Origin of the sequence: Paractinoplanes atraurantiacus (assembly GCF_900215205.1) — a bacterium.
Lineage (GTDB): Bacteria > Actinomycetota > Actinomycetes > Mycobacteriales > Micromonosporaceae > Actinoplanes > Actinoplanes atraurantiacus.
Genome location: NZ_OBDY01000007.1, coordinates 55,597 through 111,883, shown reverse-complemented (window position 1 = coordinate 111,883; position 56,287 = coordinate 55,597). Strand labels below are relative to the sequence as shown.

Below are 56,287 nucleotides of genomic sequence, written 5' to 3'. Positions count from 1 at the left end.
GACCTGTCCGAGCCGACCATGCTTACTTGGATGTACGAGAACGTCCTGCGCGAGGCCATCCGCCTCACCGAGCTGCGCGCCTACCTCGACGGCCCCACCCTGATCCGCGTCTGGCCCGACCTGAACCTCCCCCGAGCCGTCCGCGCCGCCTGGGAGACCCGCCACCCCCACCTGCGCCTGGCCGCCGCCCGCCGAGCCGCCGACCGGCTCGCGGCGAGCGCTTTCACTCGCTGAGCTCAGCTCATCAGCAGGTCGCGCCTTGCGCGAGGCCGGCCGGCCTTGCAGCAGCCGGGCGTCTGAGCCTCGTTGATGTGGCTCGGCCTCCGCTGCTCCGGGTTCCGACGGCTCCGCGATTCCGGCTGTTCCGCGATTCCGTGTTTTCGGCGACTTCGCGGTGTAGGCGACTTCGCAGTGTAGGCCGGTCCGTTGTCGGCCGGTACGCCCGCCGACAATCTCCCCACAGCGGGAGCCGGGTCTCAATCTTGTCGTTCCGCGCCGGTTCCACTCCGGAGCTGGACGAGTCCGTTCCACAGGTCCGACCAGAGTTCCTCCGCGGCCGCGCGGCCTTCCGGCCTCAGGTTCCAGTGCACGACCCACTTCGCGTCGCCAAGCCCCATCCCGCCTTGATCGCCGCAATCGGCGAGTCGGTGTGCCGGAGCGACTCCCCCGCGATCTGATCCACGTCCGCGCCGGCCGTGAACAGCCACGTGTGCCGCGCGCGTCCGGCCGTCGTCATGCCCGAAGACTAGCGAGGTGTGGTGTCGGGGCCGTGCCAGAACGCGGGTGAGGCCGCGATGATCAGGCGCTCACCGCGGGCCACGTCCAGGGGATCGGTGGGGAGCCAGGCCTCGACCGCCCCCGCCGTGCCCGACGCGGCGTAGGCGGCCAGGACCCGGATGTCGTCCGGCGAGTCGGTGCCCGGCGGGAGGATCTCCGGGTAGGCGCGGGCGTGTGCCTCCAGCGACTCCCGGACCACGACCTCCAGGTTTTCGCGCAGCGGCGGCAGCAGGTGCGGGCGGGCCGCGTTGCGGTAGACCGCCGCGTGCTCGGCCACGTGCGCGCACAGCGAGTGCACGCCGGCCCGCATGCCCGAGTCGGCGTGCAGACCGCCGGCCAGGTCGGGATGGCTGGCGGCGATCGACTCCAGCTCTTCGCGCAGGACCGCCGCCAGCAGCTCGACCGGGGACGCCGCGTGCCGGTAGAAGGTGTCGCGGGTGACGCCGGCCTCGTGGCACAGCTCGGTGACGGTGACCTCGGTGATCGGCCGCTGCCCGGCCAGCCGGTAGACGGCGGCGCGGAGGGCTTCCCGCGATCGTCGAAAGCGCGGGTCCATTCGCGGAACTATAGCCGTGACGCGCTATCTGACACTTGTCAGATAGCGCGTATGCTCGAACCGGAGCCGGCCGCCGGGCCGGCAAGGGGAGGCAACCATGGCCAGGTTCGACGGCAAGACCGTCATCGTCACCGGCGGCGCCCGCGGGATGGGCGCCACGCACTCGCGGAGCTTCGTGGCCGAGGGCGCGCGCGTCGTCATCGCCGACGTGCTCGACGCCGAGGGCGAGGCGCTCGCCAAGGAGCTCGGGGACGCCGCGATCTACCGGCACCTCGACGTCACCGACGAGCAGCAGTGGGCGCGGCTGATCGAGGAGACCAACGCCGTGTTCGGCGCGCCGGCCGTACTCATCAACAACGCCGGGATCGGCGGCAAGGGCGCCTTCGTCGAGGACGAGACCCTCGAGGACTGGCGGCGGCTGCTCGCGGTCAACCTCGACGGCGTCTTCCTCGGCACCCGGGCGGTCATCCCCGGCATGAAGGCGGCCGGCGGCGGCGCCATCGTCAACATCTCCTCATTCGCCGGCCTGATCGGCACGCCGAACGCGGCCGACTACACGACCAGCAAGTTCGCCGTCCGCGGTTTCACCAAGGCCGTCGCCATGGAGGTCGCGTCGCACGGCATCCGGGTCAACTCGGTGCACCCCGGCTACATCCGCACGCCCATCCTCGGTCCGCTCGGCGACGAGGTCGTGCACGGCAAGGTCGCCCTGGACCGGATGGCCGCCCCCGAGGAGGTCACCCGGATGGTGCTGTTCGTGGCGTCCGACGAGGCCGGCTATTCGACCGGCTCCGAGTTCGTGGTCGACGGCGGCTGGTCGGCCGGCTCCCCGGTCGGCATCGGGCAGACCAACCTGGCGTTCCACGAGGCACCCTAAGATCCCTGGAATGCTCATCGGTCAGGCCGTCGTCCTGTTCGCGGTCACCAACATCGACGACATCCTGATCCTGGCGCTGTTCTTCGCCCAGGGCGCCGGCCGCCGGCATCTGACCCGCACCATCGCGGCCGGGCAGTACCTCGGCTTCGCCGGCATCCTCGCGGTCGCGGCGGCCGCCGCGTTCGGGGCGACGTTCCTGCCCGAGGCCGCCCTGCCCTACCTCGGGCTGCTGCCGCTCGCGCTCGGCATCAAGGGCGCCGTGCAGGCCTGGCGCCACCGCGACGACGAGCAGGAGGAGGAGGAGGGCGAGAGGAGCGGTGGCCCGAGGAGTCTCGAGGTGGCCGCGGTGACGTTCGCCAACGGCGGTGACAACATCGGGGTGTACGTCCCGGTGTTCGCCACCGCCGGCGCGGCCGGGATGACCGTCTACGTCGTGGTGTTCCTCGTGCTGGTGGCCGTCTGGGTGGCGGCGGGCCGGTTCTTCGCCACCCGCCCGGTGATCGCCCGGGCGCTGAGCCGCTGGGGCCACGTCGTGCTGCCGATCGTCCTGATCGGCCTCGGCCTGTGGATCCTCGCCGGGGGCTTATAGGGACGAGCCGCGGTGGAGGCCGGTCAGGCGGGTCAGGGCGGCGAAGCCGTCGTCGGTGCCGGGCCAGTGGCGGCGGACGGCCTCCAGGCCGGCCCGGCGGACGGTGGAACGCAGCACAGCGGTCACGATGATCGCGTCGTCGGCGTAGCCGAGGACCGGGATGAAGTCGGGAATCAGGTCGAACGGCACGGCCAGATAGGCCAGCAGCAGGCCGAGGCGGATCCGCACGCCGCGCGGCAGCGTGCGGTCACCGGCCAGCCGGCGAAGCAGCCGCAGCAGGTCGGGCAGCAGCCGCAGCGCCTCTTTGAGCTGGCCCTTCTCGGGCTTCGCGGCCAGCAGGGCGATCAGCAGCACCGCCCAGACCAGCACCAGCGCCACGGCGACGCCGATCAGGGTCTGCCACCACCAGGCCATGCGTCCCACCCTACGAGAGCCGCCGCGGCAGCAGGAGCGGGGTGGCCAGCAGCAGGACGCCCGAGATCGTGATCGCGGTGAGCGTGCCGGTCACGGTGGCCAGCACTCCCCAGATCACCATCAGGGTGGCCTGCACCAGCTTGCCGATCACGCTCCAGGTGCTCAGGATCTGGGCGGCCTGCCCGGCCGGGATCCGTTCGAGGCGCTCGGTGGCGTGGATCGGGTTGAACACGCCCATCGCCGTGATCAGCAGAGCCTCGACGGCGATCACCGTGAGAAAGCCGGAGAAGCCGGGATGACTGAGCGCGAGACCGAGCGGGAACACCGAGCGCAGCCACCCCGAGACGATCATGACCCGCTGCCGGCCGAAACGCTTGACCAGGCGTACGGACAGCCGGGCACCCACGAAGCCACCCAGCGCCGGCAGGCCGAACGCGAGCCCGTACTGCCAGGCCGGGAAGTGATATTCCCCGAGCAGCAGGACGGCCAGCAACGGCACGGTCGCCATGATCAGGCCGCTGACCAGGACCGAGTTGAGGAACAGCCGTACGAGCACGCGATCCTCGACCACGAAGCGCCACCCGTCGCGACGCCGCCCGGGCGAAACGACGTCGTCACCGCGGATGCGCATCAGCCCGAGCGCCGACAGCAGGTAACTGAACGCGTCGGCGGCCACCGTGACGACCGGACCGAGCAGCCCCACGAGCGCGCCACCCAGGGGCGGTCCGGCCGCCGTCGCCACCCAGCTCGTGCTTTCGAAGCGGCCGTTGGCGGCCAGCAGCCGTTCGCCGCGCACGAGGTGCTTGAGATAGGCGCCGGACGCGGCCGAGAAGGCGATCCCCGCGGTTCCGGACACCACTGACACAACCATCAGTTGGGCATAGGAGAGAAGTCTCAGGACGTACGCGAGGGGCACGCTGGCCACCGCCACGAACCGGGCCACGTCCATCGCGATCATCACCGGCCGTTTGCGGCGCCGGCCGGCCCACGCCCCGAGCGGCAGCGCGAGGATCGCCGCCACCGCGAGCCCTACCGCATCCAGCAGCGATACCGCGAAAGTCGGCACGTGCAACACCTGAACCGCGATCAGCGGGAACGCCCCGAACGCGATCCACGTGCCATAGGTGCTGACGGCATAGGCGAGCCACAACCGGTCGAGAGTGCGCATGCGCCGCATCAGACCGGCACCCGGCGTTCTCGATCAAACAACTGAAGATCGGCGAGCCACAACCTTCAGTTGTACGGGGTTAGGCTGCGCCCCATGGACACCGAGGCACTGCGCTCGTTCGTACGGGCGGCCGAGCTCCGCCAGCTCCAGCACGCCGCCGAGGAGCTGGGCGTCACGCAACAGGCCGTCTCCAAGCGGATCGCCACCCTGGAACGCGAACTGGAGGTCCGCCTGTTCACCCGCACCGCCCGCGGCGTCGAGCTCACCCTGGACGGGCAGGCCTTCCTCCCCCACGCCCGGGGCGTCGTGGCCGGCGCCGACCGGGCGGTGACCGCCGTCCGCCCCGGTTCCCGGGCCCTGCGCGTCGACGTGCTGGGCCTGCGCACCGCCCAGGCCGTGGTGCTGCACGACTATTGGCGCTCGCACCCCGGCACCGACCTCGACGTGGTGACCTTGCGCGTCGACGACCCGCTGGTGGCCGCGGCCGCCGTCCGCTCCGGCGACGTCGACGCCTCGTTCCGCGCCGTCCCCGACCGGTCGGCGCTGCCCGCCGACGTACGAATGATCCCGGCCTTCGATTCTCCGCTGGAGTTGCTGACCGGCCCGGCCCATCCGCTGGCCGCCGCCCGTTCCGTGACGCCGTCCCAGCTGCGCGGCCTGCGCCTCTGGGTGCCCGGCATCGTCGCCCGCAGCGAGTGGTCGGTCTTCTACGACGAGCTGGCCACCGCCTTCGACCTGTCCGTCGACGCCACCGGCCCCAACTTCGGCAACGAGGTCCTGCTGGACACCCTGGCCGACTCGCCCGACGTGGCCACCCTCGTCGGCTCCCGCGACCGCTACCTGTGGCCCACCACCCACGACCTGCGCCGCATCCCGATCACCGGCCCGGCCCTGGTCTACCCACTCTCGCTGCTGATCCCCGCCACCAAGCCCCACCCGGGACTGCGCGCCGTCATCGACCACCTCAAGGCCCTCGCCCCGGCACCCGAGCCGGCCTGGCGCCCGTCATGGGCCGGCTGAGACGGCGTCAGCCGCCTCCGAGCGCGGACAACGCGACCCACAGCACCGCGATCCCCACGAAGGCCGGGCCGGTGACGGCTTCCGGGTGGCCCAGCACGGTGAGGACCGCCCGTGGCCCGCGGATCTCGTCGCGGCGGACCGGACAGGGTTGTGACTGCACACTCCGCCCAGGCGACCGCGGACCCAAGAAGGCCGTGGCCGGCAACACGAGCTCGGCGATGCCGATCTCGAGCGCCGCGCCGCCCGAGATCGGCATGGCAGTGGCGACAAGAAGGGCCTCGTGGCCGCGTGAGGTCCAGCACGGTGCACGCTGAGGTCGCCGGTCTCGGCGGACTCCAGGCCGAGGAGCGCGCTGGGCACCACCGGCCGCCGGGCCGCCAACAGCGCCACTGCTGCCGCGTGCTCGTCCGCTTGATCCGGTCGGTAGCGCCGGCGGGCCTCGACCTCATCGGCCCGCCTGGAATCCGGAAGACGGTCGCGCGGGAGTTCGGCCCCCGCTACGCGCGAAAGGCGCCGGACGGCCCCGGCCACGACGCAGGCCGCGCTGAGCTCCCCGGTCGCCGGGCGGGATTCGTACCTCTTCTTCTTGAACCTTCAACGTCACCCGGAGTGAGTAACTCGACGTTTTTCGATGTATTGAACCGTCGGGCGGACACGCTGCGTATCACCGGGCAGCTATCTGCACTCGCAGTGCTTTTTTGGCGGAAGGGGCGGCAAGATGCGCAGAAGCGGGAACAAGGCGAAGATCGCCACGATCGGGGCGGGCGCGGCGCTGGTCGCGGGCGGGCTCCTCGTCGCACCGCAGGCCTTCGGTGGGACGACCTCCGGGACGAAGGCGGCGAATTGCGCGGCGGTGCACATCATCGCCACGCGGGCGTCGACCGAGCGGCCGGGCGCGGGCATCATCGGCTCGCTGGTCAGCGGCGTGCAGCGGGCGAGCCGGCAGACGGTGAGCACCGAGGCGACCGACTATCCGGCGGTGCTGAACCCGTACGGGCCGAGCGTCTCGGCGGGTGTGCGGGCGCTGACCGGGCAGATCACGGCCAAGGCGGCGCAATGCCCGGACACGAAGCTGGTGCTGATGGGCTATTCGCAGGGCGCGCACGTGATCGGCGACGTGCTCGCCGGCAGCGGGCGCCAAGCCGTGTCGACACCCAACCAGCCGCTGAACGCGCAGCTGGCGGCCAAGGTCACGGCGGTGATCCTGATGGGTGATCCGCGCTATGTGGCCGGCAAGTCGTTCAACGCGGGCACGAGCCGCACCAACGGGCTGTTCGCGCGGGGCAACGACGCGGCGCTGGACGGGTTCGCGGCGAACTTCCAGTCCTACTGCGACACCGGTGACAATTTCTGCGCGCGCGGGGCGAGCCTGGCCACGCATCTGGGCTACACGCGCAAGTACAACACCGTGGCCCAGCGGTTCGTGCTGCAACGCGTGGGCGGATAATCTACCCCGGTGGCGAGCGTCGACGACTTCTACCGTGACGTCGCGCGGATAGCGCTCGCGGTCGCCACCAAGCACGGTTTCGTTCTCGGGGGCGGTGTCGCCTGGCTGGTCAACGGCCTGGTGGCCCGCCCCACCGAGGATGTCGACCTGTTCACCGACGCGCCCGGCGGCGTGGCCGCCGCGGCGGGCGAGGTGACCGCGGCGCTCCGGAAAGCCGGCCTCCGCGTGGTGGCCGAGGAAGGCGACGAGCTCTTCGAGGGCATGTCCGCCGATATCCAGGAATTTCTGGTCGCAGACGAACACAAGGCGCTCCGCCTGACTTTGTGCCGACTGGATCGTCAGAAAACCCCGGTCGTCATGGAGCTCGGCCCGGTCATGCACCTGGACGATCTTGTGGCGACGAAGGTGGCCGCCCTGGTCAACCGGCGTGAAGTCAGGGACTACATCGACGTGGCGGCCGCCCTGGAGCGCTATTCCCTGCCCGAGATCATGGAGCTGGCACGCAACGCTGATCCGGCGCTCGACCCGGACGACATCGCGGACGCCGGGCGCTATCTCGATCGGCTGGACGACGCGAGGTTCGCACTCTACGGGCTGGGCCCGGCGGAAATCACAGCGTTGCGGCAGCGCCTCGCGGAGTGGCCGCGCAGGTAGCAAATATGATTGCCAGATCATGACGCTGACCGATCGCCTTCCCGGCACCAACGAGCCCGACGCCGTCTTCGACGCTTTCCAGAAGTGGGCGACCGAGCAGGGCCTGGCCCTCTACACCCACCAGGAAGAGGCGCTCATCGAGGTCGCCACGGGGGCGAACGTCATCCTGAACACCCCCACCGGCTCCGGTAAGAGCCTCGTCGCCACCGGCGCGCACTTCGTGGCGCTCGCCGACGGGCGCACCACCTTCTACACCGCGCCGATCAAGGCCCTGGTCAGCGAGAAGTTCTTCGCCCTGTGCGCGATCTTCGGGGCGCACAACGTCGGCATGCTCACCGGCGACGCCAGCGTGAACGCCGACGCCCCGATCATCTGCTGCACGGCCGAGGTGCTGGCCAACCTGGCCCTGCGCGAGGGCGCGGACGCCGACGTCGGCCAGGTCGTCATGGACGAGTTCCACTTCTACAGCGAGCCCGACCGGGGCTGGGCCTGGCAGGTGCCGCTGATCGAGCTGCCGCAGGCGCAGTTCATCCTCATGTCGGCCACGCTGGGCGACACCACCCGCTTCGTCGACGACCTCAGCCAGCGCACCGGGCGGCCGACCGCGGTGGTCTCCAGCGTCGAGCGTCCGGTTCCGCTGCTTTTCTCGTACGCGATGACGCCGCTGCACGAGACGATCGAGGAGCTCCTGCAGACCAAGCAGGCGCCGGTCTACATCGTGCACTTCACCCAGGCCGCCGCCCTGGAGCGGGCGCAGTCGCTGATGAGCATCAACATGGCGACCCGCGAGGAGAAGGACAAGATCGCCGCGGCGATCGGGAACTTCCGCTTCGCCGCGGGCTTCGGCCGCACGCTGTCCCGGCTGGTCCGGCACGGCATCGGCGTGCACCACGCCGGCATGCTGCCGAAATACCGGCGCCTGGTGGAGACCCTGGCCCAGGCCGGGCTGCTCAAGGTGATCTGCGGGACGGACACGCTCGGCGTCGGCATCAACGTGCCGATCCGCACGGTGCTGTTCACCGGCCTGTCGAAGTACGACGGGGTCAAGACCCGGCTGCTCAAGGCCCGCGAGTTCCACCAGATCGCCGGGCGGGCGGGCCGGGCCGGGTTCGACACCCTGGGCACGGTCATCGTGCAGGCCCCCGAGCATGTCATCGACAACGAGCGGGCCCTGGCCAAGGCGGGCGACGACCCGAAGAAGCGCCGCAAGGTCGTGCGCAAGAAGCCGCCGGAGGGCACCATCGGCTGGGGTCAGCCCACCTTCGACCGGCTGGTCGCGGCCGAGCCGGAGCCGCTGAACAGCTCGTTCCAGGTGTCGCACGCGATGCTGCTCAACGTGATCTCGCGCGGCGGCGACCCGTTCGTGGCCATGCGGCATCTGCTGACCGAGAACCACGAGGAGCCGGCCGCCCAGCGCAGGCACATCCGGCGGGCCATCGCGATCGCCCGGGCGCTGCTGGCCGGCGGGGTCATCGAGCGGACGCCCGAGGGGACGTACCGGCTGACCGAAGATCTTCAACTGGACTTCGCGCTCAACCAGGCCCTGTCGCCGTTCGCGCTGGCCAGCCTGGAGCTGCTCGACCCGGAGGACCCGTCGTACGCGCTCGACGTCGTCTCGGTGATCGAGTCGACCCTCGAAGACCCGCGGCAGGTGCTGTCCGCGCAGCGGCAGAAGGCCCGCGGCGAGGCCGTCAACGCCATGAAGTCCGAGGGCATCGAGTACGAGGAACGGATGACCCTGCTCGAGGACGTCACCCATCCGCGGCCGCTGCTGGAGCTGCTGGAGGCCGCGTACGAGACGTACCGCCGCGGGCATCCGTGGGTGGCCGACTACGAGCTCAAGCCCAAGAGCGTCGTGCGTGACATGTACGAGCGGGCGATGACCTTCACCGAGTACGTGTCGTTCTACGGCCTGTCGCGCTCCGAGGGGATCGTGCTGCGCTACCTGGCCGACGCGTTCCGGGCGCTGCGCCAGACGGTGCCCGAGGACCGGCGCACCGAGGAGCTCACCGACCTGATCGAGTGGCTGGGCGAGCTGGTCCGGCAGGTCGACTCCAGCCTGCTCGACGAGTGGGAGAGGCTTCGGAACCCCAACTTCGACATCGAAGAGGTACGCCTCGACGACAAGCCGCCCGCGGTCACGCGCAACACCCGCGCGTTCCGGGTGCTGGTGCGCAACGCCATGTTCCGCCGGGTCGAGCTGGCCGCCCTGCGCCGCTGGGACATGCTGGGCGAGATGGACGGCGAGCACGGCTGGACCGCGCAGCGCTGGCAGGACGCCATCGAGGACTACTTCGACGAGTACGACGAGATCGGCACCGGGCCGGCCGCCCGCGGCCCGGCGTTCCTGCACATCGAGCAGACCTCCACCGCCTGGAACGTTCGGCAGGTGTTCGAGGACCCCGAGGGCGATCACGACTGGGGCATCGACGCCACGATCGACCTGGCCGCCTCGGACGAGACCGGCGCGGCGGCGATCGTGATCACGGCCGTCGGCCCGCATTGATGCTGTCGCGGCGCCGGCTGATCGGGGGGTTCGCCGCCGCGGTGGCCGGGGTGCCATTGATCACCCTGATCGCGTACGGAACGGACCTCGCCCTGCCGGACGTGGTGCTGATCCTGGTCGGCGCCGTGGTGGCCGTGGCCCTGCTCGGCGGGCTGTGGCCGGCGTTGCTGGCCGCGCTGACCGGCTTCCTGCTGCTCAACTTCTACTTCACGGCCCCGCTGCACTCGCTGCACGTCAACTCCCCCGAGGGGCTGCTGGCGCTGCTGGTGTTCGCCGGGGTCGCCTCCAGCGTGTCGTGGGTGGTCGACCTGGCCGCTCGGCGCACCCGGCAGGCCGACCGGGCCGCGGCCGAGGCGCGCACCCTGGCCGCGGTGGCCGGCGGCGTGCTGACCGGCGCCGACCCGCTGCAGGGGCTTCTCGATCAGCTGAAGGAGCAGTTCGGCCTGGAATCGGCGACCCTGCTCGAAGGCGGCACGCCGGTGGCGAGCGCCGGCGGGCCGGTCACCGACGGCGACATCGCCATCCCGGTCGACGGCTCGCTGACGCTGGTGCTGCGCGGGCGGGTTCCCGAGCCGGGCGAACGGCAGGTCGTGCGGGCCTTCGCCGCCCAGGCCGCGGTCGCCCTGCGCCAGCAGCGCCTGGCGATCGCGGCCGAGGGCGACCGGGTCCGCACCGCCCTGCTGGCCGCGGTCGGCCACGACCTGCGCACGCCGCTGGCCTCGGCCAAGGCGTCGGTGGCGGGGCTGCTCAGCGAGGAGGTCGAGTTCGACGCCGCCGACCGGCACGAGCTGCTGGTCACCGCGGACGAGTCCCTCGACCGGCTCGCCGCGCTCGTGTCGAACCTGCTCGACATGAGCCGTCTGCAGGCCGGGACGCTCGGCATGGTTCCGGCCGACGTCGGCCTCGAGGACGTGGTGCCACGCGCGCTGGACGAGCTCGGCCCGGCCGGGCGGCGCGTCGCCGTACAACTGCCGGACGATCTGCCGGCGGTGCGCGCCGACCCCGGCCTGCTCGACCGGGTGCTGGTCAACGTGGCCGGCAACGCCCTGCGCTACTCGCCGGCCGGCCGCCCACCCACGATCACCGGGCAGGTCGCGGACGGGCGGGTCGAGCTGCGCGTCATCGACCACGGCCCGGGCATCCCGGCTGCCGACCGCGACCGCGTCTTCCTGCCCTTCCAGCGGCTCGGCGACCGCGACAACCACACCGGTGTCGGTCTCGGCCTGGCCCTGTCCCGCGGCCTGACCGAGGCGATGGGCGGCACCCTGACCCCCGAGGACACACCCGGAGGCGGCCTCACCATGGTCCTCACCCTGCCGATGAGCCCGTCATGACGCGCATCCTGGTGGTCGACGACGATCCGCAGATCGTGCGGGCCCTGCGGATCAACCTCAGGGCGCGGCAGTACGACGTCGACGTCGCCCCCGACGGCGCCGGCGCGCTCAAGGCGGCCGCCGCCCACCCGCCCGACCTGGTCGTGCTCGACCTGGGCCTGCCCGACATGGACGGGGCCGAGGTGATCCGCGGCCTGCGCGGCTGGACGACGGTGCCGATCATCGTGCTGTCCGGCCGGGCCGAGGGCACCGACAAGGTGGCCGCCCTCGACGCCGGCGCCGACGACTACGTGACCAAGCCGTTCAGCGTGGACGAGCTGCTGGCCCGCATCCGGGCCGTGACCCGCCGCGCGCACACGGCCGAGGGCAGCGGCCCGGCCACCGTCACCCTGGGCCGGTACACGATCGATCTGGCCGACCACACGATCACCCCGGAGCAGCGGCTCACCCCGACCGAGTGGCAGCTCCTGGAGAGGCTGCTGCGCAACCCGGGCAAGCTGATCACCCAGCGCAGCCTGCTGCACGACGTGTGGGGCCCGCAGTACGGCACCGAGACCAACTATCTGCGCCAGTACATGGCCCGGCTGCGCCGCAAGCTCGAGGACGACCCGACCCGCCCCCGCCACCTGATCACCGAGCCGGGCATGGGATACCGCTACCAGCCCTAGAAGGGGTGCGGATCCAGGGTCCGGTGCAGATACCGGCCCTCGCGGAACGCGCGCACGGCCGGGTGGGTGCCGCCCAGGGCCGCGGTCAGCCGGATCTCGGCGTCGCCGTCGGCGCCGCCCATGAGGGCCAGGTCGGCGGCGGCACGGATCGCGTCCGGGTGTTCGGGGCCGAGCAGCGCGTCGAGGGCGGCCACGACCGGTTCGATGACGGCCCGGGCGTCGCCGACCGCACCGGTCTCGGCCTCGAGGATGGCCACGTTGGTCCGGGCGGCCAGGGTCGAGGGGTGTCCCTCGCCGAGGCGCACGGCGAACTCCTGCGCGGCCTGCTCGGCGAGCCGGCGCGCGGTGCTGAGATCGCCGTCGGCGCGGGCGGCCGCGGCGCGGTTGTTGCGGCAGGTGATGGTGTACGGGTGGGTGTCGCCCAGGCTGCGGCGATAGGCGGCCTCGACCTCGGCCAGCTCGCCCGGCTCCAGCAGGCCGACCGCGCGGCTCAGCCGGCAGGCCAGGGTCTCGGGACTGCCCGGGCCGAGCAGTTCGGCCAGGTGAGCGTACGCGGCGTCCAGGTGGGCGGCGGCCTCGATCACGTGGCCGGCGCTGCGCTCGGAGACGGCCAGATTGGCCATGGTGCTGTACGTGCGCGGTGTGCCCGTCTCCCGGTGCCGGCCGAGGACATCGGTCAGCAGGGCGATCGACGCCTCGTACTCGCCGGCCTCGCGCAGGTCACGGCCGAGGTTGTTGCCGGCGATCAGGGTGAGCGCGTGTCGCGGGCCCAGCACCAGCGAACACCGCTCGTACACCGCCCGCTCGTGGCCGGCCGCCTCGCGGGCCCGGCCGGCCAGGCGCTCGGAGACGGCCAGGTTGTTCAGCGCCGACATGGTCCGCGGGTGGTCGTCGCCGAAGGTCGCGGACCAGGCGGCGTACGTGCCCTGGTCGCGTTTCAGGGCCTCGTCGTAGAGGCCGAGCGCGCGCAGGTCGCGGCCGAGCCCGTTCGCGGTCATCAGCGTGTGCGGGTGATGCTCGCCGAGCAGTTCCCGTTGCCGGGCCAGGACGGCCTCGTCGAGGGCGCGGGCCTCGGCGAACGCGGCCTGGTCGCTGAGGATGTTGGCCAACGTGAACCGCAGGTGCAGCAGCTGCCGCTCCAGCGGGCCGTCGCCCGGGCGGGCCTGGCGGTGCCGCTCCCAGCGGGCGGCGAACTCCTCACCCATCCGCCGGCCGTCGTCGAAGCCGCCGCTGAGCCACACGTACCGCAGACGATCGATGATCAGTTGCCGGACCGGCTCGTCGCGGCACTCGGCCGCCCCGGTCACCTCCAGATGGGGCCAGATGTGGCCGAACGCGGGCCAGGTGGCCGGATCGTCGACCTCGCCGGCGGGGCGGGCCGCGGCCAGCACGCGATGCACCTGGTGCCGGGCGGTCTCCTGCTCCTGCGGGCTCATCCGCTCGCGCACCACCTGCTGCAGGAGCCGGTGCAGGAAGATCTGACCGTCGTCGATCTTCAAGAGAGCCAGCCGGTTGATCTGCTGAACCAGGGCCGGCACGGATTCCGGCGGGTCCAGTTGCCCGGCCATGGCGTCGCTGTAGATCAGGTCCAGGGCGATGTGCGACGTCATCATCGAGCAGAGTTCCAGCAGCCGGTACGCCGCCGCCGACCGTTCCCGCAACCGCGCCAGCGACAGCTCCCACACCGCTTCGACGCGCGCCAGGTGGAACTGGCCGACCTGACCGAGGTAGTCGCCGGCCGTCTGGCCGGTGTCGGCCAGCCAGGCGCCGGCCGCGGCGACCGCGATCGGCAGTTCACCGAGCGCCTCGGCCAGCCGGGCGGCGTCCGCCTCGCTCATCGCGGGCACCCGCTCGCGCAGGTGGGCGACGCTCTCCGCGCGCTCGAAGCCGTCCACCGGAACGGCCCGCGCCAGATCGGCCCAGCCGGGATCGCGGGACGTGACGATGACGTGCCCGCCGGGACCGGGCAGGAAGCGGCTGACGACGTCGATGTTCTCCGCGTTGTCGAAGACGATCAGCCAGCGCGGCGCCACGCCCCGGCTCAGCGCGGCCAGCACCGCGCGGGCCCGGCCGGCGATGCCGTCGGCCGCCGGCACGCCCAGCTCGTGGGCCAGGTCGGCCAGGGCGGTGTCGACGAAGACGGCCGGATCGGCGTCGATCCACCAGACCAGGTCGTAGTCGGTGCGGAACCTGTGGGCGTACTCCATCGCGATCTGGGTCTTGCCGATCCCGCCCATGCCCTGCAGCACGACCGGGGTGTCGCCGGACAGCAGCTTCTCGCGCAGGCCGAGCAGGGCGGCGTCGCGGCCGGTGAACCGCACGTTGCGGATCGGCGCGTGGAACACGGCCGTCAATAGGACCACCCGCGCACGGTGCCGGCCATGCGCTGGGCGAAGCGGGCGCCGGCCTCGGTGAGCCGGTCGCCGGTGAGCAGGCCGTCGATCGCCTCGGTGGTCCAGTCGCGGTAGCGGCGGTAGAGGCCACGGCCGGCCGGGTCACCGACGGCCTCGCTGCGGTGCCGCCAGATGTCGGCCACCGCCAGGTGGGCGTACGCGCCGCGCAGCACCGCCTCGACCGGGCGCGGGTCGTCGCGCCAGCCCACCGGCAGCCGCTCGGCCACGGCGTCGTCGGGCACCAGGTCGATCAGGTCGAGGACGGCGCCGAGCTTGGTCAGCTGGAACTCGCGCACGAGCAGCACCGCCGCTTCGGCCGGGTCGGCGGCGGGCGAGAGACCGACCGCGCCGAACGCGTGCCGCGAGGTCGCGCCGCGGGCGGTGCCGTCAGGAGCGGCGGCCAGCGGGACGATCGCGCGCAGCCCGCCGCGCAGGCCGTCGAGCTGGGCCGGGGCGTCGGCCGCGACCCGCTCCCAGATCGCGGCCAGCCGGGCCGCCCAGTCCCGTTCACCGTCGGCGTCCAGCCAGGCCGCCTCGGCGAACTCGAGGCGGTCGCGGTACGGGTCGGCGTCGTCGAGCAGAACCCGTACACCGTCGAGGGAAACCCACCGGCAGGCGTGCCAGCCCGGAATCTCCTTGCCACCGGAGGACGGCAGCTCGGCCCGGCCACCCGGCCAGCGCAGCACCACCGACGACCGGCTCACCGTGACCCGGACCTGCTCGGCCGGCGCCGCGAACACACCGACCGTCGGCAGGTGGATCAGGCCGTCGTGGGCGTGCACCTGCACGTCGGCGTGGGCGCCGGACCGGATGGCCACGGCCGCCGCGATCGCCGCCGCCCGGTCGGGCTCGGCGTCCTTGCCCTCGAGGCAGGCGACGGCCCAGGAGCGCACGAAGGGATGGCCCAGCACGGCGTCGAAGGCGGCCGGGGCGGCCCGCTCGAGCTCGGCCAGCAGCTCACTGCCGGCCGCCGTCTCGCCCAGGATCTCGCTGACCAGGGCCCGGTTGACGGCCAGCTCGGCCTCGGCGAGCACACCGACGGCCGCGGCGTCGCCGTACCCGGCGGCTATCCGGTCGAAGACGTCGGCCGGCAGCGCGCCGAGGTCACCCGCGACCGGGGCCGGACGCTCGTTGATCACGCCGGAGGGTCAGAACACCGAGCGGCGAAGAATGCGGCGCACCACCGAGGCGGCCTGCTTATGGTCGATGCGGTCGATCGGCGTCCGGCGGATCTCATCCAAGGGTGTCTGCTGCACGACGCCTCCCCCTAGCGGCAGTGAATGCCAAGCCAAGAGGAAGCATAGAAGACACTGGAGGTCATGTCACGGGCACATTACGTGCGTCTCTCAGTGGCGGTTCGTCCCGATCACCCGGAAGGTTCCGGTCAGCTCCAGCACCCGCGGCTCCTCCACGTCGGCGTCGCAGAGCAGGGCCACCGGCTGCCGGGGAAGGTTCGACACCTTGTCCGGCAGCCAGCCCACGACCAGCCAGATCTTGTCGTTGGCGGGCGTGTCCCCGGTCTCCCGGAGGTAGAGGGGATAGTGCTGCGGGATCATGACCTGACGGTACGCGGCGGACCCGCTACAGATCCTCGAAACGGCCACGACGCTTGTTCAAGACCTTCGCCGGTACGGAGGCCACGCGCGTCCCCGCCGCAAGACCGTCGAACAGGTCGACGTCGATCTCCTCCCCCGGACCCGGCATCGGATCCCACGCGTCCCACGGCAGGGTCGCGACCCCCTGCCGGGCCACGAGGTCCTTGAGGACGTCCCCGGCCACGAACCAGTCGCCCTTGAACTCCTCGTCGTGGCCGAACGTGTCCGGGTCGGCCTTCCCCGCCCGCACCAGTTGCCAGGCCTCCGGCCCGGTCACGAAGGCGCCCGGCGGCAGATCGAGCGTGTCGAAGTCGATGCCGAGAACGCCCCGCTGAAGGTCGTCGATCTGCGCGTCGGCCCACTTCCCGTCCCCGTACTCGACGATCCAGTGGTCCTCGTACCAGCCCTTCTGGAAGTACGTGGCGAAGCCGCACCGCGCCTGGGCCTCGATGCCCCGCTCGCGCAGCAGCGAGGCCAGCATCTCCGAGTACCCCTGGCACATGGTCGCCACCTTCTCCCCCGGTTTCGCCAGGGCCAGCAGGTCGCCGGGACGCCGCACGTGCAGCGAGTCCGGGTCGGGGCCGACGTCCACTCCGTACTGGTCGGCCCACGCCTCGTGGATGTAGTGCTCCTGAAGAAAGCGCGTGATCTCGGCGACGGTCTCTCTGTCGGTCATGCGCCCATCGAAGCGCCTGACACGGTGTGAGGGTCAAGCGCTGCGGCGGAGTTTGACCGTGCTGTCGGTGCGGATCATGCCGTTGTGCTCGCGGGGATGCTCCTCGGACACCAGCGTCTCCCAGCCGTCGCCCAGCCCGAGCAGCGCGATGATCTCGGCCGGCGTCTCCAGGACCAGGTCGGTGTGCCGGTGCGTGGGGTCGTCCATGTGGCCCTCGATCAGCAGGATGCCGCCCGGCGCCACGGCGGCGGCCGCGCGGCGCAGCACGCCGGCCCGGTCGAACTCGCCCCAGTGGTAGAGGAACTGGCAGCTGACCAGGTCGTACTCGCCGGGCGGGAAATCCTGGGCGAGGTCGCGGCGCTGCCAGTCGATGACCAGGTCACCCGCGTGCGAGGCGGCCCGTTCGAGAGCGACGCCGGAAACGTCGACCGCTGTCACCTGCCAGCCCCGCCGGGCCAGCCAGATGGCGTCGCCGCCCTCGCCGCAGCCCAGATCGAGGGCGCGGCCCGGCGGCAGGTCACTGACCTCGCGGACGACGACCACGTTGGGGTTGCCGCTCCAGACCCGGTCGCTCTCGGCGTACCGGGCGTCCCATTCAGCTTCGATGCTCATGGTCCGAGCGTGCGGTGTTCCCGCGCCTTCAGCCAAGATCCTTTGCCAAGGTGGCAAGATCAGCCGGCGCGGCGGCGGGCCCGGCGGGCGGCCAGCTCGTCACCGGCGGCCGGCTCCGGAGCGGGACCGACCGGCTGCGGCACGGCCGGCTCCGCGGGCAGGTTGAGCAGCGAGCCCTGAATCTCCTTGAAGGCACCGCCGATCGCGATGCCGAACACGCCCTGACCGCCCTGCAACAGGTCGACGACCTCCTCCGGCGACCGGCACTCGTACACGGTCGTGCCGTCGGAGATCAGCGTGATGCCGGCCAGGTCCTCCACACCGCGCGAGCGCAGCGTCTCGATCGCCCGGCGGATGTTCTGCAGCGAGACACCCGCGTCGAGCAGGCGCTTGACGACCTTGAGAACCACCAGGTCACGGAACGAGTAGAGCCGTTGTGTGCCGGAGCCCTCCGCGTCGCGGATGCTCGGGACCACCAGCGTCGTCCGCGCCCAGTAGTCCAACTGGCGGTAGCTGATGCCGACCGCCTGGCACGCCGTCACCCCGCGATATCCCACTGAGCCGTCCTCGCCGACGAGGGGCCCTTCTTGATGTTCAAGAGGCTGCTCGTGCACGCGACCACCTCCCCGCTGCGCGGTGCCGCCGCTTCACCTGGACTTCACGAGCGTATATCTCAGGCGACGCGGAAACAGGTAGGTAACGCCACGACACGCCGCGTCCGAGCGAGGTAAGTATCGATCTTCAACCGCTTCGGGTGCGTTTTCCACCCGCTTCGGCCTCGCCCGGTCCTGCTTAGCCTTGCTCGGCCTTGCTCAGCCGGCGAAGTCTTCGGGACGGACCTGGTCGAGGAACTCGCGGAACTTCTCGACCTCGTCCTCCTGCTCGTCCGGGATGACGATGCCGGCCTCGGTCAGCACCTCGTCGGCGCACCGGATCGGCGCGCCCACCCGCAGCGCCAGCGCGATCGAGTCGCTCGGCCGGGCCGAGACCCGCAGCCCGTCGCCGATCAGCAGATCGGCGTAGAAGACGTTGTCCTTGAGCTCGGTGATCTCGACCGCGGTCAGCGGCGCCTCGACGGCGGCCAGGATGTCACGCAGGAGATCGTGGGTCAGCGGGCGAGCGGGCTTGACGCCCTGCTGCTCGTACGCGATCGCCGTTGCCTCGACGGCACCGATCCAGATCGGCAGGTACCGATCGCCGTCGACCTCCCGCAGCAGGACGATCGGCTGGTTGCTGGGGAGCTCCACCCGAACTCCGACCACGCTCAGCTCGCGCACCGCCCGCCTCCGTGTCGTCTTGTTTCTGCGCCGCCCCCGCAACGGCCGCCCCTATCCTGCACGGTACACGCACACCGTCCGGATCCCACGAGTGCGGCATACCCACCTCGCGGTTTGAAGAACCGGCGTCAGCGTCCCAGTTCTCCCCGCAGCCCCGCGCGCACCAGAGCGGCGTGCAGACGCTGCGAGAGCGCCTGCAGATCCCGCGCGGTCTCCTGCGAGCGCGCACGTGCCGCCGGGTCGCTCTGGCGCACCAGGGGCGCCAGGAGCTGCGTGAACAAGCCGACCTCGCGGTCGGCGGCGGCCCGGAACCCGCGCAGATGGCGCACCTCCAGGCCGTACTTCTGAAGCCCCACCACGGCCTCCACGATGACCACGGCGTCGCCGTCGTACCATCCCGGCGGCCGCGCCGTGACCAGGCCCATCCGCTCGAGCTCGTCGAGCAGCTCGGCCGTGGCGCCCGTGCGTTCGATCACATCCTCCCGGGGGACCCGGGTGTCGGACGGATCGGCCGCCTTCTCCGCGCCCACCGCGACCAGGTTGGGCCGCGACGGCGGCGCCGGCTCGGCCTCCATCCGGTCGAGCTGCTCCCGGATCACCCGCAGCGGAAGGTACTGATCGCGCTGCGCGGTCAGCACGAACCGCAGCCGCGCGACGTCGTTCCACGAGTACTTGCGGTACCCGGAGGCGGTGCGCTGAGGATCGACCAGCCCCTCCGCCTCCAGGAACCGCAACTTCGAGATCGTGGTGTCGGGGAACTCGGTGCGCAGATGGGCCAGCACCTCCCCGATGCTCATCAGCGCAGGCTCGCGCCCACCCTGGGGACGCGAGGTCCCCGGGTCGCGCGCGGCCGCCCCCGACGAGTTCACGCCCCGCTACCCTCGCCCTCCGGCCGCGGGCCGGCGATGAACACCAGACGGAACTTGCCGATCTGCACCTCGTCGCCGTTGCTCAGCGTCGCCGCCTCGACCCGCTCCCGGTTGACATAGGTGCCGTTGAGCGAGCCGACGTCGCGCACCGTGAAGGTGCCGCCGTCGCGGTGGAACTCGGCATGCCGGCGGGACACCGTCACGTCGTCGAGGAAGATGTCACTGTCAGGGTGCCGGCCGCTGGTCGTCACGTCGTGATCGAGCAGGAACCGCGCGCCCGCGTTGGGGCCGCGGCGCACCACGAGCAGCGCCATTCCGGGCGGGAGCGAGCCGGACATACGGCTCGGCACCACGTCGCTCTCCGGCGCCTCGAGCAGCTCGTCGAGCGCACCGAGGTTGAGCGTGGACGTGACGTCGAGTGGGGGGAACTCGTCGTCTGGGCGCGTCATCGGACCACCTCACGGATCAGTTGGTCGCCGCCATGCGGCATGGGATCACTCCCGCCGCGGCCATATGGCCCGGACACACGACTATCGGTTTCAAAGGCATAACATTTGTTGTGCCCCGCGAGCCTAGTGAAGGCGAATATCATGGGGCAACCGGACGCGCGGACGTATCGTTCGCGCGCCGGAAAAGCTTCACTACATAGACAAGAGGCTCAGCTCTCGGTGATCGCCTGATAAGCGCTCGCGTCGAGCAGACCCTCGAGATCCTTGGGGTCGGACGGCGCGATCTCGACGAGCCAGCCGGCCGCGTACGGCTCGGCGTTGATGAGCTCGGGCTCATCGGTCAGAGACGCGTTCTTGGCGACCACGGTGCCCGCGATGGGCGCGTAGATCTCCGACACGCTCTTGGTCGACTCGATCTCGCCGAGCGAGTCGCCGGCCGCGAGCTCCGTGCCCTCCTCGGGCAGGTCGACGAAGACGATGTCGCCCAGCGCATCCTGCGCGAAGTGGGTGATGCCCACACGCACGGGCCCGCTGCCGTCTCCGGCCACCCACTCATGTTCAGCCGTGTACCGCAGGTCCTCAGGAATCACGCAATCTCTCCCGTGCACGAATATTCGTCAGTAGCGCGGACGGCTATGAAGCCGGCCGCGCGTATCGCAATGTCGTGGCGTCGCGCACCGCGGTCACCTCGACCATGGTGCGTTGTTCCAACGTCACGCTACCGCCGCCGCTGTTCACCGACGCGACCACCCCGCCGGGGATTTGCAGCGCGGTTTGCATCGTCTGCGGCACACCGATCACGGTCAGGACGTACGGGCCCGTGAGACGCTGCCCGTCGGCGATGATCCCGCCGCCTTCGGCGTCCACGAAATAGCTGGAAGCGACGATTCTCACCGTGCCGCCGCCGGAGCCCGCGATCTGCATCACCTCACCGCCGGCGCCCCGCAACTCCTGCACGGCGTTGAGGATCGCCGACGCCTTCACCTTGTCGACGGTGATGACGAGACCGGTGCCCCGCCCCGGCAGCGTGCCGGCGAGAAGACCGAGCTCGTCGGTGCGCCGATCGGCCTCGTCCAGCGCCGCCTGCCGGCCCGCCACACCCGAGGTGAGCTGCCGCTGGCTGGTCTCCAGGGCGCTGATCTCGGACTGCAGACGGCTGTCGCGCGCCTCCAGGTCCGACAGGATCCGCACCAGGTCCTCCTGGCGCGCGGTGGCCAGCCCCTCGTCGTCGTTGTTGCTGCGCAGCTGCACGACCAGCGTGAAGCCGAACAGGGCCAGCAACACGGCGATCAGTGCTCCGGCGCCCGACATCTTCCGGCGGAGCACTGATCCGCTCTCAGCGCCTGTCACCGGATCGGGTGACGGCGACTCCTCCGGCACTCGATCCAGCGGACGCGTAGGGCCCTCGGGATCGGGTGGCGGCGCCGGCCTAGCCGTCTCCACGGTCGGCCCCTCGTCCGCCGCGGCCATCTCGATCGCGCCGTTGGCCGGGGTGTCACCGGTGTGCGCGGGTTTACGGCCCGCGGTGGGCAGCTCGTCCGGCTTCTCGTCGTCGCTCACGCCGTCACCGCCCTTGAAGTCGCGTCCATCGTCCGCCGCCCATCATGCACTGAACAGATGCCGGCGGATCGCGGCCACGTTCCCGAAGATCCGCACGCCGAGGACGACCACCACGCCGGTGGAGAGCTGACCACCCACGCCGAGCTGGTCGCCCAGATAGACGATGAGCGCGGCCACGAGCACGTTCGAGATGAACGAGATCACGAACTGCTTGTCGTCGAAGATCCCGTCGAGCTTCGCCCGCACCCCGCCGAAGACGGCGTCGAGCGCGGCGACCACCGCGATCGGCAGGTACGGCTGCAAAGCGGCCGGAACCGTGGGGTGGAACACGATGCCCAGGGCGACACCGGCGACCAGAGCGAGTACGGCGATCATCGCCCGCCTTCCGACGAGGAGCTCACGTCCGGCGAGCCGGACGGGGTGAGGGGTGGGAGGGAAGGCTCGGCGACCCGGAGCTTGAGCTCGGTCGCGGCCGGCAACGTCACGTCGTCCACATCCTTGGCTTGGAAGGACATCCCGTACTTGGCCGCCAGCTGCTCGAAGAACTTGCCGGCATAACCGTCACGGAAATCCTCGGCGAGATCGTCGGGCCCGATCGCGACGACCTCGTACGGGCTGGTCACCGGCCGGAAGTCGACGAGGATCGCCTCACCGGCCTGCCGGATGGTGGAGGTGGCGGTCAGCCGCTGCCCGTTGATGGCGATGGCCTCGGCCCCGAGCGACCAGAGCGCATTGGTGGCGAGCTGAAGATCACTGTCCTTGACCCGGGCCACGGTGTTCCGCTCCCCCGTCACCGGGTTGATCGGCGTAGGCCCGTCGGCCACGGTGATCCGCGCCCCCGACCCGCTGACCTGCGCCAGCCCCGTGGCCGCCTCGAGATCACGCAGCCGCTGCACGGTGGTGCTGCTCAGCTCCCGCTCCCGCAGCCCCGCGACTTCGTCACCGAGCGCCTCGGCCCGCTCTTGAAGCCGCGCGGTCTCGTCCCGCCGCTTCTGCACCTGCTCGACGAGCTCGGCCCGAGCCGTGGTCCGGGCCGGCTCATCGGCCACCGTCTGCTGATAGGCCACGACAAGCAGAAACCCGAGCGCCACCAGCGTGACCGCCAGAACCCCGCTGGACACAGCCTTCCGGGTCCCGGTCGGCTCCCCGTCACGAGCCTTCCGAGCCGCCGCATCCGCATACCCCGGATCAAGCGGATTTCGAAACAGCTCAGTCAGAAAGTCGGGCGCATAGACCCGCTTAGGCGCCACGCCATCCGGCCCGCCCCCGCCCGACCGCGCGGCCACACCGCCATCGCCGGCGACGCTCGCACCCAGTTGCTCGGCACCGTCCCGGCCCGCGCCCGCCACGCCCGCGTCCGGCTGCCCGGCACTACCCGCATCTGCGTCCGAACCCAGCCGCCCGGCACTGCGCGCGGATCCTGCCGTCTCGGCGCCCGCCGACTCCGAATCGGCCTTCCCGATCCCCATGTCGGACAATTCCGTTTTATCGGAAGTGGGCAGGACGGCGTGCGGGTCGTCGGGTAGGCGGCGATCCGGGGTGGTCGGGTCGGTCATCAGGAAACCGTCCGCGCTCCGGGCGCCAGCCGGTCGGCACGCAGCAGCCGGGCGGTCTGGATCAGGTAAAGAGCGCCGGCCGCCCAGTAGAGAGCGAGCGCCCACCACGCCAGACCCCAGCCCACCGCCCCGGCCCAGCCGTTCCAGGACGGCACGGCCTCACCCAGCAGGATGATCGGGAACGCCGCGAGCAGCACGAACGTGCCCGTCTTACCGACGTAGTGCACCGGCGGCGGCCCGTACCCGTGCCGGCGCAACACGAGCAGGGCGATACCCAGCACGAGTTCCCGCAGGAGAAGGGCGCCGGTCAGCCAGTACGGGACGACGCCGCGGATCGTGAACCCGACCAGCGTCGCCAAGATGTAGAGCCGGTCGGCGAACGGGTCGAGCAACGTCCCGAGACGGCTGACCGAGTTCATCCGCCGGGCCACGTAGCCGTCGACCCAGTCGGTCGTCCCGCCGATCGCGATCACGATCACCGCGGCGACATCGTGATGCGGCCCGAGCAGCAGATAAAGAAAGAGCGGCACCCCGAGCAGCCGAATGAAGCTGATCACGTTGGGGATCGTCCAGATCCGATCGGAGGCAGCGATGGACGGCGCAGGCTGCTGCGACATCGCGGTTTCCTCTCCCCCTACGGCGCAGGGCACGGCCATGACCCGGCCACACTCCACGCCCAGCCCACCAGTGAGCCGACCATGCACCCAGCCGGGTGGCTGTGTCCCCCGAACGCCCGGACCCCCTGCCCGGCCACTCGCCGAGCAACTATAACCAGCCCCACGCTCGCACTCACGGACCCGTAGCGCGTCGCACAGCGTGTCCGCCATCCTAGGAACCTAGTTCTCCCTCTCCTCCAGCGGGGCACACGCGCGCCGCGCAGGCTGCGCGAAGGGCGGCGCTGGAGCGGTCGGCAGCGCCCCAGAAGACGCTGCATGAGGCGAAGCTCGCCGGGCGGCATGGGAAGCCCATGCATCGAGGCGCCGCGGGAACGATGTGGCGACCGGCGCGAAAGAGGGCGGCGGAGGCTGACCTGGGCGCGGCGTCAGAGGAACGACGAGGAGGTGAGCGCGGAAGACGGCGGCAACGGTAGGGCCTGGCGCGGCGTCTGAGGAACGACGTGAAGGTGAGCGCGGAGAGGGTGACACGGCCAGCGCGACGCTAATCGGAACGGCCAATGCGGCTCCGCTGGAACTCGCGGGCGGCGCGGCCCGGGGCGGAGGACGCGTGCGGCGCGATCGAGGCGAGGTTCGAGAACGGCCAACCTCGCGTCGGCGGCACGCCCCGGGGATGGGAAGCGGGCCAGTCGGCGCGATGGGGCGGTACGGGCAGGGCCGGACGACGCGGGCGCAGGACAAGGCGAGCGCAAGGACAACGTTGCCATGAGGGCGGCGCGACGCAAGAACGACGCGGGCGTGAGGGCGGCGCGGGCGGCGCGGGCGTGAGGGCGGCGCGGGTTCTGGGGTGAGTGGGCAGAGGCGCGAAACTCGCTGCACGTGCGGAACCCGCCGCTCGGGTCGCGCCCGAGCGGCGGGTTCCGCGTCAATCCGCGAGGTCGGCTGTGACCCGCGTACCTCTGCTGTGTTCGGGGGTTTGGCCTAGCGTCCTCTCCTGGCGCGCACGTAATCGTCGACGACGTAGCGGCCCAGTTCCTCGGCGTCGGGGCTGAAGACGCGGCCGCCGTTGCGTTCGGCTACCGCGGCGACGAAGCGCTGCAGGCCCGGGTCCTCGCCCAGCATGAAGAAGTTCAAGGTGGCGCCGAAGCGGGTCAGGTGGTCGACCTCGTGGATCGTGGCCTGGACCGTCTCCGGCAGCGGCGGCCACCAGAACATCGCCTCGCCGTCGGGCTCCAAGTGGGCCGTCGGCTCGCCGTCGGTGACCACCAGCACGACCGGCTCGGAGCCGGGATGCCGGCGCAGGTGGCGGGCGGCCAGTTTGAGGGCGTGCTGGAGGTTCGTGCCCTTCTCCATGGTCGGGTCGATCGCCGCCAGCTCGCCCTGTGACAGCGCCGCCGCGTGCAGGCCGAAGCCGATGATCTGCAGGGAGTCCTGCGGGAACTGGGTCGCGACGAGGTGGGACAGCGCGAGCGCCGTCTGCTTCATCGGGCCCCAGCGGCCGTCGGCGTACATCGAGTAGGACAGGTCGACCAGCAGCGCCACCGCGGCCGAGGCCCGGCGTTCCGTCTCGGCCACCTCGAAGTCGTCCGGCTCCAGGCGCACCGGCAGGACGCCGACGCCGCCCGAGGCGGCCTGGCGGCGGACCGCGTTGCCGATCGTGCGGACCACGTCGAGCGGCTGCTCGTCGCCGAACTCCCAGCGCCGCGACGAGCCGATCAGGTCGCCCGCGGCGCCGGCGTCGCGCAGGTCGTGCTGGCCCTGCTTGCGGCCGGACAGGTCGTCGAAGACCTTGGCCAGCGCCGTACGGCCCAGCCTGCGCAGCGCCTTCGGCGAGAGGGTCAGGCCCTCGGCGTCGCGGGTGACCCAGCCCTGCCGGCTCAGCTCCCGTTCGAGCTCGCGCAACCGCCGCACGTCGTCGGCGGCCGAGCGGCCCAGCTGGCGCTCCACCATCTCGACGTCGACGTCGTCGAGGGTGGCGCCCGGATGTTCCTGGCCCAGCTGGTCGAGCAGCTCGTCCAGCTCGCCGATCTCACCCAGGGCGGCCGCCGCGTCGCCGTAGCCGAGGTCGTTCGGGCCGCGCATCCGCTCGCCGCGACCCCAGTTGAGCTGTGGTCGCAGCGCCCGCAGGTTGTCGGTCAGCTCGGCCATCCGGCCCCGCAGCGGGCCGTCGCCGAGCGCCTGGTCCATCAGGCGCGACAGCTCCTCCTGCTGCTGCGGCGAGAGGGACCGCATCAGCCGTTCGGCCGCCGCGGCCCGCCGGGCCAGGGAGTCGATCAGCTCGTCGATGTCCTTGGGGTTTTCCGGGAAGAACTGGCCGTGCTTGTCCATGAACTGCTGGAAGGCGTCGGACGTGTCCTCGCCGCGGGCGTGCTTTTCGAGGAGCTGGTTGAGGTCGGCGACCATCTCCTCGACGCCGGCGAAGTCGCCGTTCTCGAGGGCCTGCTTCATGCCCGCGAAGCGCTGCTCGACGACTTCCCGCCGCAGCCCGTCCAAGATCTGCTGGTACAAATCCCGAGCTTCATCAGAAGTCCACTTATATTCGGACAGTTCCTCAACGGCCCGCGACGTTGATCGAGGCAAATTGTCCAGAATCGCTTCGGAAAACCGAGATTCGTCGTCCCCACGCTGACGCAAGGCATCACGCTCGGTCGCCACGGCCTGATCGAGAAGCTGCTGCGCCCGGGTCACCGCCCCATCGAGGTTGCCCCGCCGCAAAGCATCGCGACGAAGCCGCCGGGCCCGATCGCGCAACTCGTCCAGACCACGCCCCGACCGCGGCCCCCGCCGAACGAGATCACGGAGCACGTCGCGCAGGCTGTCCCCCGCGAGCACCCGCTCCCCCACCTCGTCGACGGCGGCCCGCACGTCGTAGGGCGGCGCGAGCGGATCGGGCCCGTCGCGCCAAGCCCCGTACCGGAACCTGTTTCCCGACATGTCAGCTCCCGTAGAGGGTGCGGCCGTCGTCGGTGAGCTCCTTCGCCAGCCGCCGGGTCAGATGAAGCCCCTCGAGGACGAACTCGATACCCGACGCGGCCTGCCCCGGCGACGGCGCGTCGCCCAGCCCGAGCCGGTCGAGCACCTTGGCCAGCCCCGGCACCGGCCCGATCTGGCCGAGCAGCTCCTCGGCGCTGACCAGGTCGCCGGTCTCGATGATGGCACCCTCGGCGACCAGCGACGTGAAGCCGGACAGGTCGAGCCCGCCCAGCCGGTCGCGGAACGTCTCGGCCGTGGCCACCCGCAGCAGGTGGGCCAGGACCTCGGTCTCGCGCCCCTCCTCGCCGCTCTCGAACTCGACCTTGCCCCGCAGGGTCGACGTCACCGACGGCGTGTCGCCGATGCGGGCCACTGCCTCTTTCTCGTTGCGGAGCCCGGCCCGGCGCAGCGCGGACGCCGCCACCGTCTCGGCCGCCGCGATCGCGAACCGCGCCGAGATGCCCGAGCGGGCGTCGACGGCCGGCGACTCGCGGACCGCGCGGGTGTACCGGGCCAGCACGTCGATCAGATGGTCGGGCACGGACGCGACGAGGTCCGCCTCCTGCCTGATCAGCGAGGTCTCGAGCGACAGGTCGACCGGGTAGTGGGTGCGGATCTCGGCGCCGAACCGGTCCTTGAGCGGCGTGATGATGCGGCCGCGGTTGGTGTAGTCCTCCGGGTTGGCCGACGCCACGAGCAGCAGGTCGAGCGGCAGCCGCAGCTGGTAGCCGCGCACCTGGATGTCGCGCTCCTCGAGCACGTTGAGCAGCGACACCTGGATGCGCTCGGCCAGGTCGGGCAGCTCGTTGACGGCGAAGATGCCCCGGTTGGTCCGCGGCACCAGGCCGAAGTGAATGGTCTCGGGGTCGCCCAGGGCACGCCCCTCGGCCACCTTGATCGGGTCGACGTCGCCGATCAGGTCACCGACGCTCGTGTCCGGGGTGGCCAGTTTCTCGCCGTACCGCTCGGAGCGATGCAGCCAGGAGATCGGCAGCAGATCACCGGTCTCGGCGGCCAGCCGCCGGGAGGCCGGGGTCAGCGGATGATAGGGATGTTCGTGCAGCTCGGAGCCGGCGATGAACGGCGTCCACTCGTCGAGCAGGTCGATGAGGCCGCGGATGAGCCGGGTCTTGCCCTGCCCGCGCTCGCCCAGCAGCACCATGTCGTGCCCGGCGAGCAGGGCGCGCTCCACCTCGGGCAGCACCGTGTCGTCATAGCCCACGATGCCCGGGAAGCGCGGCGCGCCGGTGCGCAGCCGCTCGAGCAGGTTGTCGCGCAGCTCCTGCTTCACACCGCGGTAGGCATGGCCGGAGGCCCGCAACTCACCGAGGGTGCGCGGAAGGTCGGAGGGGATCTCGGGCGTGATCGCAACTGGTGCATCTGTCACCCGGCAAACGCTACTCCCGCGGTACGACAAGTTCGTGTGACGAAAGATCCAGTTCTTGGGGTGGTACGCCGGTGAGCCGCACCCCGGCGTCGAAGCACACAGCCCTGGCCGCTCCCGCGGCGCCGCGCGGGCCGGGCGGTGGGTCACGGCCATAGCGCGACTTTCGCGTGACGCGGTGGGTCAAGGCCAGACCCATACTTTTGGCTCTGGTGCCCCCGATGGGCCGGGCGGGAAGCTTGCCCGCATGACGGACATCGAGCGGTGGGTGGCATTCAGCGACGACCCCAAAGGCGGCAACCCGGCCGGGGTCGTTCTCGACGCGACGGCCCTGGACGACGCCGAGATGCTGCGGATAGCGGCCGACGTCGGCTACTCGGAGACCGCGTTCGTGACCGCCGACCTCGGCCACGGCAAGAAACGTGTGCGCTATTTCAGTCCCCTGGCCGAGGTCCCGTTCTGCGGCCACGCCACGGTCGCTACCGCGGTGGCGCTCGGCCCCGGTGAGCATGTCTTCGTCACCAACGCCGGCGAGGTCCCGGTCAGCGTCTCCGACGGCGTGGCCACCCTGACCAGCGTGGCGACCTCGGTGGCCCCGCTGGAGGCCGGCGACGTGGAGGCCCTGCTGGCGGCGCTGGGCTGGTCGATCGACGAGCTCGACACCCTGCTGCCGCCCAAGCTCGCCTACGCCGGCGCCTACCACCCGGTCGTGGCCGCGGCGACCCGGCGCCGCCTGGCCGAGCTCGACTACGACGTGCCCACCCTCAAGGCCCTGATGGAGTCCCGGGGCTGGACCACCGTCCAGCTGATCCACCAGGCCGCCCCCGGCAGCTTCGACGTCCGCAACCCGTTCCCGGTCGGCGGCGTCTACGAAGACCCGGCCACCGGCGCCGCCGCCGCGGCTCTGGGCGGCTACCTGCGCGACCGGGGCCTGGCCCACGACGGTGACACCATCGCGCTGCGCCAGGGCGACGACATGGGCCGCCCCAGCCGCCTGACCGTCGAGCTGCACGCGGGCGAGCCCGGAGTCCGCGTCCGCGGGACGGCGGTGCCGATGACGGCCTGACCGGGCGGCGGTGCGGATAACCGGTTGGCGGGCCCCATAGGATCGCAGGCGATATGAGCGCAACGATGATCGCCCGCGAGCTCGCCGCGGGGCACGGTGACCGGACGTTGTTCAGCGGGCTCGACCTGGTGGTCGCGCCCGGTGACGTGATCGGGCTGGTCGGCGTCAACGGCGCGGGCAAGACGACGCTGCTGCGGACGCTGGCCGGGATCCTGCCGGTCGAGAGCGGAACGGTGTCCCTCAGCCCGCCCAGCGCGAACGTGGGCTACCTGCCGCAGGAAAGGGAGCGGCGCTCCGGTGAGAGCGTCCGGGACTTCCTGGCTCGGCGCACCGGGGTCGGGCCGGCGCAGCGGGCGCTCGACGAGGCGACCGAGGCGCTCACCGAGGGGCGGCCCGGTGCCGACGACGCGTACTCGGGCGCGCTGGAGCGGTGGCTCGATCTCGGCGGGGCCGACCTCGACGAGCGGGCGGCCCAGGTCGCGGCCGAGCTGGGGCTCGACGTGGCGCTCGACCATCCGATGACGGCGCTGTCCGGTGGGCAGGCGGCCCGGGCCGGCATGGCGTCGTTGCTGCTGAGCCGGTACGACATCTTCCTTCTCGACGAGCCGACGAACGACCTCGACCTGGACGGGCTGCGCCGGCTGGAAGAGTTCGTCACCGGGCTGCGGGCGGGCACTCTCCTGGTCAGCCACGACCGCGAGTTCCTGGCCCGCACGGTGACCAAGGTGCTGGAGCTCGACCTGGCCCAGCAGCAGGTCAACCTGTTCGGTGGCGGGTACACCGCCTACCTCGAGGAGCGCGAGCGGGCCCGGCTGCACGCGCGCGAGCAGTACGAGGAGTACGCCGAGAAGAAAGACGACCTGCTCGAGCGGGCGCGCATGCAGCGGGCCTGGATGGAGAAGGGCGTCAAGAACGCGCACCGCAAGGCACCGGACAACGACAAGATCGGCAAGAAGTACCGGGCCGAGGCGAGCGAGAAGCAGGCGGCCAAGGCGCGCCAGACCGAGAAGCTCATCGAGCGGCTCGACGTGGTCGAGGAGCCCCGCAAGGAGTGGGAGCTGCGCATGGAGATCGCCGTGGCGCCGCGGGCCGGCGCCGTGGTGGCGACCATGCGCGAGGCCGTGGTGCGCCGGGGCGGGTTCACGCTGGGGCCGGTGACCCTGCAGATCGACTGGGCCGACCGGGTGGCGATCACCGGCGCCAACGGCTCGGGCAAGTCGACACTGCTCGCGGCCCTGCTGGGGCGGCTGCCGCTCGACGAGGGCAGCGCGGCGCTCGGGCCGGGCGTGGTGGTCGGCGAGATCGACCAGGCGCGGGGGCTCTTCCTGGGCGACGAGGCGCTGGCCCGGGCGTTCGGCGAGGCGGTGCCCGAGTTCTCCGACGCCGACGTGCGGACGCTGCTGGCGAAATTCGGGCTCAAGGCCGGGCACGTGCTGCGGCCGGCGGCGACCCTGTCGCCGGGCGAGCGCACGCGGGCGGCGCTGGCGCTGCTCCAGGCGCGCGGGGTCAACCTGCTCGTGCTGGACGAGCCGACCAACCACCTCGACCTGGCCGCCATCGAACAGCTGGAGTCGGCCCTGAGCTCGTACACCGGAACGCTTCTGCTCGTCACCCACGACCGGCGGATGCTGGAGGCGGTCAGCACGACCCGCCACCTCGAGGTCGCCGCCGGCAAGGTCATCGGCTGACGATCACCCGTACGGCGTCGGCGAACAGATCGTCGGCCGTACGCCCGTCAAGCAGATAGTCACCGATCGCCGCCACCAGCGTCGGATGCCGCTCGGTGAAGCCGTCCACGTCGAACGGATCGGCCGGCCGCGGCGACTGCTCGTCCAGCACGTGCCCGATCGTGAAGCGAACCACGACCAACACCGTCAGGCGGGCTTGACGCAGCGGCAGCCCATGGGTGAAGAGCGTCCTGATGGCAAGCTCGGACACCCCGGCCAGGGTCTCCGACAGAGGCGCCGCCGAGACGACCCGCGCCCCATCCGGATGCGCGATCATCGCCGCCCGCAGCCGCCCAGCCACCCCGGCGAGCCAGTCGTCCCACTTCTCCCCCGCACCCGGCCGGCGCAGATCGTGGAGGTCACTCAGAACCGCCTCGGCGACCGCGGCGACAAGCGCCGCCTTGTCCTTGAAATGCCAGTAGAGCGTGGGCGCCCGCACCCCCAGCCGCTCACCCAGCTTCCGCAGCGTCAGCCCCTCAAGCCCACCCTCGTCAAGCAGCTCCACCGCCGCCGCGACGACCTTCTCCCTGTCCAGCGCCAACCCTCAACCCTCTCCCTAACGCCGTTAGAGTAGCGCTCTAACGGCGTTAGGGAAGGCAGGTCAGGAGGGTTGAGGCCCACTGGGCGCAACAGAAGGCCCGCGGCCAGCGGCGCGAAGAGCCAGGATGGCCAGCCGGGTGCCACGCCGCCGGATGGGGCAGTTACTCAGCGCCCGATTCCCGTCGGGCGGGGCGGTTGGTGTGCGCCGGTCTGCTCTTGGGCGCGGCGGTTGCTCAGCGCCAGGCTCCCGCCGGACGGGGCGATCGGTCGGCGCCGGCCCCCGCTCCGGCCCGGCGGTTGCACAGCGCCAAGCTCCCGCCGGACGGGGCGATCGGTCAGCGCCGGCCTCCGCTCGGGCCCGGCGGATGCACGGCCGGGCGCCTGTCTGACGGCGCGGTTGATCAGCGGCAGTCTCACGTCGGGCGGGGTAGCCGGCCGGCGGCCAAGGCTCCCGTCAGGCCGGGTGGCTGGTCGGCGGGCGGGCTGCTGGGGGCGTGACGGCTATGTGGCGGTGAGTTGGGCGGCGAGGGTGTCGAAGCGGTTCTGCCAGTAGTCGACGATTGCTACCGCTTGGGTCTTCTGCTCCTCGGTCGCGGACGGGTCGGTCAGCAGGGTGCGGTAGTCGGCGATGGCGGCCGACAAGTAGGCGTTCGCGCCCCACAGCTCCAGCTTCGGGTGGCGGGCGTTCGGGTCGCCGTCCTCCAGGTCGGCCAGGTGGGTCTTGGCGGCTGCCAGCTCGTAGAGGGCGACGTCCCGCTGGGCGAGGGTGGCCACCGGCGAGACGAGCAACCGGCGGTAGAGGGCGTCGGCCTCGGCCACCCGAGCCTGGGCCTGGGCGATCTCGGCCGGGGTGGCCGCGTAGGCCGGCGCGGGCTCGGCGATGTCCTCGGGGCCTGCCGAAGGGGCGCGGGATGGAACCCCGGAGGGGTCGCCGGAGGGGGCGCCGGGCCGAGAGGCCGCCGGGTCGCCGGGCCGGGAGGTCGCCGGGGCGCCGGACCGTGGGGCCGCCGAGGCGCCGGACCGTGGGGCCGCCGAGGCGCCGGACCGTGGGGCCGCCGAGGCGCCGGACCGTGGGGCCGCCGAGGCGCCGGACCGTGGGGCCGCCGAGGCGCCGGAAGGAGCGGCCGGACGAGCATTGGAAGGCGTGGTGGCGGGCGTGGTGGTCCGGCTGCCGGTCGTGGAGGGCGCGGTGGTCGCCGGCCCGACGGCGGTGGCCGGTGTGGCGGCGATGGGCGTCGTGGAGGCGGTGAGGGAAACGTCCTCGCCGGGGAAGAGCACGCCGACCACGGGCAGGTTGCAGGAAGCCTGGGCGACGCGCGCGCGGGCCTCGATGTCGTCGTCGACGGCCAGGGCGGCCCGCACGGTCACGGCCGTGGCGTCCTGGGCGGCGAGGGTCTGGCGCTTCCGCTCGTCGGCGGCGAGGCCCCTCACCGCGTGGCGCAGGTCGCTGTGCAGCAGGAGCAGGCCCGCGTGGCGGTCGAAGCCGGTCCTCACACTGTCGTAGCCCTCGCCGGCGACGCCGATGCCGCTGATGTGGTCGCAGGTGGTCTGGGTGGCGTACGTGTCGGCCAGGAACGCTCCGGCCCCGGTCACGCCCAGTGTCACGGCGGCCACCGCCAGCCCGGCCCGCTGCCAGCCCGGGCGCGGGCCCCGGGTGAGCGTGCCCGGCGTACGCCACTGATCCCGCTCTGCTGCCATGAATGCCCTCCCCCGGTCGGACACCCCTTAACGGCAGCGGGCCCCGGCGACTTGAGGGTCAGGCGAGGGTGCGGGCCAGGCGGAAGCCGACATCGTCCACGCGGAAGGTGGGGTGACTGCGGCGGCGCACCGATGCGCGGCAGCTCCAGTGCTCGTCGAACCAGCCGCCGCCCCGCAGGACGCGGTACGTGCCGTACACCGCGGGGTCGTACAGGTCCCAGCACCAGTTCCAGACGTTGCCGATCATGTCGTGCAGGCCCCAGGGGTTGGCGGCGCGGGTGCCGACCTCATGCGGACGGCCGCCCGAATTGTCCCGGTACCAGGCGATGTCGTCGAGGTCGCCGTAGCGCGGGCCCTCGGTACCGGCGCGGCAGGCGAACTCCCACTCGGCCTCGGTCGGCAAGCGGTAGCCGCCGGCCGAGCGGTCCCACTCGACTTCTTCACCGTTTATGCCGTACGCCGGAGCCAGCCCTTCGAGCTCGGAGCGCGCGTTGCAGAAGCGGACCGCGTCGAGCCACGACACCTCCGCCGCGGGGAGCCGCGACCCGGCGGCCGTCCCGTACTCATCCTGGGTGACCGGCAGCGCCGCGATCGCGAACGGGGCCAGATCGACCTGCCACTGGCGCTGGGAGCGGCGGTCGGCCAGCACCACCCGTCCCGCCGGGATGGGGATCAACGGCCGAGCCGGTTCAGGGGTACGACCGCCCGGTGGGCCGGTATGCCCGCGGCCGGCCAGGCCACGAGCAGGTCGAGGGCCTCGGCGCTGGCCACCGCGAACTCCTCGGTGGCGTGGAACGTGCCGGCGCCGCCGCTGTACCCGCCCTCGTAGGCGCGCAGCGGGAACGCCGAGGCGCCGTGCAGCAGGGCGACCGTGGGGCGCACCCGCACGAAGTCGTCGCGGTGGGGCAGCTCGACCTGTTCCAGGCGGGTGGCCGCCTCGCCCCGGGCCAGGCTCTCCACCTCGAGGGCCAGGATCGGGCCGGAGCGGGTCACCCGGGACAGCACGATCACCGCGTCGCGGTCGCGGACCAGCACGCACGGGTCGGCCGCCAGCCGGCCCGCCTCGATGCGCGGCGAGCGCGGGTCGCCCAGCAGCGGCGGCTCCGGCAGCAGCGCCGTGTCGCCCGGCGGCGTCGTGCCGGCGGCCAGCTTGGCCACCGGGGGCGCCTCCCACACCGAGAACGTGCCGCGCTGCACCGTGGCCCGGCCCGGCAGGGACAGGCCGATCACCGCTTCCGGGAAGCCGATCTCGGGCCAGGCCAGCACCAGGTCGACGTAGTCGAAGACGGGCGGCAGGACGACCGTCGTCCGCACCTCGACGTAGCGCCCGGAGTAGACCGACGTCGACCCGTACACCCACTGGGCCCGGCCGGCCGGGTCGAGGCTGCCCACCCGCAGGTGCATGCCTTCGTCGTATTCGGGCAGCAGCACCCGCGGCGCCGGCGTCACTCCGGCCGGGCCGGGCCGCAACTCGCCCCACTCGTCCAGCCCGGGCGGCACGTCGCCGGGTTCGGCCGGGTGGCGGGCGGCCAGACGGATCTCCAGGCCGGTGGGCCGGGAGACGATCAGGGACACGCCGACGCTCAACTCGGGACGGTCGACCAGCAGGCCGCCGGGGTGGGCGACGACGCCGAGGGTTTCGCTCACCACCATGGCGACCAATCTAGTGGCACAGTTCGAACGTGTTCACACAGCGTCCGGCTTGGGCGGAAGCGCCCGTGTCGCTACGGCAAAAGGTGACTTCGATCTCCGGCGCACCGGCGGTGAGCAGCCGCGACGTGCACGGGGGCATGACGCCGGGCCCGGCCGCGATCCTCGGCCTGACCGACGGCCGGCAGATCTTCGTGAAGGCGGTCCCGTCGTCGGCGCCCGGGTCCTACCGAGCCTACGAGCGCGAAGCCGTCGCCCTGGGGGCACTGCCGGCGGCCGCGCCGGCCCCGGTGCTGATCGGCACGGCGGAGATCGACGGCTGGTTGGCGCTGATCATGTCGGCGGTGCCGGGCGAACCGGCCGGTCCGCCGTGGGACGACGAGGGCGCTCGACTGGTCGCTCGCGCCTGCGCCGCGATCGGGAGCCTGCCCGCGCCGGGCGAGGTGCCGCGCATCGGTGAGCTGCTGACGGATCTGGACGGCTGGGATCGGATCGAGGACCACGACGAGTGGGAGCGTGAGCATGCGCCGATGCTGGCCCGGCTCGCCCGGAGGTGGCCGGAGTGGACGGCCGGACCGTCACTCGTTCATCAGGACGTGCGAGCGGACAACGCCCTGATCGGCGAAGAAGCGACTCTCGTGGACTGGAGCTTCGGCTGCGCGGGGGCGTCGTGGCTGGACGGTGCCCGGCTGGCCGCGGACGTCGTCGCGGCCGGCCATCGCGACGGGCCGGAGGCGGCGCTGCGGCTGGCCGAGCGGATCCTGGCCGGGCTGCCCGACGGGGCGTCACGGTTCGTGGTCGCGCTGGCCGGGATGTGGCGCCACCGCTCGACGCTGCCGCCGCTCGCGGGTCTGCCGACGTTGCGGGGCTGGCAGGCGGCGCGCGCCCGGGCGCTGCGGCCGCTGCTGGAGCGGCTCACTGCTTGACCCACCACATGGCCGGATGCCCGCGTACGGCCTCGAGTCGCAGCGAGGCCGGCGCTGCGGCGGGTGCTTGCCCCGACCCCGTACATCTAAATGAGCGTGAGCGGGGTATAGAGGGCGCGGGAGGATCGATGTCGGTAAAGGCGTGGCTGTTCGGGGCCGTGGTCGTGGTGATGATGGCGGCGTGCGCGTTTCCGTCCCTGGAGGACGATCCGGCGCCGCAGCGGGCGTCGGGCACGGTGACGAGTGCGTTGAAGGATGTCGAGCGGTTCTGGGGCGAGCAGTTCCCGGAACTGGCCGACGGGCAGGCTTTCCAGCCCATCAAGGGCGGCTATCACCCGTACACCGAAAGCGATCCCCCGCCACCCTGTGGCGGGCAGCAGGCGGACTATTCGCCGAACGCGTTCTACTGCCCTGACCAGGACTTCATCGCCTGGGACGCGCAGACCCTCATTCCGTCGCTGGAAGCCGATTACGGGCCTGCCCTGGTCGGTGTCGTGATGGCGCACGAATACGGGCACGCCATTCAGGCCCGGATCGGGCCGGACGATCAGCCGACGGTCGTGCTGGAGCAGCAGGCCGACTGCTACGCCGGGGCGTGGCTGGCCGATGTGCTGGCCGGGCGGTCGAAAGCCTTCAAGAAACTGTCCGCCGAGCAGTTGGACACGACGGTCGCGGGCCTTCTGCTGCTGCGCGATCAGCCGGGCACGCCGGCCGAGGCCGACGGCGCGCACGGCAACGCGTTCGACCGGATCCGCGCCCTTCAGGAGGGCGTGGAGGACGGCGCCGGTCAATGCGCGAAATACCGGGCGAACAATCTGCCGGTGACCGAGGTGCCGTTCAGCACCCGGCGGGAGGCGGAGACCGGCGGCGATCTGCCGTACGACGACGCGGTGCAGGCGCTGGCGCAGGACGCACAGAGCTATTGGCAGCGTACGTATCCCCAGCTCACCGGCGATCAGTGGCAGCAGCTGCCGGTGCAGGCGTTCGAGGCCGGCTCGCCGCCGGCCTGCGAGCGCCCGGACGCGTCGGCCGGCGGGGCGGCGTTCTACTGCCCGGACGGCGACTTCGCGGCGTTCGACACGACCGACCTCGGCCCGCAGCTGCACAGCCGGATCGGCGACTACGCGGTCGGGATGCTGCTGGGTGACCTGTTCGCGCGGGCGGCGCAGGACCGGCGCGGCGCCGAGACCCGCGACAAGGCGGGCCAGCTGACCGTGGACTGCCTGGCCGGGTCGTGGACCAACGACGTGCTGACCCGCCAGGACCAGGACTCGCTGCGGTTGTCGCCGGGCGATCTCGACGAGGCGGTGTCGGCGCTGCTGGCGTTCGGCCGGGCCTCGGACGGCAACGGGCCGACCGCGTTCGACCGGATCGCCTCCTACCGTTCGGGAGTGCTGGAGGGCCTGCCGGCCTGCCGTGCCTAAGATTCCCGGGTGCCGGAGATCGTCGAGCTGCTCGCGTCGCCCGTTCACCGCTTCGAGGGCCGGCCCGGCGACGGGCCGGCTCCGGCCCCGCCCGGTGAGCTGGTGGCGTTCGTCGAGATCCGCAAGGGCCTGGGCATCGTCGGCGACCGCTACTTCGGCCAGCCGGCCCATCGCGACGCGAGCGTGACGGTGATCAGTCAGGAGTGGCTGCCGAAAGGCAAAGGCCTGGCTGCTGTACGGCGCAACGTGCTCCTCGCCGGTCTGATCGTCGACGACCTGGTCGGGCAGGTGCTGACGCTCGACTCGGGTGACGGGCCGGTGCGGCTGAAGGTCAACCGCAGGGCGCACCCGTGCGCGTGGATGGACGTGACCGTCGGGCCCGGCGCGTGGAAGGCCCTGCGGGGCAAGGGCGGCGTCCGCTGCGAGCCCTTGGACGACGGCATTCTGCGGGTCGGCCCCGTGACCGTCAGCTGATCGCCGCGACGAACGCGGTCAGCTGCTCCGACACCACCCGGGGATCGCAGTCCCGCCGAATCTCGATCATGACCGCTTCCACAGCTTTCTCGCGTCCGTAGTATTCGAGCGGCACGTAACAGCCAGCAAACGGCGAGTTGAGCGACATTTCTGGAAATGTCGTATTGGCGGCGGTGAGGAGGGCCGCCGGCGTGTGGAAGTCGTCGGTGCCGACGCAGATCGGCGGGCGCGGGCCATCGCCGTGCAACTCATAGGGCAGGGCGACGGCCGGATACGAATGGACGTCCACGACGACCGCCCGGCCCGTCGCCGCCAGGCGCTCCCCCACAAGATCGGCCACACCCCGGGCGTACGGCCGGAAATGCTCGTCGATGAACTTTCGATCCCGATCCGGATCGCTGCTCCGCAGGCGCCGCCCCGCGAACCCGTGCGTATAGACGGCGCCCATGCCCACCGCGAGCATCTCCTCGCGCTCATCGGGGAACCGCTCCGGATCCACCACCAGCCGTGACCAGCGGTTGCGGAACTCCCAGACCCCGGGCACGCGCGCCGCGATCTCCGCGGTGTGCGCGTCGGTGAGGTTGTCCAGCTCCTCGGCCAGCTCGTCGTCGCTGAGCAGGATCGAGGCCCGCGCCTCGGCCGTCAGCTCCCGCGACGCGTGCGGCACGTGCAGGATCACCGGTGACGCCGGATCACCGGGCCGGATGTCGAAGATCAAGGGCTTGGCTCCCCCGTACGCCCGGAAGGCCCGACCGCCTTCCGGGCGTAACGCTACGCGTCAGGCCAGGGCGGAGCAGATCGTGTTGACCAGCAGGCGGGTGACGACGTACGGGTCGCAGTTGGCGTTGGGGCGGCGGTCCTCGATGTAGCCCTTGCCGTCCTTCTCGACCTGCCACGGGATGCGCACCGACGCGGCCCGGTCCGAGACGCCGTAGCTGTACTCGCTCCACGGGGCGGTCTCGTGCATGCCGGTCAGACGGTGCTGGATGTCGGCGCCGTAGCCGGCGATGTGCTCGGCGACCTTGCCGTCCTTGCCCAGCGACTCGGCCGCCGTGATGATCGCGTCGTAGTTCTCGCGCATGGCCTTGGTCGAGAAGTTGGTGTGCGCGCCGGCGCCGTTCCAGTCGCCCTTGACCGGCTTCGGGTCGAGGGTGGCGCTGACGTTGAAGTCCTCGGCGATGCGGTAGAGCAGCCAGCGGGCCACCCACAGCTCGTCGGCGACCTGCGGCGCGGCCACCGGGCCGATCTGGAACTCCCACTGGCCGGGCATGACCTCGGCGTTGATGCCGGACAGGTGCAGGCCGGCCTCGAGGCACAGGTCCATGTGCTTCTCGACGATGTCGCGGCCGAAGACCTCGTCGGCGCCGACGCCGCAGTAGTAGCCGCCCTGCGGGGCGGGGAAGCCGCCGCCGAGCGGGAAGCCGAGCGGGCGGCCGTCCTGGAAGAAGGTGTACTCCTGCTCGATGCCGAAGATCGGCTCCTGGTCGGCGAACTTGGCCGCGACCTCGGCGCACTCCGCGCGGGTGTTGGTCGGGTGCGGCCTGCCGTCGATCAGCAGGACCTCGCACAGCACCAGCTTGTTGTCGCCGCCGCGGATCGGGTCGGGACAGACGAAGACCGGCTTGAGCACGCAGTCCGACTTGTCGCCGGGCGCCTGGTTCGTGCTGGAGCCGTCGAAGCCCCAGATCGGCAGGTCGGCGCCGTCCTCGACGATCTTGGTCTTCGACCGGAGCTTGGCGGTCGGCTCGGTGCCGTCGATCCAGATGTACTCAGCCTTGAACGGCATGCAATCGCTCCTTGGGACATAAAGGGGAACGACGGGCGATGCTACCGAGCGGTGATCACCTTGAGCGCCTCCCGACGGTGAGAGGATCAACACCGTCCGCGTTAACAGCGCGGAAATAACGGTGCGTATCGCAGCCGCATGCCCGTTGCAGGCGATTTGGCGAATTTCGCCCCACTTAGTGAGTCCGGATCTACCGTTGTTCCGTCGGTCCTGGTTCTAGGGGGAAGTGCGATGCCCGATCGCGGTGGATTCGCGACCACGATTGACCGCAAGCCGCTCACGGCGTATTTCGCCGACCGGAGCATGCTGGCCAAGACGATCGCGGCCGCCGTCTGCATGGCCGTCGTCGCCATCGCGGTCACCTTCATCTCGATCAACCGGATGGCCACCCTCGGTGACGACCTGAAGGTGATGAAGGCCCAGCACGTCGACAGCCTCCAGCAGGTCGCCAACGTCCGCGGCGGCCTGGGCGAGATGTTTCGTGGCATGGTGCAGGTCTCCAGCGCCAAGACCGACGCCGCCATCGCGGCCGGCAAACAGACCATCGAGGCCGGCGACGACTACGCCGACAAGGCGCTCGACGCCTACACATCGATCACCACCGGCTCGGCCACCCGCACAGCGGTGCTGGCCGAGTTCACCGACGCGCTCGGGCACTACCGGGCCCTGCGCGATTACGCCTTCTTCGGCACGGCGATCCCCTCGCAGTACGAGACGCCGGCGCCGGCCGACCTGCTCACGGCGTTCAACGAGACCCAAGCCACGATGACCGACAACATCCAGAAGCTCCAGCAGGTCGAGGACAGTGAGGCGGACGCCATGGCCGCGGCCGGCGAGGCCGCCTACAAGAAGGCCCGCGGCGTCACCCTGACCGGCCTGGGCATCGGCCTGGCGCTCGCCCTCATCGTCTGCGTCGGGGTCATCCGCCTGATCCGGCCGCAGCTGGCCACGGTGTCCCAGGCGCTGGACGCGGTGGCCGAGGGCAACCTGACGATCCCGGCCGAGGTGCGCTCCCGCGACGAGCTCGGCGCCATGGCGTACGCGGTGAACCGTGCCCGCGACGGCCTGAAGGAGACGGTCGACGCCCTCAACCACGGCGCGGCCACCCTCGGCGAGGGCACGCAGCGGCTCGCGAGCATCAGCACCCGGCTCGCCGAGGGCGCCCGCGAGGCCGCCGAGCAGGCCGGCGTGGTGGCCAACGGGGCCGGCGACGTCTCCACCAGCGTGCAGTCGGTGGCCGCGGGCAGCGACGAGATGGGCGTCTCGATCCGCGAGATCGCCGAGAACGCCAACAACGCGGCCCAGGTCGCCGCCCGCGCGGTCGGCGTCGCCCAGAACACCAACGACACCGTGGCCAAGCTCGGCACCTCGTCCGAGGAGATCGGCAACGTGGTCAAGGTGATCACCCAGATCGCCGAGCAGACCAACCTGCTCGCCCTCAACGCGACGATCGAGGCGGCCCGCGCCGGCGAGGCCGGCAAGGGCTTCGCGGTGGTGGCGACCGAGGTCAAGGACCTCGCCCAGGAGACGGCCAAGGCCACCGAGGACATCTCCCGCCGGGTCGAGGCCATTCAGGACGACACGTCGAGCGCGGTCGACGCGATCGGCGAGATCTCCCGGATCATCTCGGAGATCAACGACTACCAGGTCACCATCGCCTCGGCGGTCGAGGAGCAGACAGCCACCACCACCGAGATGAGCCGCAGCATCGGCGACGCGGCCAGCGGCAGCTCGAACATCGCCGGCAACATCAACGTGGTCGCCGAGGCCGTGCAGGCGCAGACCAGCGCCCTCACCGAGGCCGACGCGTCGGTGAGCGAACTTTCCCGGGTCTCCGACGAGCTCCGCTCGGTGGTGGCCCGTTTCCGCGTCTGAGAGGTCAACGCGCATGCTCGGCAACATCAAGATCGGCGTTCGGCTGGGCGGCGCGTTCACCGGCGTGTGCCTGTGCATGGTCATCGCCCTGGGCATCGGCCTCTGGGGGCAGAACTCGGCCGAGAACGCGACCGGGAAGCTGGCCGAAGCCACCAGCACCAGGGCCCACGCATTGACCGCGAAGTTCCGCACGGCGGACTTCAACGGCTGGCAGACCGGGTACGCGTTCGACGTCCTGCGCGGGGTCGAGGGCGCCACCTCGGACACGGTCGGGCAGCGCAAGAACTTCCTCGCCTCCACCGCGACCTTCGAGCAGGATCTCGAGACGCTGCACGCCGACGACCTCACGGCCGGCGAGCAGGCCGCCGTGTTCGCCGCCGCGGAGGCCTTCTCCGAGTTCATGTCGGTCGACGAACAGGTCATCGCGCTCTACCGCCAGGGGACGGCGAGCGCCACCAAGCAGGCCGGCACGCTGGTGGCCGGCTCCGCGCTGGAGTGGATGGACAAGATCATCGCGGCCATCGACGACCTGACGTCACTCACCGACGCCGCCGCCGAGGAGGCGAAGGCCGAGGCCGCTTCCGCGGCCAACACCGCCCGGACGTTCATGGCCGTGGCCGGCATCCTGGCCCTGGCCCTGGCCGCCCTGCTCGCGGTGCTGGTCACCCGCAGCATCACCCGGCCGCTCACCGCCACCGTCGAGACGCTGCGCTCGGTCGCCGGCAAGGACCTGACGGTGCGGGCGCCGGAGAGCGGCCGCGACGAGCTGGCCACCATGGGCCGGGCGGTCAACAGCACCCTGGAGGTGCTGATCGGCGCTTTCCACCGGATCAGCGACCACAGCCGTACCCTGGCCGGGGCCTCGCACGAGCTGACGGCCGCCTCGGGCCGGATCGCCGACGCCGCGGCCGGCGCCTCCGAGCAGTCGGACCGGGTCGCCTCGGCCGCCGAGGAGGTCTCGCACAGCGTGCAGACCGTGGCCGCCGGCACCGAGCAGATGAACGCGGCCATCCGCGAGATCTCCGGCAGCGCCAGTCAGGCGGCCGGGGTGGCGGCCAGCGGCGTCGACAGCGCCCGCGAGGCCGGCGAGACGATCGGGCAGCTCAGCCAGTCCAGCGCCGAGATCGGCGAGGTGGTCAAGCTGATCACCTCGATCGCCGAGCAGACGAACCTGCTCGCCCTCAACGCCACGATCGAGGCCGCCCGCGCCGGCGAGTCGGGCAAGGGCTTCGCGGTGGTGGCCTCGGAGGTCAAGGACCTGGCCCAGGAGACGGCGAAGGCCACCGAGTCGATCGCGGCCCGGGTGACGGCCATCCAGCACGACACCACCGCCGCGATCGGCGCCATCGACCGCATCACCGGCATCATCGGCCAGGTCAACGAGCACTCGACGACGATCGCGGCGGCCGTGGAGGAGCAGACGGCCACGACGGCCGAGATGGGCCGCAACATCACCGAGGCCGCGACCGGCTCGGGCGAGATCGCCGAGGGCGTCTCCGGGGTCGCGACCTCGGCCCAGGTGACCAAGGACGGCGTGGCCGAGGCCCAGGAGACCGCGGAGAACCTCGAGCTGATGTCCCGCGAGCTCCAGGAGATCGTCGACCAGTTCCAGATCAGGACTGCAGCTGCTTCCGTACGCTGATCAGCGTCTGGTGGTGCCCGGCCACGACGGGCGCGGCGTCCTGGGCCAGCTTGACCACGCTCGGCTCGGCGCCGTCCCTGATCTCGCGGCGCCCGTCGGCCACGGCGGTCTGGTGGCCGAGCAGCTGGGTGAGAACCCACACGACGTCGAAGCGGGCCGGGTCGTACGTCTCGTACTGCGCGATGCGGCTGCGCTGGGCGGCGTTCGGCTCGGACGGCAGCAGCACGCCCAGCCGGCCGGCGGTCGCGGTCAGGGTCCGGTCCATCGCCGTATGGTCCCGGACGAACCGGGTGCCCAGCGCGCGCACCTCGGGCGTCGCGGCCCGCGTCTCGGCGATGCGGCCGCCGGCGATCTCGAACAGATGGGCCTCGTGCGCCGCGTACAGGAAACTGATGTCCTGCAGGCTCGGCGCCGCGCTCGCCGGTCGGGCCGGAGCCACCAGAAGTCCCGCCGCGGCGGCCACGGCGGTCAGATACTTTAACATTTCGGTCCTTTCGGGCGTCGTTGCCAGGGCCCAATTTTCCCGGTTCGCGGCGTTTCATGCGTACGGAAATAGGCGGACGGCCGGAAAGGTTGGCAGCCACGTGAAGAAGAAGATCGGTTTCCTGTCCTTCGGCCATTGGCGCGACGCCGCCGGGTCGCAGACCCGCACCGGGGCCGACGCCCTGCTGCAGACCATCGAGCTGGCCGAGGCAGCCGAAGAGCTGGGCGTCGACGGCGCGTTCGTCCGGGTGCACCACTTCGAGCGCCAGCTGGCGTCACCGTTTCCGCTGCTGGCCGCGATCGGCGCCCGCACCAAGCGCATCGAGATCGGCACCGGCGTCATCGACATGCGCTACGAGAACCCCCTCTACATGGCCGAGGAGGCCGCGGCGGCCGACCTGATCAGCGGCGGGCGCCTGCAGCTGGGCGTGTCGCGGGGATCCCCGGAGACCGCGCTGAACGGCGCCTACCAGTTCGGCTACATCCCGCCCGAGGGCAAAACGGCGGCCGACCTGGCCCGTTCGAAGACCGAGATCTTCCTGTCGGCCATCTCGGGCGAGGCCGTGGCCCGTACGGACCCGGCCCGCACCGGCGGCGTCAGCGGCGGCCTGGCCATCCAGCCCCAGTCCCCCGGCCTGCGCGACCGCATCTGGTGGGGCGCCGGGACGAGGGCGACGGCGCAGTGGGCGGCCGAGATCGGGGTGAACCTGCAGAGCTCGACGCTGCTGTCGGAGGACACCGGCGTGCCGTTCGACGAGTTGCAGGCGGAGCAGATCGAGATGTACCGCGAGGCGTGGAAACAGGCCGGCCACTCCCGCACCCCGCGCGTGTCGATCTCCCGCAGCGTCCTGCCCGTGACGGAGGAGATCGACCGGATCTACTTCGGCAACGAGGGCCAGGGCGACCAGGTCGGCCTTCTCGAGGGGGTGCGGTCGCGATTCGGCCGTACGTTCGCGGGCGAGCCCGACCGCATCGCGGCGGAGCTGGCCGCGGACGCCGCCGTGCAGTCGGCCGACACGATCCTGTTCACCGTGCCGAACCAGCTGGGCGTCGCCTACAACGCCCGCATCCTGGAGACGATCACGAAGCACATCGCCCCCGCGATCGGCTGGACCGCCGCCTGATTACATAATTACCTTGCAACACCGGTCTACGGTGGACGCATGACCGTCGAGTACATCCGGTACCGCGTTCCCGGCGACACCGGCGAGTTCGAGCAGGCGTACGCCCGTGCGGCGCGCTTCCTGGCAAGCGCGCCGCAGTGCCTCGACTACGAGCTGAGCCGGTGCACCGACGAGCCCGCCGTCCACATCCTGCGGATCACGTGGACGTCCGCCGCCGACCATCTCGGGGGTTTCCGGGGCGGCGACCTGTTCCCCGGCTTCCTGGCCGAGATCCGCCCCTACATCGAGGCCATCGACGAGATGCGCCACTACGAGCCGACCGCGGTGCGCGGTTCCGGCGGCGCGGTGCCGAGTTTGTACGACTGGGCGGGCGGCACCGAGGCTTTCGAGCGCCTGACCGGCCGCTTCTACGAGTTGGTGGCGTCCGACGACCTGATCGGCCCGCTGTTCGCCCACATGGATCCCGACCATCCGCGCTACGTGGCGATGTGGCTGTCCGAGGTTTTCGGCGGCCCCGCGCGGTACACCGCCGACCGCGGCGGCTACCCCCACATGCTCGCCCATCATGTCGGCCGGGCCATCACCGAACCGCAGCGCCGCCGCTGGGTGAGCCTCCTCGCGGACGCCGCCGACGAGGTGGGGCTGCCCGGCGATCCCGAGTTCCGGGCCGCTTTCATGGGCTACATCGAGTGGGGCACCCGCCTGGCCGTGGCCAACTCCCAGCCCGGCGCGACCCCGCCGGAACAGGCCCCGACGCCGCGCTGGGGTTGGGGCGTGGCACCTCCGTACCAGGGTTAGGCCCTTCCCCAGAGGTCGTACGGGCTGCGCCCGGGCCGAAACCCGTGGGCCTCGGCCATGTGGGCCGCCTCGGCGAACCCGTGCCCGGCCAGCTCGGGAAGGTGGGCGTCGCTGCCGAAGCTGATGGCGTCCCCGCCTTCGTCGTGCCACCAGCGCAGGATCGTGGCGTGCAGCGGAATCCGGGTGTTGACCTCCAGCGCCCGCCCTGACTCGGCGGTGGCCCGCAGGGCGTACCGGAACTCCTCCTCGAACGCGGTGGGCTCGAAGCGCCCCGGCCACGACCGCACCGGATAGTCGATGTGCGCCAGCACCGCGAACGGCGAGTCCGTGCCGACCATGACCGCGACCGCCTCGAGGTATTCGCGCATCACCACGGCCGGTTCCCGATGCGGATAGATGCCCCACGGCTCGGCATAGACACCGTTGTCGGGAAGCGCGTGCAGCGACCCGAGCAGCCGATCGAAGCGCCCCGCCGCGAGCACCCGCCCACAGGCTTCCGCGTGCCAGTGCGGCTCCCCCATCTCCAGCCCACTGAGAATCCGCAGCTCCGGAAACTTCTCCCGGCACCGCTCGACCGCCGCCAGATAGCCGACGGCGTCGAACCGCGGCGGCGTCAGCAACCGGTCCGCCCCCGCCCGGGAGGTGAGGACGTCCGAGGCGTACGGCCCCTCGACCTCGATCCGCCACACCGTGTGGTCGAGATGCTCGGTGAAGGCAACCGCCGGCAGCCCGACCTCGACGGCCCGGGCACAGGTCGCCTCCATGTCCCCGCCGGGCGCGTCCCACGACCACTCACTGTGGACGTGGCTGTCGGCCGGAAGCCCGCTCACAGCTGCCTCAGAACCGCGACGACACGACCGAGCACAGCAAGCTCGGTGGCCGCGGGTCCCGTCCGGTCCCGTTCAAACACGCACACCGTGACCTCACCCTCCACCATCGCCACGACGATGTCGCCGGGCTGCGCCCCGCCCTGCCGCCGAACAACCACCAGATCACCGACCCGAATCTCGGCACCGCCCAGAACATCGTCCCGAACCCGCAGCATGAAATGCTCCCCGTCCCCGACAACGGCCCGAGGCAGCGCAAGCCGCCCGTCCCGAGTCACCGGCCCAACAAGCATCCCGTCCGAGACCCCACCGGCCTCCGCCCCCATCGCCCACCCGGTCCCATGACGCACAACCGCCCGCCGGGCGGAAGCCCCACCCGCTCCGGCCCGGCCAGCACCCGCCTTCTCCCCGTTCCCCCCGCTCGCCCGGCTCCGACCGGCACGCCCCCCACCGCCGCTCGCCCCACCCGCGCGGGCACGGCCAGCGCGCAGTCCATCGCCGCTCTCCCCACTCACGCGGGCACGGCCAGCGCCGCTTTTGTTAATAGCGCGAGTCCGGTCAGCGCGCACTCCACCGGCGCTTCCCCCGCCTGAGTTCGTCCGACCTCCCGGCACCCCGTCCACGCTCGCCTCACCACCACTGATCCGGTCAGCGCGCACCCCAGCCTCGCGAGTCTCACCCGCGGTCGTCCGGCCAACAGACACTCCACCTGCGCTGTCCTCGCCCGGGCTCGTCCGATCAGCGGACGGTCCACCCGCGCTGTGCCCGCCCACGCTCATCCGGTCGGCAGGCGCTTCACCCGCGCTCGCCCTGCCGTCACTGGAAGGGTCGGCGCGCGCGCCACTCACGCTCTGTTCGCCCGCGCTGGTTTGCCTGGCGCCCGCTTCATTCACGGTCGCGCTGGGCCGGTCGGCGCGCGCTTGGCCCTCGCACGCTTCGGCCACGTCGGTCGGGCCGGAACCCGGCCCTGCCCCATGCGCACCGCAGGAGGTTGGCTCTGCCGGGTGGCTGGTCGGGGCCGGGCGCTCGGGTTGGGTTTCCGAGGGTGGCCACTCGGCGGCGGGCCTCGCTTGGCGTGGCTCGGCGGGCGGGCGGGGGCGGTCGGGGAGGAGGGCGCGGCCGGCCCGGCGGCGCAGGTGGCCTTTGCGTTCGAGTTGGGCCAGCTGGTAGGCGACGCTGGAGGACGAGGTCAGGCCTACCGCGTCGCCGATCTCGCGGATGGTGGGTGGGTAGCCGTGGCGGCCCGTCCAGTCGGCCAGGAAGGACAGGATGTGGCGCTGCCGTGCGGACAGGTCGTCGTGCCGTGCGGACTGCATCAGGTGGTCGCCACCTCCCGGCGGACGTCGGCCGCGGCGATGCCGGCGCGCAGGGCCGCCCGCTCGCCGGGACTCCACGGGCCGGAGCTGGTCATCGGGATCTCGGTCATGAAGCGGCGCTCCGGCTCGGGGATGCGGGCGACCAGCAGGTCGGGCCGCGTGGCCGCCGTCTCGTAGAGGGCGGGACCGTCCGCGTAGAAGAGGTCGGCCACCACGAGATGCCCGTCGGCGGCGCGCATGACGTTTGACGGATTGGTGTCGAGCGGCCCGCACCACGGCAGCTCCCTCGTGGCCCGCTCATGGACCGCCCGGACGACGCGGACCAGCTCGGCGACCTCGGCCGCCCCGGCTGCGATCGCCCGGTGGAACGCGGCCGCCTCGTCCTCGGGCACAGGTCGCAGCCACTCCATGACCTGAAGGTCACCGCCACCGGCCAGCCGCCGATGCTCGAACAGCACGGGCACCTGCCGGGTGTGGGCCGCCTCCCGGTACAGCGCCGCCGTATAGGGCCCGGTCGGATCGAACGGGCTGATCCGCGCCGCGACCGCCCCGCCCGGCGACCGCAGCGCGATCGCCCAGTCCCCGGCCCCGCACGGCGTCCACCCCGCGGCGACCAGCCTTCGCTCCACCTCACGATGATCGGCATTCGCCGCGAACAACGCCGCCGACGACCCAAGACGATCAGCGCCCGCACCCGCACCGTCATGAGGGCGCCGGATGGCCGGGTCGGGCACGACGCGTGGCCGCGCCTCCGGATCGTCCGAAACTGACGGCCCGGAGGTGGTGTGTGGTGGGTGCGCGGGACGGGACGCGCTGCCGGTCTGCGTCATGAGGCGACCCTAGACCGGGGGTATGACACTTTTGGACGGTCGCCGACAGGAGGCGCCGGACGAGCGGCGGGGCAGCGGGGAAAAGGTCAGCGCCGGCGCGAGGCCACGATCACGGCGGCGACCAGGCCGACCACCACGATGAGGCAGACCAGCAGATGCAGAGGCTTGATGGCGAGCATCGCGACACCGTACCGAAAAGGGACGAGCCCCGATGACCGGTTGTCATCGAGGCTCGTCGGCGGCCCGGGCGTGGGGGTCTTCCCGGGCCGCCCTCCATCACAGGTCGATGAAGATGGGGTTGGTGTAGAACCACGTGTCCAGCCACGGGTCGCCGTCGCCGGGCGTGTGTGCGATCGGGCCTCGCGGGTCGATCGCCTTGCCGAGCAGGCCGGGGCCGTTGCGGCGGCCGTCGCTGCCGCGCAGGCGCAGATATCCGGGCTCGCGCACGGGGTCGATCGGGATCCGCAGGGTGTAGGTGCCCTTGCGGCCGGCCACGCCGATGCTGCGGGTGACCCGTGTGGCCGGGGCGCGCCACGTGCTCCTGTCGGCGGCCGGTCCGCGTACGGCACCCTGAATGACATCCACGTGGGCCAGGGACGGCACCACGTTGTGCAGGTTCGGCCTCGAGGCGGTGGTGACCGTGACCAGCAGGGTCAGCTTCTCGCCGCGGCGCGCACGCAGGCGACCGCCCAAGGTGGCCGATTTTGATCCCGAGCCGACGAGCCGCACGTCGACGGCGTCGAGCAGCTGGCCGTGGTCGGCCCAGACGCGGCCGGCGCGCAAGCCGTCCATCACTTCGCGGTAGCCGTAGCGGGTCACGCCCACGTGCGTACGGCTGAATTGTCCTGGCCAGAAGTCACTGCCGGCCTGGGGTGTCGTCGTCGGGACGGGGTCGGGGAGTTTGCCGGTGTTGTCGAAGTTCTGCCCGGCCGGCCAGTCCCCGTTGCGCCACGTGTCGTAAACGGTCCGGTGGTTGTCCGAGTTCGACGTGATGGAGAAGAGCTTGCCCTCCGCGAGCAGCGCATCCCACATGCCACCGACTGTGGCCGTCATCCAATCAAAACCGCCGTAGGTGACGTACGCCTCGGCGGGGTAGCCGGCCCAGGACTGGTCCGACGGCTTGTTCTCGTACTCGCCGCGAACGCTGTTCGAGCCGCGCCACCCGGGCAGCGCCGCGCCCTGCGCGCCGGGGGCGCCCTCCATGCCGATCATGATGCTGGGGTCGGCGTCGCGCCATCCGCGCAGCTCGGACGGCGAGTCGATGCCGAGCCGGGACGGGTGGTTGGCCAGCACGAGCACGTCCGGGACGTCGCCGGCGCGTTTGCGGGCGGCCAGCCATTTGATCGCCGCGACGGCCAGCGCCTCGTTCTCGGCGGTGGACGTGGTGCGGTTGAGGAGCTTGCCGTCGTACGCCAACTCGAAGTCGCGCAGGATCGTCGCCTCGTTGGCACCCGGCGCGGTGAAGACGGTCGCGTGCTCGGCGCCCGGGATGTACCACTCGAGACCCTGGAAGAGCAGCATGCGGGGGTTCTCGGCGCGGGCCGTGACCACTTCGGCGTGCTCGGCCAGGGCGCCGCCGGCGTTGGCGTGCCCGATGTTGCTGTGCTCGGTCATGACCATCCAGTCGAGACCGAACTGGGCCGCCCGCATGGCCTGCTGACTGAACGTGTACTTGGCGTCGTGGCTGTACACCGTGTGCACATGGTGGTCGCCGGCCAGGTACGCGAAGTCGTCGTCGGCGGACGGCGAATGCGGGGAGTGAGCCGACGCCGGTGACGGAGCGAGAGCGCCGGCCGCCGCGAACCCGGCGCCGAACAGGCCCGCGCTCTTGAGGATCCCCCGCCGCGACACGGCCTGCGCGTCCAGTTTCGACTCGGGCACCTCCGGGTCGGCCCATTGCGGTAGCGTCTGATCGGTCGCCATCCCACTCCCCCTACGATGATCTTGAAGCGACGATCACCTTGGCCAACGCAACCGACCACCGTCCCAACACCCGGCTAACGCCGGAGGTCATTGCGAGGTCCGATGGACGGCGATGACGGCGCACGGACGCGGAAGGGCACCACCATGGCGACGACCACGACCGATTTCGACCAGTACGAACGCACGCAGTGGGCCGGCCGGGCCGAGGCCTTCCAAGGCAGTTTCGCCGCCCTGTGCGCCCACCCCGCCGGGCCGCTGCTGGACGCCGCGGGCGCCGAGAGCGGTCTGCGGGTGCTCGACGCCGGCACCGGAACGGGCACCGTCGCCGCGCTGGCCTGGGCCCGCGGCGCGCACGTGGTGGCCGTCGACGCCGAGCCGAGCATGCTGGAGCTGACCCGCCGCCGGGTCCCGGCCGCCGAGACCCACGAGGCGATCCTGCCCCACCTGCCGTTCCCGGCCGCCTCGTTCGACGCGGCCGTGGCCAACTTCGTGGTCAACCACGTCGGCGACCCGGCGGCCGCCGTCCGCGAGCTGCGCCGCGTGGTCCGCCCGGGCGGCCGCGTCGCCGTCACGATCTGGCCCTACCCCACCCCGCCGGCCCAGCAGTTGTGGGCCACCATCTTCGACGCCGCCGGCGTGGAGCGCCCCACCGACCTGCCCCGGCTCACCCCGGACAAGGACTTCCCCCGCACTCCCGAGGGCCTGTCCGCCTTGCTGCGCCAGGCCGGCCTGGCCGACGTCACCTGCGAGACCCTGGCCTGGAAACACCGCACCGACCCGGAGTCCTGGTGGAGCGGCCCGGCCAACGGCCTCAGCTCCCCCGGCCTGGTCATGCAACGCCAGGACAGCGGCACTCTCGACCGGATCCGGCAGGAGTACGACCGGCACACCGCGGCCTACCGCGAGGAGGACGGCCGGCTCGCCCTGCCAACCTCGGCCCTGCTCGCCGCCGGCACCGCCACCTGAAGCCGGACAAGGCACCGTCGGCGTCCCCAATTGAAGCCGGACAAGGCGCCGCCAGCCGCAAACTGGACAAGGCGCCGCCGGCCGAAAGCCGGACGAGGCGCCGCCGGTGCCGTCAGCTCGAGGCGGACGGCTCGAGGAGGCGTTTCAGGGCGGCCTCGTCGCCGCTGAGGGCCGCCGTGCCCGCAGCCCGTGCGGCGGCGAGCGTCACGGAGCCGTCGAGCAGGGCGTTCAGGGTCGCCGGGTCGGTGCGGAGGCCGGCGTCCGCGTGGACCGGCGCGCCCGTCTCGATGTGCAGCGGCCCGTCCCCGGCGGTGACCGCCCAGGCCCGGTCGCCGAGCTCGATCCGGTACGTGGCCCGCGAACCCGGATCTCGCGAGCCCCGCAGGAACAGCAACACCGAGGTGGCGCTCAGGTGCGCGTCCGCCGGCAGCGGGAACCGCATGCCCCAGCCGCCGAGGGCCAGCACTACCGGCTCCAGCCCTCGCCCCGACTCGGTGAGCTCGTAGCCGGCCGGCGACCTCGCCACCACGTCGTGGCTCTCCAGTTCGCGTAACCGGTCGGTGAGCATGTTGGAGCTCGCCCCCGGCAGGGCCCGGCGCAGATCGGAGAACCGTTGCGGCCCCAGCAGCAGCTCCCGCACCACGAGCAGCGACCACCGCTCCCCCACGACGTCGAGGGCGCGGGCGATGCTGCACGCGTCACCGTAGCTGCGACTGGTCGGCATGCCGCCCATGCTAGTGGTTGTTTTTAACAACCACCATGGATAGCGTCTCCGGTATGGGACAGCCAGTGGTGCACTTCGAGATCATCGGGTCCGACCCGCGAGGGTTGCGCGACTACTACGGCCGCCTGTTCGGGTGGACCTTCGACACCAGCGGGCCCGTCGCGCCGTCGGTGTCCGATGAGGGCGAGTACGGCTTCGTCGACGGCGGCCTTCCGGGCGGCGTGGGCGGCGGCCGCGGCTACCAGCCGCGCGCCCTGTTCTACGTCGGCGTTCCGGATGTCGAGGCGGCACTCGAGGAAGCCGAGCGGCTCGGCGGAACCCGGGCCTCAGATCCTCAGCGCGCGCCGGGCGGCATGCTGACCGTTGCTCACTTCGAGGATCCGGAGGGCAACCTGATCGGCCTGGCCGCGGTGACGCGGACGGCCTCATAGGCGCGCAGCACGAACGTCGGCCGCTGGACCGGCTCCTGCTCCAGCGACAGCTCCGGGGCATGATCGAGCAACGCCGACAGGGCCGACCGCAACTCCAGGCGGGCCAGCGGCGCGCCCAGGCAGAAGTGCAGGCCCGCGCCGAAACCCAGGTGCGGGTTCGGGGTGCGCGCCACGTCGAAGCGGTCCGGCTCGGCGAAGACCAGCGGGTCGCGGTTGGCCGCGCCGAGCAGTGCGGCCACCTCGGCGCCGGCGGGAATCGTCACGTCGCCGACGCGGACGTCGGCCGCGGCGGTACGGATGAACATGTGCAGCGGCGGGTCGTAGCGGATCATCTCCTCGGCCGCGCTGTCGATCAGGGAGCGGTCGGCGCGCAGCCGGGCCAACTCGGCCGGGTGGCGCAGCAGGGCGACCACGCCGCCGCCGAAGGCGTTGACCGAGGCCTCGTGCCCGGCGTTCAGCAGCAGGATCGCCGAGGCCACCAACTCGTCGGACGCGAGAAGGCCGGCCATGTGGCTGATCATGTCGTCCTGCGGCTCGGCTTCGCGGCGGGCCGCCAGCACCCGCAGGTAGTCCGCGAACTCCCGGGACGCGTCGAGGGCGGCCGCCTCGTCGGCCGGGGTGCGCGTGACCTCGTACATCCGAATGATGGCGGCGGACCACGGCCGTAACCACCGCCGGTCCTCGGGCGGAACGCCCAGCAGTTCCGCGATCACCTCGACCGCCAGGGGCTCGGCCACATCGGCCAGCAGGTCGAAGGACGAGCCGGCCTCCGCGAGCAGAGCGGCCACCGAGGACGCGATCGCCGGTTGCAGGCGGGCGACATGGCCGCGGTTGAAGGCCGCGGCGACCGAGGACCGGAGCCGGGTGTGTACGGGCGGCTCGTTCTCCATCATCTGGTTGCGGTGAAGGAGGTTGAACGGCTCGTACACCGAGGCCGGCTCCCGGTCGGTCCAGAACCGGCCCAGCCGCCGGTCGCGCAGGACCGCCCCGGCGGTGGCGTGGCTCGCGGCCAGCCACCGCCCGGTCGGCTCGTGCCAGAGCACCGGCCCGGCGTCGCGGAGCCGGGCCAGAGCCGGGTACGGATCGCGGATGAACCCGGCATCCCCGAAATCGATCATTCCAAAGGAGGAAACAAATCGTCGAACACCGCACCCCGATCGAAGGTCATCGCATAGTCGCGGGCCCGCTTGGCCAGATCCTCCTTGTCGGAGTCGGTCATGTCCAGCACGGCCGTGTCGATCGCCTCGGCCAGGGCGTTGATGTCGCCCGCCTCCACGATGATCGCCGTGTCGCCGACCGCCTCCCCGGTGCCGCCGGTCAGCGTCGTGATGATCGGGCCGCCGCCGGCCAGGGCCTTCTCGGCCAGCGCGATGCCGAACGTCTCGACGAAGTCCGGTTCCGGCTTGGTCGGCAGGGCGTACGCCGCGCAGCCGCGCATCAGCAGCGGCTTCTCCTCGTCGTCGACGTCGGTCAGGAAGACGATCTGGTCGTCCTCCTTGGCCATCGCCCGCACGTGTTCCAGCGCCGGCCCGGTGCCCGCCACGACCAGCTTCACCTTGTCCCGGGAGCGCATCTGCCCGTACGCGATGACCAGGTCGTAGATGCCCTTGGCCCGCGCCACCCGGGACAGGAAGAGCACATAACCGCCGCGGGTCAGCCCCCGCTTGGCCAGGGCCGCGTCCACCGCGTCCTCGTCGAGGTCGAGGTAGGCCGACGAGTCGATCGGCGGATAGCTGACCGTGACGCGCTCCCGGCACTGCGCCGCGAACGACGTGCCGCACGCCTCGTCCACCTCGAGCGCCGACGCGATGATCTCGTCGCGGGTGTACTCGGAGACCGCCACCACCTCGTCGTTGGCCAGGAACGTGGTGAACAGGACGGTCGCCGCACCGAACCGGCCCTCGCGCAGGCACGACCGGATCACGTTCGTCACGTCCGAGCCGACCGCCTTGGCCACCGTGTGCACGTCCGGCGCGAATCCGGCGGCCCGGGCCGAGTTCACCGCGTCCACCACGACCTGCGTGTGCGGCACCAGGTACATCGACAGGCAGACGGTCGGTATCGGGTCGGCCAGCAGCTCGACCAGGCGACCGGTCAGCCCGGCCAGATGCCTTCCGTCCGGCACCCGGTAGTCGCCGACGGCCTCCGGCCGTTCGACGGTGATCCCTTCGCTGTACGGCAGGAGGCGGTCCAGCGGCTTGAGCGGCAGCCCCGCGGACTGGAGCACGCCGATGGGCCAGGTCAGCAGGCGTACGTCGGTGAAGCCCCGGGTCAGCGCCACCTCGGCGAGGTTGCGGGCCTCGCCGGAGTGGCCGCAGATCACCGGGTCGGCACGGACCACGATGACGAGTCGGCGATCGGGCTGGGTCAACGTTCCTCCGGTGGTGGCGGGTCGGACAGGGACGGCGGGCGGTTCCCGCGCCCCCAGCTCGTCGGCTCCGGGCCCAGCCGCAGGTGCAACCGGCCGCCGCGGTGCACGGCGGCGGCGCTCAGGTGGGTGCCGTGCAGCGGCTGGCCGTTCAGGGTGGCCGATTGGACGTACTGGGCCGGAAGTTCGCGGTCGAGTCCGTCACTGCCGATCGGGTCGTCCCGCAGGCCGCTGGTCTCGATCACGAACTCGCCGCCGGGCATGTCGATGGCCGCGCGCTCGAAGGCCGGCGCGTTGATGAGGAACTGCTGCTGGCCGGCGACGGGGAACAGCCCGAGCGACGCCCACACGTACCAGGAGCTCAGCCCGCCCGAGTCGTCGTTTCCGGGCAGGCCACCCGGTCCGGTGCCGAACTGCCAGGTCAAAGCCGACTGCACGATCTCGGCCGTACGGCCGGGGCGCCCCGCCCAGTGATACGCCCACGGCGCTTCCATGTCGGGCTCGTTGTTCAGGCCCTCGAACCGGTTCAGGGCGTATCCCGCCGCCATCTCGGCCGCCAGGGGACGCCGGCCGGGCTGCTCGACCGGGTCGGCGCCGTAGCCGAAGAACCGGTCGAGCTTGGCCAGGAACGCGTCGTCGCCGCCGGCCAGCGCGATCCGGGCGGCCATGTCGTGCATCAGGCGGAACGAGTAGTTCCACTTGCCGCCCTCGTAGAACTCCGAGTCGCGCAGGAGCCCGGTGGCCGGGTCGAACGCGTTCACCCAGCCCTTCGCCTTCTCCTGCAGGTCGGTGGCCAGGCGGCGGTCGCCGAGCGCGCGGGCCAGCCGGGCCGTGCACTGATAGGCGTAGGCGAGGTCGAGGGTGTGCGTGATCGGGTGCACGACGCCGTGCTCGTAGAAGTCCTCGCCGTACATCCGCCGCAGGTCGTCGACCATGTGGACCAGGGCCCAGGCCCAGTCGATCTCGGCCCGGCCCAGCGCCTGGGCGTCGGCGATGGCGGTGTGCGCGAGCGCGCTGGCCTGCCGGAAGAACCGGTCGGCGCCGCGGGCCATCCGGTAGCCGATCGGGAAGTTGCCCTCCTCCTCGCAGACCCGGATGAGCGACTCCAGCAGGTCGGCCGAGCGCTCGGGGGCGATCGCGGCCAGCAGGGGCAGCTGGGTCTTGTAGATGTCCCACATCGTGCAGACGTCGAAGGCGTACGGCCCCGAATTGGGCCAGAACGGGCTCTCGTCGTCGGCGAAACACGGCTTGATCAGCGAGTGGTAGAGCGCCGTGGAGAAGACGGTGCGCCGGGCCTGCGTACCACCGTCGACCTTGACCTTGTCCAGATGGTCGCGCCAGCGGGACCTGGTCGCCGAACGGACCCGGCCGAACGACGGGCCGTCCTCACCGCACTCGCGGCGCAGGTTCTCCCGGGCCTGGTCACAGCCGCGCAGCGAGAAACCGAGCCGCACCTCGACGGTCTGCCCGGCGCGGGCGTTGCCCCGGAAGAGCATGCCGAACGGGCGCAGGTTGGTGTGCCGGATGCTGTCGAAGTCGAGGCGGGTGCCGCCGTCGATGAGCCGCCGGTCGTACCACAGCATCTGCCGCCAGCCGGGCGAGTCCACCTCGGCGTAGACGCTGAGCGGCACGCCCTCCATGACCACGGTGCCCTGGGCGCGGCCCAGCCCCATGCTCTCGACCTGGGCCCGCAGCGGAACCGTGCGGCCGAGCTCGACCGC

At 71.8% G+C, this 56,287-nt stretch carries 55 protein-coding genes (2 of these 55 running past the window's edge); 20 read left to right on the top strand and 35 right to left on the bottom strand.

All coding sequences use genetic code 11. The features are described from left to right. Positions 1-234, top strand: partial view of a hypothetical protein gene (locus CRP55_RS18305; protein WP_097321302.1) — the 3' portion only. Its footprint begins 144 nt before the window's first position; the window shows 234 of its 378 coding nt (coding positions 145-378); its start codon lies beyond the left edge, outside the window; the stop codon is at positions 232-234. A 511-nt stretch (positions 235-745) separates the two neighbouring features. Here the strand turns inward: CRP55_RS18305 and CRP55_RS18300 are convergent. Beyond that, positions 746-1,333 (bottom strand): TetR/AcrR family transcriptional regulator, encoded by a 588-nt coding sequence (locus tag CRP55_RS18300; RefSeq protein WP_097321301.1) that lies wholly within the window; start codon positions 1,331-1,333, stop codon positions 746-748. A gap of 97 nt (positions 1,334-1,430) precedes the next feature. Between CRP55_RS18300 and CRP55_RS18295 the strand changes: the two genes are divergently transcribed. Both CRP55_RS18295 and CRP55_RS18290 read left to right on the top strand, forming a co-directional pair. Continuing rightward, positions 1,431-2,210, top strand: a complete 780-nt coding sequence (locus CRP55_RS18295) for a glucose 1-dehydrogenase (protein WP_097321300.1) — start codon at positions 1,431-1,433, stop codon at positions 2,208-2,210. 10 nt (positions 2,211-2,220) lie between these two features. Continuing rightward, positions 2,221-2,799 carry a cadmium resistance transporter gene (locus CRP55_RS18290; RefSeq protein ID WP_218854617.1) on the top strand — a complete coding sequence of 193 codons (579 nt, stop codon included), beginning with the start codon at positions 2,221-2,223 and terminating at the stop codon, positions 2,797-2,799. On the opposite strand, the gene CRP55_RS18285 is transcribed toward CRP55_RS18290, so the two are convergent. Both CRP55_RS18285 and CRP55_RS18280 read right to left on the bottom strand, forming a co-directional pair. After that, positions 2,794-3,213: a YkvA family protein gene (locus CRP55_RS18285; protein WP_097321298.1), complete on the bottom strand. Its 420-nt coding sequence runs from the start codon at positions 3,211-3,213 to the stop codon at positions 2,794-2,796. The genes CRP55_RS18290 and CRP55_RS18285 overlap by 6 nt on opposite strands. A gap of 10 nt (positions 3,214-3,223) precedes the next feature. Further along, entirely contained in the window at positions 3,224-4,381 is a 1,158-nt protein-coding gene (locus tag CRP55_RS18280) for an MFS transporter (protein WP_245923127.1), read from the bottom strand. A 93-nt stretch (positions 4,382-4,474) separates the two neighbouring features. Here CRP55_RS18280 and CRP55_RS18275 point away from each other — a divergent pair, with 93 nt between their 5' ends. Continuing rightward, complete coding sequence (locus CRP55_RS18275; protein WP_097321296.1) at positions 4,475-5,401, top strand: LysR family transcriptional regulator; 927 nt, start codon at positions 4,475-4,477, stop codon at positions 5,399-5,401. A gap of 7 nt (positions 5,402-5,408) precedes the next feature. Here the strand turns inward: CRP55_RS18275 and CRP55_RS18270 are convergent, their stop codons facing one another. After that, the gene (locus CRP55_RS18270) at positions 5,409-5,657 is read right to left on the bottom strand and encodes a hypothetical protein (protein WP_097321295.1); all 249 of its coding nucleotides are present in this window, start codon (positions 5,655-5,657) and stop codon (positions 5,409-5,411) included. A gap of 462 nt (positions 5,658-6,119) precedes the next feature. Here CRP55_RS18270 and CRP55_RS18265 point away from each other — a divergent pair, with 462 nt between their 5' ends. Genes CRP55_RS18265 through CRP55_RS18245 form a run of 5 tightly spaced genes read left to right on the top strand, consistent with a single transcriptional unit; the run spans position 6,120 to position 12,010 of the window. Further along, positions 6,120-6,848, top strand: coding sequence for a cutinase family protein (locus CRP55_RS18265; protein WP_097321294.1), 729 nt, complete (start codon positions 6,120-6,122; stop codon positions 6,846-6,848). 9 nt (positions 6,849-6,857) lie between these two features. Further along, on the top strand, positions 6,858-7,502 hold the full coding sequence (locus CRP55_RS18260; RefSeq protein ID WP_097321293.1) for a nucleotidyl transferase AbiEii/AbiGii toxin family protein: 645 nt from the start codon (positions 6,858-6,860) through the stop codon (positions 7,500-7,502). A 19-nt stretch (positions 7,503-7,521) separates the two neighbouring features. Further along, positions 7,522-10,008, top strand: a complete 2,487-nt coding sequence (locus CRP55_RS18255) for a DEAD/DEAH box helicase (RefSeq protein WP_097321292.1) — start codon at positions 7,522-7,524, stop codon at positions 10,006-10,008. Then, on the top strand, positions 10,008-11,342 hold the full coding sequence (locus CRP55_RS18250; protein WP_097321291.1) for a sensor histidine kinase: 1,335 nt from the start codon (positions 10,008-10,010) through the stop codon (positions 11,340-11,342). Before CRP55_RS18255 ends, CRP55_RS18250 begins: the two co-directional genes overlap by 1 nt. Further along, positions 11,339-12,010 carry a response regulator gene (locus CRP55_RS18245; protein ID WP_097321290.1) on the top strand — a complete coding sequence of 224 codons (672 nt, stop codon included), beginning with the start codon at positions 11,339-11,341 and terminating at the stop codon, positions 12,008-12,010. Before CRP55_RS18250 ends, CRP55_RS18245 begins: the two co-directional genes overlap by 4 nt. Here CRP55_RS18245 and fxsT read toward each other — a convergent pair. The 16 genes from fxsT to CRP55_RS18165 all read right to left on the bottom strand — a co-directional run bounded on the left by fxsT (position 12,007) and on the right by CRP55_RS18165 (position 27,971). Beyond that, positions 12,007-14,373 (bottom strand): FxSxx-COOH system tetratricopeptide repeat protein, encoded by a 2,367-nt coding sequence (fxsT, locus tag CRP55_RS18240; protein WP_245923125.1) that lies wholly within the window; start codon positions 14,371-14,373, stop codon positions 12,007-12,009. The genes CRP55_RS18245 and fxsT overlap by 4 nt on opposite strands. Continuing rightward, on the bottom strand, positions 14,361-15,542 hold the full coding sequence (locus tag CRP55_RS18235) for an aKG-HExxH-type peptide beta-hydroxylase (protein WP_097321288.1): 1,182 nt from the start codon (positions 15,540-15,542) through the stop codon (positions 14,361-14,363). Before CRP55_RS18235 ends, fxsT begins: the two co-directional genes overlap by 13 nt. Before the next feature lie 207 nt (positions 15,543-15,749). After that, positions 15,750-15,959, bottom strand: a complete 210-nt coding sequence (locus CRP55_RS18230) for a hypothetical protein (RefSeq protein ID WP_097321287.1) — start codon at positions 15,957-15,959, stop codon at positions 15,750-15,752. A 25-nt stretch (positions 15,960-15,984) separates the two neighbouring features. Then, on the bottom strand, positions 15,985-16,674 hold the full coding sequence (locus CRP55_RS18225; RefSeq protein ID WP_097321286.1) for a hypothetical protein: 690 nt from the start codon (positions 16,672-16,674) through the stop codon (positions 15,985-15,987). A 33-nt stretch (positions 16,675-16,707) separates the two neighbouring features. Next, the gene (locus CRP55_RS18220) at positions 16,708-17,286 is read right to left on the bottom strand and encodes a class I SAM-dependent methyltransferase (RefSeq protein ID WP_097321285.1); all 579 of its coding nucleotides are present in this window, start codon (positions 17,284-17,286) and stop codon (positions 16,708-16,710) included. A gap of 59 nt (positions 17,287-17,345) precedes the next feature. Then, positions 17,346-17,900 (bottom strand): MerR family transcriptional regulator, encoded by a 555-nt coding sequence (locus CRP55_RS18215; RefSeq protein ID WP_097321284.1) that lies wholly within the window; start codon positions 17,898-17,900, stop codon positions 17,346-17,348. 198 nt (positions 17,901-18,098) lie between these two features. Continuing rightward, the gene (locus CRP55_RS18210; RefSeq protein WP_097321283.1) at positions 18,099-18,563 is read right to left on the bottom strand and encodes a bifunctional nuclease family protein; all 465 of its coding nucleotides are present in this window, start codon (positions 18,561-18,563) and stop codon (positions 18,099-18,101) included. Positions 18,564-18,691: 128 nt separating this feature from the next. After that, positions 18,692-19,360, bottom strand: coding sequence for a transcriptional regulator FtsR (gene ftsR / locus CRP55_RS18205; RefSeq protein WP_097321282.1), 669 nt, complete (start codon positions 19,358-19,360; stop codon positions 18,692-18,694). 68 nt (positions 19,361-19,428) lie between these two features. Further along, on the bottom strand, positions 19,429-19,881 hold the full coding sequence (odhI, locus tag CRP55_RS18200) for an oxoglutarate dehydrogenase inhibitor Odhl (RefSeq protein ID WP_097321281.1): 453 nt from the start codon (positions 19,879-19,881) through the stop codon (positions 19,429-19,431). A 209-nt stretch (positions 19,882-20,090) separates the two neighbouring features. After that, positions 20,091-20,471 (bottom strand): glycine cleavage system protein GcvH, encoded by a 381-nt coding sequence (gene gcvH, locus CRP55_RS18195; RefSeq protein WP_097321280.1) that lies wholly within the window; start codon positions 20,469-20,471, stop codon positions 20,091-20,093. A 43-nt stretch (positions 20,472-20,514) separates the two neighbouring features. After that, positions 20,515-21,441: a DUF881 domain-containing protein gene (locus tag CRP55_RS18190; RefSeq protein WP_245923123.1), complete on the bottom strand. Its 927-nt coding sequence runs from the start codon at positions 21,439-21,441 to the stop codon at positions 20,515-20,517. A gap of 42 nt (positions 21,442-21,483) precedes the next feature. Further along, positions 21,484-21,816, bottom strand: a complete 333-nt coding sequence (locus CRP55_RS18185; protein WP_097321279.1) for a small basic family protein — start codon at positions 21,814-21,816, stop codon at positions 21,484-21,486. Continuing rightward, the gene (locus tag CRP55_RS18180; protein WP_179855247.1) at positions 21,813-22,727 is read right to left on the bottom strand and encodes a DUF881 domain-containing protein; all 915 of its coding nucleotides are present in this window, start codon (positions 22,725-22,727) and stop codon (positions 21,813-21,815) included. The genes CRP55_RS18185 and CRP55_RS18180 overlap by 4 nt, the downstream gene beginning before the upstream one ends. Before the next feature lie 269 nt (positions 22,728-22,996). Then, complete coding sequence (gene clsA, locus CRP55_RS18175) at positions 22,997-23,614, bottom strand: cardiolipin synthase ClsA (protein WP_097321278.1); 618 nt, start codon at positions 23,612-23,614, stop codon at positions 22,997-22,999. A gap of 978 nt (positions 23,615-24,592) precedes the next feature. Beyond that, positions 24,593-26,545 carry a vWA domain-containing protein gene (locus CRP55_RS18170; RefSeq protein ID WP_097321277.1) on the bottom strand — a complete coding sequence of 651 codons (1,953 nt, stop codon included), beginning with the start codon at positions 26,543-26,545 and terminating at the stop codon, positions 24,593-24,595. A gap of 1 nt (position 26,546) precedes the next feature. After that, positions 26,547-27,971, bottom strand: a complete 1,425-nt coding sequence (locus tag CRP55_RS18165) for a sigma 54-interacting transcriptional regulator (protein ID WP_097321276.1) — start codon at positions 27,969-27,971, stop codon at positions 26,547-26,549. A gap of 244 nt (positions 27,972-28,215) precedes the next feature. On the opposite strand from CRP55_RS18165, the gene CRP55_RS18160 reads away from it, so the two are divergent. Together CRP55_RS18160 and CRP55_RS18155 are read left to right on the top strand one after the other, a co-directional pair. Beyond that, positions 28,216-29,034 (top strand): PhzF family phenazine biosynthesis protein, encoded by an 819-nt coding sequence (locus CRP55_RS18160; RefSeq protein WP_097321275.1) that lies wholly within the window; start codon positions 28,216-28,218, stop codon positions 29,032-29,034. Between the two features lie 53 nt (positions 29,035-29,087). Then, complete coding sequence (locus CRP55_RS18155) at positions 29,088-30,722, top strand: ABC-F family ATP-binding cassette domain-containing protein (protein ID WP_097321274.1); 1,635 nt, start codon at positions 29,088-29,090, stop codon at positions 30,720-30,722. On the opposite strand, the gene CRP55_RS18150 is transcribed toward CRP55_RS18155, so the two are convergent. From CRP55_RS18150 to CRP55_RS18135, 4 genes are all read right to left on the bottom strand, one after another. Then, on the bottom strand, positions 30,712-31,302 hold the full coding sequence (locus CRP55_RS18150; protein WP_097321273.1) for a TetR family transcriptional regulator: 591 nt from the start codon (positions 31,300-31,302) through the stop codon (positions 30,712-30,714). The two genes, CRP55_RS18155 and CRP55_RS18150, sit on opposite strands and share 11 nt — an antisense overlap. A gap of 500 nt (positions 31,303-31,802) precedes the next feature. Then, on the bottom strand, positions 31,803-32,999 hold the full coding sequence (locus CRP55_RS18145) for a hypothetical protein (RefSeq protein WP_097321272.1): 1,197 nt from the start codon (positions 32,997-32,999) through the stop codon (positions 31,803-31,805). A 58-nt stretch (positions 33,000-33,057) separates the two neighbouring features. Further along, positions 33,058-33,675: a formylglycine-generating enzyme family protein gene (locus CRP55_RS18140; RefSeq protein WP_097321271.1), complete on the bottom strand. Its 618-nt coding sequence runs from the start codon at positions 33,673-33,675 to the stop codon at positions 33,058-33,060. Next, on the bottom strand, positions 33,672-34,652 hold the full coding sequence (locus tag CRP55_RS18135; RefSeq protein ID WP_097321270.1) for a hypothetical protein: 981 nt from the start codon (positions 34,650-34,652) through the stop codon (positions 33,672-33,674). Before CRP55_RS18135 ends, CRP55_RS18140 begins: the two co-directional genes overlap by 4 nt. A gap of 65 nt (positions 34,653-34,717) precedes the next feature. Here CRP55_RS18135 and CRP55_RS18130 point away from each other — a divergent pair, with 65 nt between their 5' ends. The 3 genes from CRP55_RS18130 (at position 34,718) to CRP55_RS18120 (ending at position 37,473) form a co-directional block, all read left to right on the top strand. Beyond that, complete coding sequence (locus CRP55_RS18130; RefSeq protein ID WP_143234707.1) at positions 34,718-35,575, top strand: phosphotransferase family protein; 858 nt, start codon at positions 34,718-34,720, stop codon at positions 35,573-35,575. Positions 35,576-35,703: 128 nt separating this feature from the next. Then, the gene (locus CRP55_RS18125; protein WP_143234705.1) at positions 35,704-36,999 is read left to right on the top strand and encodes a neutral zinc metallopeptidase; all 1,296 of its coding nucleotides are present in this window, start codon (positions 35,704-35,706) and stop codon (positions 36,997-36,999) included. A 9-nt stretch (positions 37,000-37,008) separates the two neighbouring features. Continuing rightward, positions 37,009-37,473 (top strand): molybdenum cofactor biosysynthesis protein, encoded by a 465-nt coding sequence (locus CRP55_RS18120; protein WP_097321268.1) that lies wholly within the window; start codon positions 37,009-37,011, stop codon positions 37,471-37,473. Here CRP55_RS18120 and CRP55_RS18115 read toward each other — a convergent pair. Continuing rightward, a complete protein-coding gene (locus tag CRP55_RS18115; protein WP_245923119.1) occupies positions 37,466-38,152 on the bottom strand; it encodes an N-formylglutamate amidohydrolase in 687 nt (228 codons plus the stop codon). The two genes, CRP55_RS18120 and CRP55_RS18115, sit on opposite strands and share 8 nt — an antisense overlap. Before the next feature lie 99 nt (positions 38,153-38,251). Continuing rightward, entirely contained in the window at positions 38,252-39,259 is a 1,008-nt protein-coding gene (glnII, locus tag CRP55_RS18110) for a glutamine synthetase (protein WP_097321266.1), read from the bottom strand. A gap of 231 nt (positions 39,260-39,490) precedes the next feature. Here glnII and CRP55_RS18105 point away from each other — a divergent pair, with 231 nt between their 5' ends. Together CRP55_RS18105 and CRP55_RS18100 are read left to right on the top strand one after the other, a co-directional pair. Continuing rightward, the gene (locus tag CRP55_RS18105; RefSeq protein ID WP_097321265.1) at positions 39,491-41,134 is read left to right on the top strand and encodes a methyl-accepting chemotaxis protein; all 1,644 of its coding nucleotides are present in this window, start codon (positions 39,491-39,493) and stop codon (positions 41,132-41,134) included. Between the two features lie 13 nt (positions 41,135-41,147). After that, positions 41,148-42,776, top strand: coding sequence for a methyl-accepting chemotaxis protein (locus tag CRP55_RS18100; protein WP_097321264.1), 1,629 nt, complete (start codon positions 41,148-41,150; stop codon positions 42,774-42,776). Here CRP55_RS18100 and CRP55_RS18095 read toward each other — a convergent pair. Next, positions 42,748-43,260 (bottom strand): DUF4142 domain-containing protein, encoded by a 513-nt coding sequence (locus tag CRP55_RS18095; protein WP_097321263.1) that lies wholly within the window; start codon positions 43,258-43,260, stop codon positions 42,748-42,750. The genes CRP55_RS18100 and CRP55_RS18095 overlap by 29 nt on opposite strands. A gap of 100 nt (positions 43,261-43,360) precedes the next feature. Between CRP55_RS18095 and CRP55_RS18090 the strand changes: the two genes are divergently transcribed. Both CRP55_RS18090 and CRP55_RS18085 read left to right on the top strand, forming a co-directional pair. After that, positions 43,361-44,383 carry an LLM class flavin-dependent oxidoreductase gene (locus tag CRP55_RS18090; RefSeq protein WP_097321262.1) on the top strand — a complete coding sequence of 341 codons (1,023 nt, stop codon included), beginning with the start codon at positions 43,361-43,363 and terminating at the stop codon, positions 44,381-44,383. Positions 44,384-44,422: 39 nt separating this feature from the next. Next, the gene (locus CRP55_RS18085) at positions 44,423-45,181 is read left to right on the top strand and encodes a group II truncated hemoglobin (protein WP_097321261.1); all 759 of its coding nucleotides are present in this window, start codon (positions 44,423-44,425) and stop codon (positions 45,179-45,181) included. Here CRP55_RS18085 and CRP55_RS18080 read toward each other — a convergent pair. From CRP55_RS18080 to CRP55_RS18065, 4 genes are all read right to left on the bottom strand, one after another. Further along, on the bottom strand, positions 45,178-46,011 hold the full coding sequence (locus tag CRP55_RS18080; RefSeq protein ID WP_097321260.1) for a PHP domain-containing protein: 834 nt from the start codon (positions 46,009-46,011) through the stop codon (positions 45,178-45,180). The genes CRP55_RS18085 and CRP55_RS18080 overlap by 4 nt on opposite strands. Continuing rightward, positions 46,008-47,324, bottom strand: coding sequence for a LexA family protein (locus CRP55_RS55990; protein ID WP_101536203.1), 1,317 nt, complete (start codon positions 47,322-47,324; stop codon positions 46,008-46,010). The genes CRP55_RS18080 and CRP55_RS55990 overlap by 4 nt, the downstream gene beginning before the upstream one ends. Then, positions 47,324-47,953, bottom strand: coding sequence for a hypothetical protein (locus CRP55_RS52165; RefSeq protein WP_097321259.1), 630 nt, complete (start codon positions 47,951-47,953; stop codon positions 47,324-47,326). The genes CRP55_RS55990 and CRP55_RS52165 overlap by 1 nt, the downstream gene beginning before the upstream one ends. Positions 47,954-48,430: 477 nt before the next feature. After that, complete coding sequence (locus CRP55_RS18065; RefSeq protein ID WP_097321258.1) at positions 48,431-50,077, bottom strand: histidinol-phosphatase; 1,647 nt, start codon at positions 50,075-50,077, stop codon at positions 48,431-48,433. Between the two features lie 144 nt (positions 50,078-50,221). Here CRP55_RS18065 and CRP55_RS18060 point away from each other — a divergent pair, with 144 nt between their 5' ends. Next, a complete protein-coding gene (locus tag CRP55_RS18060; protein ID WP_097321525.1) occupies positions 50,222-51,043 on the top strand; it encodes a class I SAM-dependent methyltransferase in 822 nt (273 codons plus the stop codon). A 112-nt stretch (positions 51,044-51,155) separates the two neighbouring features. Here CRP55_RS18060 and CRP55_RS18055 read toward each other — a convergent pair whose 3' ends face one another. Further along, positions 51,156-51,767, bottom strand: a complete 612-nt coding sequence (locus CRP55_RS18055) for a winged helix-turn-helix transcriptional regulator (RefSeq protein WP_097321524.1) — start codon at positions 51,765-51,767, stop codon at positions 51,156-51,158. Between the two features lie 53 nt (positions 51,768-51,820). Here CRP55_RS18055 and CRP55_RS18050 point away from each other — a divergent pair, with 53 nt between their 5' ends. Then, on the top strand, positions 51,821-52,198 hold the full coding sequence (locus CRP55_RS18050; RefSeq protein ID WP_097321257.1) for a VOC family protein: 378 nt from the start codon (positions 51,821-51,823) through the stop codon (positions 52,196-52,198). Here the strand turns inward: CRP55_RS18050 and CRP55_RS18045 are convergent. The 3 genes in view from CRP55_RS18045 to CRP55_RS18035 are tightly spaced (each overlapping or abutting the next) and all read right to left on the bottom strand, a layout consistent with a single transcriptional unit that may run on beyond the window. After that, the gene (locus tag CRP55_RS18045) at positions 52,135-53,316 is read right to left on the bottom strand and encodes a cytochrome P450 (RefSeq protein WP_097321256.1); all 1,182 of its coding nucleotides are present in this window, start codon (positions 53,314-53,316) and stop codon (positions 52,135-52,137) included. The two genes, CRP55_RS18050 and CRP55_RS18045, sit on opposite strands and share 64 nt — an antisense overlap. Beyond that, complete coding sequence (locus tag CRP55_RS18040) at positions 53,313-54,569, bottom strand: glycosyltransferase (protein WP_097321255.1); 1,257 nt, start codon at positions 54,567-54,569, stop codon at positions 53,313-53,315. The genes CRP55_RS18045 and CRP55_RS18040 overlap by 4 nt, the downstream gene beginning before the upstream one ends. Then, positions 54,566-56,287, bottom strand: the 3' portion of a protein-coding gene (locus CRP55_RS18035) for a GH92 family glycosyl hydrolase (protein ID WP_281260799.1). The gene runs 489 nt beyond the window's last position; 1,722 of the gene's 2,211 nt are visible here — the last part of the coding sequence; its start codon lies off the right edge, out of view — the gene reads right to left on this strand; its stop codon occupies positions 54,566-54,568. Before CRP55_RS18035 ends, CRP55_RS18040 begins: the two co-directional genes overlap by 4 nt.

Coding starts and splice junctions, on each gene's coding strand:
- CRP55_RS18270 (WP_097321295.1), bottom strand. CDS start 5,657: ATGCCGATCTCGGGCGGCGCGGCGCTCGAGATCGGCATCGCCGAGCTC.
- CRP55_RS18085 (WP_097321261.1), top strand. CDS start 44,423: ATGACCGTCGAGTACATCCGGTACCGCGTTCCCGGCGACACCGGCGAG.
- CRP55_RS18095 (WP_097321263.1), bottom strand. CDS start 43,260: ATGTTAAAGTATCTGACCGCCGTGGCCGCCGCGGCGGGACTTCTGGTG.
- CRP55_RS18135 (WP_097321270.1), bottom strand. CDS start 34,652: ATGGTGGTGAGCGAAACCCTCGGCGTCGTCGCCCACCCCGGCGGCCTG.
- CRP55_RS18250 (WP_097321291.1), top strand. CDS start 10,008: ATGCTGTCGCGGCGCCGGCTGATCGGGGGGTTCGCCGCCGCGGTGGCC.
- CRP55_RS18170 (WP_097321277.1), bottom strand. CDS start 26,545: ATGTCGGGAAACAGGTTCCGGTACGGGGCTTGGCGCGACGGGCCCGAT.
- glnII (WP_097321266.1), bottom strand. CDS start 39,259: ATGCCGTTCAAGGCTGAGTACATCTGGATCGACGGCACCGAGCCGACC.
- CRP55_RS18280 (WP_245923127.1), bottom strand. CDS start 4,381: ATGCGCACTCTCGACCGGTTGTGGCTCGCCTATGCCGTCAGCACCTAT.
- CRP55_RS18065 (WP_097321258.1), bottom strand. CDS start 50,077: ATGGCGACCGATCAGACGCTACCGCAATGGGCCGACCCGGAGGTGCCC.
- CRP55_RS18300 (WP_097321301.1), bottom strand. CDS start 1,333: ATGGACCCGCGCTTTCGACGATCGCGGGAAGCCCTCCGCGCCGCCGTC.
- CRP55_RS55990 (WP_101536203.1), bottom strand. CDS start 47,324: ATGCAGTCCGCACGGCACGACGACCTGTCCGCACGGCAGCGCCACATC.
- CRP55_RS18275 (WP_097321296.1), top strand. CDS start 4,475: ATGGACACCGAGGCACTGCGCTCGTTCGTACGGGCGGCCGAGCTCCGC.
- CRP55_RS18125 (WP_143234705.1), top strand. CDS start 35,704: ATGTCGGTAAAGGCGTGGCTGTTCGGGGCCGTGGTCGTGGTGATGATG.
- CRP55_RS18290 (WP_218854617.1), top strand. CDS start 2,221: ATGCTCATCGGTCAGGCCGTCGTCCTGTTCGCGGTCACCAACATCGAC.
- CRP55_RS18220 (WP_097321285.1), bottom strand. CDS start 17,286: ATGAGCATCGAAGCTGAATGGGACGCCCGGTACGCCGAGAGCGACCGG.
- CRP55_RS18265 (WP_097321294.1), top strand. CDS start 6,120: ATGCGCAGAAGCGGGAACAAGGCGAAGATCGCCACGATCGGGGCGGGC.
- CRP55_RS18050 (WP_097321257.1), top strand. CDS start 51,821: ATGGGACAGCCAGTGGTGCACTTCGAGATCATCGGGTCCGACCCGCGA.
- CRP55_RS18225 (WP_097321286.1), bottom strand. CDS start 16,674: ATGACCGACAGAGAGACCGTCGCCGAGATCACGCGCTTTCTTCAGGAG.
- odhI (WP_097321281.1), bottom strand. CDS start 19,881: ATGACGCGCCCAGACGACGAGTTCCCCCCACTCGACGTCACGTCCACG.
- CRP55_RS18285 (WP_097321298.1), bottom strand. CDS start 3,213: ATGGCCTGGTGGTGGCAGACCCTGATCGGCGTCGCCGTGGCGCTGGTG.
- CRP55_RS18245 (WP_097321290.1), top strand. CDS start 11,339: ATGACGCGCATCCTGGTGGTCGACGACGATCCGCAGATCGTGCGGGCC.
- clsA (WP_097321278.1), bottom strand. CDS start 23,614: ATGTCGCAGCAGCCTGCGCCGTCCATCGCTGCCTCCGATCGGATCTGG.
- CRP55_RS18230 (WP_097321287.1), bottom strand. CDS start 15,959: ATGATCCCGCAGCACTATCCCCTCTACCTCCGGGAGACCGGGGACACG.
- CRP55_RS18295 (WP_097321300.1), top strand. CDS start 1,431: ATGGCCAGGTTCGACGGCAAGACCGTCATCGTCACCGGCGGCGCCCGC.
- CRP55_RS18185 (WP_097321279.1), bottom strand. CDS start 21,816: ATGATCGCCGTACTCGCTCTGGTCGCCGGTGTCGCCCTGGGCATCGTG.
- CRP55_RS18100 (WP_097321264.1), top strand. CDS start 41,148: ATGCTCGGCAACATCAAGATCGGCGTTCGGCTGGGCGGCGCGTTCACC.
- CRP55_RS18105 (WP_097321265.1), top strand. CDS start 39,491: ATGCCCGATCGCGGTGGATTCGCGACCACGATTGACCGCAAGCCGCTC.
- CRP55_RS18255 (WP_097321292.1), top strand. CDS start 7,522: ATGACGCTGACCGATCGCCTTCCCGGCACCAACGAGCCCGACGCCGTC.
- CRP55_RS18155 (WP_097321274.1), top strand. CDS start 29,088: ATGAGCGCAACGATGATCGCCCGCGAGCTCGCCGCGGGGCACGGTGAC.
- CRP55_RS18055 (WP_097321524.1), bottom strand. CDS start 51,767: ATGCCGACCAGTCGCAGCTACGGTGACGCGTGCAGCATCGCCCGCGCC.
- CRP55_RS18060 (WP_097321525.1), top strand. CDS start 50,222: ATGGCGACGACCACGACCGATTTCGACCAGTACGAACGCACGCAGTGG.
- CRP55_RS18145 (WP_097321272.1), bottom strand. CDS start 32,999: ATGGCAGCAGAGCGGGATCAGTGGCGTACGCCGGGCACGCTCACCCGG.
- ftsR (WP_097321282.1), bottom strand. CDS start 19,360: ATGAGCATCGGGGAGGTGCTGGCCCATCTGCGCACCGAGTTCCCCGAC.
- CRP55_RS18045 (WP_097321256.1), bottom strand. CDS start 53,316: ATGATCGATTTCGGGGATGCCGGGTTCATCCGCGATCCGTACCCGGCT.
- CRP55_RS18160 (WP_097321275.1), top strand. CDS start 28,216: ATGACGGACATCGAGCGGTGGGTGGCATTCAGCGACGACCCCAAAGGC.